This window comes from Mesorhizobium sp. ZC-5, from assembly GCF_025753855.1.
Lineage (GTDB): Bacteria > Pseudomonadota > Alphaproteobacteria > Rhizobiales > Rhizobiaceae > Neomesorhizobium.
Genome location: NZ_JAOWPT010000005.1, coordinates 1 through 57,671, shown reverse-complemented (window position 1 = coordinate 57,671; position 57,671 = coordinate 1). Strand labels below are relative to the sequence as shown.

General features: G+C 61.7%; 49 protein-coding genes, 1 tRNA gene and 2 pseudogenes (1 of these 52 running past the window's edge). 15 read left to right on the top strand and 37 right to left on the bottom strand.

The features are described 5' to 3' along the window. The 5 genes in view from OHD58_RS15315 to OHD58_RS15295 are tightly spaced (at most 29 nt apart) and all read right to left on the bottom strand, a layout consistent with a single transcriptional unit that may run on beyond the window. Window positions 1-433 carry the 5' portion of an XdhC family protein gene (locus OHD58_RS15315; RefSeq protein ID WP_263804285.1) on the bottom strand. It extends 278 nt beyond the left edge of the window, so the window shows 433 of its 711 coding nt (coding positions 1-433); it begins with the start codon at window positions 431-433; its stop codon lies beyond the left edge, outside the window. 3 nt (window positions 434-436) lie between these two features. Then, window positions 437-775: an XdhC family protein gene (locus OHD58_RS15310; protein ID WP_263804284.1), complete on the bottom strand. Its 339-nt coding sequence runs from the start codon at window positions 773-775 to the stop codon at window positions 437-439. A gap of 28 nt (window positions 776-803) precedes the next feature. Beyond that, the gene (locus OHD58_RS15305; protein ID WP_263804283.1) at window positions 804-2,048 is read right to left on the bottom strand and encodes a vWA domain-containing protein; all 1,245 of its coding nucleotides are present in this window, start codon (window positions 2,046-2,048) and stop codon (window positions 804-806) included. 9 nt (window positions 2,049-2,057) lie between these two features. After that, complete coding sequence (locus OHD58_RS15300; RefSeq protein ID WP_263804282.1) at window positions 2,058-2,987, bottom strand: AAA family ATPase; 930 nt, start codon at window positions 2,985-2,987, stop codon at window positions 2,058-2,060. Window positions 2,988-3,016: 29 nt separating this feature from the next. Continuing rightward, window positions 3,017-3,511 carry a flavin reductase family protein gene (locus OHD58_RS15295; RefSeq protein WP_263804281.1) on the bottom strand — a complete coding sequence of 165 codons (495 nt, stop codon included), beginning with the start codon at window positions 3,509-3,511 and terminating at the stop codon, window positions 3,017-3,019. A gap of 597 nt (window positions 3,512-4,108) precedes the next feature. Here OHD58_RS15295 and OHD58_RS15290 point away from each other — a divergent pair. After that, complete coding sequence (locus tag OHD58_RS15290; RefSeq protein ID WP_263804280.1) at window positions 4,109-5,563, top strand: NCS1 family nucleobase:cation symporter-1; 1,455 nt, start codon at window positions 4,109-4,111, stop codon at window positions 5,561-5,563. A gap of 52 nt (window positions 5,564-5,615) precedes the next feature. On the opposite strand, the gene OHD58_RS15285 is transcribed toward OHD58_RS15290, so the two are convergent. The 5 genes from OHD58_RS15285 to tpiA all read right to left on the bottom strand — a co-directional run bounded on the left by OHD58_RS15285 (window position 5,616) and on the right by tpiA (window position 11,741). Then, window positions 5,616-7,127 (bottom strand): helicase HerA domain-containing protein, encoded by a 1,512-nt coding sequence (locus tag OHD58_RS15285; RefSeq protein ID WP_263804279.1) that lies wholly within the window; start codon window positions 7,125-7,127, stop codon window positions 5,616-5,618. Window positions 7,128-7,309: 182 nt separating this feature from the next. Further along, entirely contained in the window at window positions 7,310-8,938 is a 1,629-nt protein-coding gene (locus OHD58_RS15280; RefSeq protein ID WP_263804278.1) for a CTP synthase, read from the bottom strand. A 147-nt stretch (window positions 8,939-9,085) separates the two neighbouring features. Further along, complete coding sequence (locus OHD58_RS15275; protein ID WP_263804277.1) at window positions 9,086-10,141, bottom strand: L,D-transpeptidase; 1,056 nt, start codon at window positions 10,139-10,141, stop codon at window positions 9,086-9,088. Between the two features lie 272 nt (window positions 10,142-10,413). Continuing rightward, window positions 10,414-10,824: a preprotein translocase subunit SecG gene (gene secG, locus OHD58_RS15270; RefSeq protein ID WP_263804276.1), complete on the bottom strand. Its 411-nt coding sequence runs from the start codon at window positions 10,822-10,824 to the stop codon at window positions 10,414-10,416. 149 nt (window positions 10,825-10,973) lie between these two features. After that, window positions 10,974-11,741, bottom strand: coding sequence for a triose-phosphate isomerase (gene tpiA, locus OHD58_RS15265; protein ID WP_263804275.1), 768 nt, complete (start codon window positions 11,739-11,741; stop codon window positions 10,974-10,976). Between the two features lie 144 nt (window positions 11,742-11,885). Between tpiA and OHD58_RS15260 the strand changes: the two genes are divergently transcribed. From OHD58_RS15260 to lexA, 6 genes are all read left to right on the top strand, one after another. Further along, window positions 11,886-13,775, top strand: a complete 1,890-nt coding sequence (locus OHD58_RS15260; RefSeq protein ID WP_263804274.1) for a SurA N-terminal domain-containing protein — start codon at window positions 11,886-11,888, stop codon at window positions 13,773-13,775. Between the two features lie 8 nt (window positions 13,776-13,783). After that, a complete protein-coding gene (trpD, locus tag OHD58_RS15255; RefSeq protein WP_263804273.1) occupies window positions 13,784-14,806 on the top strand; it encodes an anthranilate phosphoribosyltransferase in 1,023 nt (340 codons plus the stop codon). Next, the gene (trpC, locus tag OHD58_RS15250) at window positions 14,799-15,608 is read left to right on the top strand and encodes an indole-3-glycerol phosphate synthase TrpC (RefSeq protein ID WP_263804272.1); all 810 of its coding nucleotides are present in this window, start codon (window positions 14,799-14,801) and stop codon (window positions 15,606-15,608) included. The genes trpD and trpC overlap by 8 nt, the downstream gene beginning before the upstream one ends. Window positions 15,609-15,613: 5 nt before the next feature. Then, entirely contained in the window at window positions 15,614-16,105 is a 492-nt protein-coding gene (gene moaC / locus OHD58_RS15245; RefSeq protein WP_263804271.1) for a cyclic pyranopterin monophosphate synthase MoaC, read from the top strand. 5 nt (window positions 16,106-16,110) lie between these two features. Continuing rightward, entirely contained in the window at window positions 16,111-17,316 is a 1,206-nt protein-coding gene (gene glp / locus OHD58_RS15240; RefSeq protein WP_263804270.1) for a gephyrin-like molybdotransferase Glp, read from the top strand. A gap of 107 nt (window positions 17,317-17,423) precedes the next feature. Beyond that, the gene (lexA, locus tag OHD58_RS15235) at window positions 17,424-18,146 is read left to right on the top strand and encodes a transcriptional repressor LexA (RefSeq protein WP_263804683.1); all 723 of its coding nucleotides are present in this window, start codon (window positions 17,424-17,426) and stop codon (window positions 18,144-18,146) included. 78 nt (window positions 18,147-18,224) lie between these two features. On the opposite strand, the gene OHD58_RS15230 is transcribed toward lexA, so the two are convergent. Beyond that, window positions 18,225-20,633, bottom strand: coding sequence for a ComEC/Rec2 family competence protein (locus tag OHD58_RS15230; protein ID WP_263804269.1), 2,409 nt, complete (start codon window positions 20,631-20,633; stop codon window positions 18,225-18,227). A gap of 124 nt (window positions 20,634-20,757) precedes the next feature. Between OHD58_RS15230 and gltX the strand changes: the two genes are divergently transcribed. Then, window positions 20,758-22,182 (top strand): glutamate--tRNA ligase, encoded by a 1,425-nt coding sequence (gltX, locus tag OHD58_RS15225; RefSeq protein ID WP_263804268.1) that lies wholly within the window; start codon window positions 20,758-20,760, stop codon window positions 22,180-22,182. A 181-nt stretch (window positions 22,183-22,363) separates the two neighbouring features. Beyond that, window positions 22,364-23,653, top strand: a complete 1,290-nt coding sequence (gene gltA, locus OHD58_RS15220; protein ID WP_263804267.1) for a citrate synthase — start codon at window positions 22,364-22,366, stop codon at window positions 23,651-23,653. 51 nt (window positions 23,654-23,704) lie between these two features. Here the strand turns inward: gltA and lpxB are convergent, their stop codons facing one another. From lpxB to OHD58_RS15140, 16 genes and pseudogenes are all read right to left on the bottom strand, one after another. Continuing rightward, the gene (lpxB, locus tag OHD58_RS15215; protein WP_263804266.1) at window positions 23,705-24,877 is read right to left on the bottom strand and encodes a lipid-A-disaccharide synthase; all 1,173 of its coding nucleotides are present in this window, start codon (window positions 24,875-24,877) and stop codon (window positions 23,705-23,707) included. Then, complete coding sequence (locus OHD58_RS15210) at window positions 24,874-25,761, bottom strand: LpxI family protein (RefSeq protein ID WP_263804265.1); 888 nt, start codon at window positions 25,759-25,761, stop codon at window positions 24,874-24,876. The genes lpxB and OHD58_RS15210 overlap by 4 nt, the downstream gene beginning before the upstream one ends. Beyond that, the gene (gene lpxA, locus OHD58_RS15205) at window positions 25,748-26,581 is read right to left on the bottom strand and encodes an acyl-ACP--UDP-N-acetylglucosamine O-acyltransferase (protein ID WP_263804264.1); all 834 of its coding nucleotides are present in this window, start codon (window positions 26,579-26,581) and stop codon (window positions 25,748-25,750) included. Before lpxA ends, OHD58_RS15210 begins: the two co-directional genes overlap by 14 nt. Window positions 26,582-26,593: 12 nt before the next feature. Next, a complete protein-coding gene (gene fabZ, locus OHD58_RS15200) occupies window positions 26,594-27,064 on the bottom strand; it encodes a 3-hydroxyacyl-ACP dehydratase FabZ (RefSeq protein WP_263804263.1) in 471 nt (156 codons plus the stop codon). Beyond that, complete coding sequence (lpxD, locus tag OHD58_RS15195; protein ID WP_263804262.1) at window positions 27,057-28,109, bottom strand: UDP-3-O-(3-hydroxymyristoyl)glucosamine N-acyltransferase; 1,053 nt, start codon at window positions 28,107-28,109, stop codon at window positions 27,057-27,059. Before lpxD ends, fabZ begins: the two co-directional genes overlap by 8 nt. A gap of 51 nt (window positions 28,110-28,160) precedes the next feature. Further along, entirely contained in the window at window positions 28,161-30,548 is a 2,388-nt protein-coding gene (bamA, locus tag OHD58_RS15190) for an outer membrane protein assembly factor BamA (protein ID WP_263804261.1), read from the bottom strand. Between the two features lie 221 nt (window positions 30,549-30,769). Further along, a complete protein-coding gene (locus tag OHD58_RS15185) occupies window positions 30,770-31,909 on the bottom strand; it encodes a M50 family metallopeptidase (RefSeq protein WP_263804260.1) in 1,140 nt (379 codons plus the stop codon). Between the two features lie 120 nt (window positions 31,910-32,029). Further along, on the bottom strand, window positions 32,030-32,845 hold the full coding sequence (locus tag OHD58_RS15180) for a phosphatidate cytidylyltransferase (protein WP_263804682.1): 816 nt from the start codon (window positions 32,843-32,845) through the stop codon (window positions 32,030-32,032). 41 nt (window positions 32,846-32,886) lie between these two features. After that, a pseudogene (locus OHD58_RS15175) lies at window positions 32,887-33,621 on the bottom strand (isoprenyl transferase); the annotation flags it as partial. Between the two features lie 21 nt (window positions 33,622-33,642). Beyond that, window positions 33,643-34,203 (bottom strand): ribosome recycling factor, encoded by a 561-nt coding sequence (gene frr / locus OHD58_RS15170; protein ID WP_263804259.1) that lies wholly within the window; start codon window positions 34,201-34,203, stop codon window positions 33,643-33,645. 55 nt (window positions 34,204-34,258) lie between these two features. After that, window positions 34,259-34,981 (bottom strand): UMP kinase, encoded by a 723-nt coding sequence (gene pyrH / locus OHD58_RS15165; RefSeq protein WP_263804258.1) that lies wholly within the window; start codon window positions 34,979-34,981, stop codon window positions 34,259-34,261. 155 nt (window positions 34,982-35,136) lie between these two features. Next, window positions 35,137-36,060, bottom strand: a complete 924-nt coding sequence (gene tsf, locus OHD58_RS15160) for a translation elongation factor Ts (protein WP_263804257.1) — start codon at window positions 36,058-36,060, stop codon at window positions 35,137-35,139. A gap of 116 nt (window positions 36,061-36,176) precedes the next feature. Further along, window positions 36,177-36,986 carry a 30S ribosomal protein S2 gene (gene rpsB, locus OHD58_RS15155; protein ID WP_263804256.1) on the bottom strand — a complete coding sequence of 270 codons (810 nt, stop codon included), beginning with the start codon at window positions 36,984-36,986 and terminating at the stop codon, window positions 36,177-36,179. 277 nt (window positions 36,987-37,263) lie between these two features. After that, complete coding sequence (locus tag OHD58_RS15150) at window positions 37,264-38,559, bottom strand: hypothetical protein (protein WP_263804255.1); 1,296 nt, start codon at window positions 38,557-38,559, stop codon at window positions 37,264-37,266. Between the two features lie 99 nt (window positions 38,560-38,658). After that, on the bottom strand, window positions 38,659-38,958 hold the full coding sequence (locus OHD58_RS15145) for a DUF4031 domain-containing protein (RefSeq protein WP_263804254.1): 300 nt from the start codon (window positions 38,956-38,958) through the stop codon (window positions 38,659-38,661). 22 nt (window positions 38,959-38,980) lie between these two features. Next, window positions 38,981-39,805 (bottom strand): cell envelope integrity EipB family protein, encoded by an 825-nt coding sequence (locus OHD58_RS15140; protein WP_263804253.1) that lies wholly within the window; start codon window positions 39,803-39,805, stop codon window positions 38,981-38,983. A gap of 139 nt (window positions 39,806-39,944) precedes the next feature. Here OHD58_RS15140 and OHD58_RS15135 point away from each other — a divergent pair, with 139 nt between their 5' ends. From OHD58_RS15135 to OHD58_RS15110, 6 genes are all read left to right on the top strand, one after another. Then, complete coding sequence (locus OHD58_RS15135; protein WP_263804252.1) at window positions 39,945-40,409, top strand: RidA family protein; 465 nt, start codon at window positions 39,945-39,947, stop codon at window positions 40,407-40,409. Between the two features lie 21 nt (window positions 40,410-40,430). Next, window positions 40,431-41,159 (top strand): glycerophosphodiester phosphodiesterase, encoded by a 729-nt coding sequence (locus tag OHD58_RS15130; protein WP_263804251.1) that lies wholly within the window; start codon window positions 40,431-40,433, stop codon window positions 41,157-41,159. 52 nt (window positions 41,160-41,211) lie between these two features. Beyond that, a complete protein-coding gene (locus OHD58_RS15125) occupies window positions 41,212-42,438 on the top strand; it encodes a GNAT family N-acetyltransferase (protein ID WP_263804250.1) in 1,227 nt (408 codons plus the stop codon). A 71-nt stretch (window positions 42,439-42,509) separates the two neighbouring features. After that, window positions 42,510-42,938, top strand: coding sequence for an HIT family protein (locus OHD58_RS15120; RefSeq protein ID WP_263804249.1), 429 nt, complete (start codon window positions 42,510-42,512; stop codon window positions 42,936-42,938). An 83-nt stretch (window positions 42,939-43,021) separates the two neighbouring features. Then, window positions 43,022-44,131: a phosphatase PAP2 family protein gene (locus OHD58_RS15115; protein WP_263804248.1), complete on the top strand. Its 1,110-nt coding sequence runs from the start codon at window positions 43,022-43,024 to the stop codon at window positions 44,129-44,131. A gap of 118 nt (window positions 44,132-44,249) precedes the next feature. Then, complete coding sequence (locus OHD58_RS15110) at window positions 44,250-44,717, top strand: carboxymuconolactone decarboxylase family protein (protein WP_263804247.1); 468 nt, start codon at window positions 44,250-44,252, stop codon at window positions 44,715-44,717. Between the two features lie 214 nt (window positions 44,718-44,931). Here the strand turns inward: OHD58_RS15110 and rpoC are convergent, their stop codons facing one another. The 10 genes and pseudogenes from rpoC to tuf all read right to left on the bottom strand — a co-directional run. Next, window positions 44,932-49,128 carry a DNA-directed RNA polymerase subunit beta' gene (gene rpoC, locus OHD58_RS15105; protein ID WP_263804246.1) on the bottom strand — a complete coding sequence of 1,399 codons (4,197 nt, stop codon included), beginning with the start codon at window positions 49,126-49,128 and terminating at the stop codon, window positions 44,932-44,934. Between the two features lie 191 nt (window positions 49,129-49,319). After that, complete coding sequence (gene rpoB, locus OHD58_RS15100; protein ID WP_263804245.1) at window positions 49,320-53,456, bottom strand: DNA-directed RNA polymerase subunit beta; 4,137 nt, start codon at window positions 53,454-53,456, stop codon at window positions 49,320-49,322. A 237-nt stretch (window positions 53,457-53,693) separates the two neighbouring features. After that, complete coding sequence (gene rplL / locus OHD58_RS15095; RefSeq protein WP_263804244.1) at window positions 53,694-54,071, bottom strand: 50S ribosomal protein L7/L12; 378 nt, start codon at window positions 54,069-54,071, stop codon at window positions 53,694-53,696. Window positions 54,072-54,124: 53 nt separating this feature from the next. Continuing rightward, window positions 54,125-54,643, bottom strand: a complete 519-nt coding sequence (gene rplJ / locus OHD58_RS15090) for a 50S ribosomal protein L10 (protein ID WP_263804243.1) — start codon at window positions 54,641-54,643, stop codon at window positions 54,125-54,127. Between the two features lie 362 nt (window positions 54,644-55,005). Beyond that, a complete protein-coding gene (gene rplA / locus OHD58_RS15085; RefSeq protein ID WP_263804242.1) occupies window positions 55,006-55,704 on the bottom strand; it encodes a 50S ribosomal protein L1 in 699 nt (232 codons plus the stop codon). Between the two features lie 4 nt (window positions 55,705-55,708). Continuing rightward, entirely contained in the window at window positions 55,709-56,137 is a 429-nt protein-coding gene (gene rplK, locus OHD58_RS15080) for a 50S ribosomal protein L11 (RefSeq protein ID WP_263804241.1), read from the bottom strand. Window positions 56,138-56,291: 154 nt separating this feature from the next. After that, a complete protein-coding gene (gene nusG, locus OHD58_RS15075) occupies window positions 56,292-56,819 on the bottom strand; it encodes a transcription termination/antitermination protein NusG (RefSeq protein ID WP_263804240.1) in 528 nt (175 codons plus the stop codon). Window positions 56,820-56,845: 26 nt separating this feature from the next. Further along, window positions 56,846-57,049 carry a preprotein translocase subunit SecE gene (gene secE / locus OHD58_RS15070; RefSeq protein ID WP_263804239.1) on the bottom strand — a complete coding sequence of 68 codons (204 nt, stop codon included), beginning with the start codon at window positions 57,047-57,049 and terminating at the stop codon, window positions 56,846-56,848. A 295-nt stretch (window positions 57,050-57,344) separates the two neighbouring features. Next, window positions 57,345-57,420: transfer RNA gene (locus OHD58_RS15065), tRNA-Trp, on the bottom strand. A gap of 132 nt (window positions 57,421-57,552) precedes the next feature. Then, window positions 57,553-57,671, bottom strand: a pseudogene (gene tuf / locus OHD58_RS15060) (elongation factor Tu); the annotation flags it as partial.

Below are 57,671 nucleotides of genomic sequence, written 5' to 3'. Positions count from 1 at the left end.
GCGTCACCGCCGCGAGCGCCGTATAGCCGTCGAGCGGCTGCCGTTTCAGCACGTCTTCCGGCCACTCCGCAGAGAGCGCCACGTCGGGAAACCGGTCACCGGTGGCAAATGCCGTGCGCGGGTCGATGATCTCCATGTCGTAGCCGGCGATCCTGGCCATCGGCGCCAGCGCCTGGCTGATGTGCACGGCGCCGACCACCACCAGCCGAGGCCGCGGCACGTGCACATTGAGGAAGAAATTCCTTCCATCTGCCTCGACCGACCCAGAACTGCCCGACCGGAATGCCTTGGCAATCACCTCGCCCAGCGCGCCGGCAACGGCATCGCCTTCCTTCACCACGCGGTCGCGGCCATCGGCCAGGTCCGTCACTAGGATCGCCGCGCGGCGGGCCCGGCGCTCGGCGTTCAGTGTTTTGAGTGCATAGGGATCCATCGTTCAACCAAGACGTTCGACATAAACCTGGATGCGTCCGCCACACGACAGCCCGACCTGCCAGGCGGTCTCATCGGCGACGCCGAATTCCAGCATTTTGGCCTTGCCGCTGCCGATGATGTCAACGGCTTCGGAAACCACCGCGCCTTCGACGCAGCCGCCCGAAACCGAACCGTGGAAATTACCGTCGGCGTCGATGACCAGATGGCTGCCGACCGGCCGCGGCGCCGAGCCCCAGGTCTCGACGACGGTGGCAATCGCCACGTCCTTGCCGTCCTTCATCCAGTTTTCCGCGATGATCAGTGGGTCGCGGGCTTCGTCCAGTGCTGCGGTATTGTCCATGGCGAAAATCTCCTCACCGGAAATATGGTCACGCCGCGTGCAGATTGCCAAGCCAAAGCCTTGGATCGCTTTGGCGCGTCCTTGCCGCGCCCAGCGACGCGACGAGATCGGAGAGCGCATTGAGATTGTGGACGGGCCGGAACTCGTCGACATGGGGCAGCATCGCCTTCACGCCGCGGGCGCGGGCTTCGAATCCGTCGAAACGCAGCAGCGGGTTCAGCCAGATCAGCCGCCGGCACGATTTCTTCAGCCGCTCCATCTCCTCGGCGAGCCCCGCGACATCGTCCCGCTCAAGTCCATCGGTGATCAGCAACACCACCGCGCCCTGCCCCAGGACACGCCTCGACCACAACCGGTTGAATTCGGAAAGCGTGTCGCCGATGCGGGTGCCGCCCGACCAGTCCTTCACCGCATTGGAGCAATTTTCCAGCGCCTCATCGGGATCGCGATGCCGCATCTGGCGGGTCAGGTTGGTCAGCCTGGTGCCGAACACGAAGGTGTGGACGCGCCGCCGCTTCTCAGCCAGCGCATGCAGGAAGAGCAGGAAGATGCGGGTGTACTGGCTCATCGATCCCGAAATGTCGGCAAGCACGACCAGCGGCGGGTGCATTTCGCGCGGCGAACGGAACTTCGGGAGGATCAGTTCGCCGCCGGTCCTGAGCGCCGAGCGCATCATGGCGCGCGGATCGGCGCGACGGCCGTGCGGATCGGGCCGGAAACGGCGGGTCCGCACCATGTCGAAGGGCAGCCTCAGCTCAGCAATCGCCCGCTTGGCGTCGGCGATCTCGGCGGCGCTCATCTGCGCGAAATCCTTACCGCGCAGCACCTCGTTGCCTGAGAAGGTGAAACGCGCGTCGACCTCGACTTCCGGGATCTCCTGCGGCGCCCGGTTCCTGTTGTGGCCCTCGAACATCGCGTCGGCGACACGGCTTTCGGCGGCGCGCGGCTTCTGCTTCTCGCGGTTGTCGGGCGCTACCGGCGAAAACATCGCCAGCATCTTCTCGATCAGCTCGCGCGACTTCCAGAACAGCCGGAACGCCTCGTCGAATGTCGCGTGATCCTCGTGCCTCGAAACCAGCACCGCATGCAGCGTCCAGTAGAAATCGTCACGGCTGCCGATGCCCGCCGCCAGCACCGCCTCGATCGCATCCTTCACCGACGCCGGCCCGACCCGCATGCCGGCTTTCCTCAGCGCGCGGGCGAAATAGACGATGTTGTCGGCGATACGGCCTTCCGGTTTTACGACGTTCGGCGAGGAATGGAGTTTTTCCATTGCTAAAGCCTACTCGGCCGCGGCCAGCTCGGCCTTGACCTCGTCGAGGATGCGCCGGCCCTCGCCCTGCGCAATGCGGGCGATGTCGTCCTGGTATTTCAACAGCACGCCGATGGTGTCGGACACGGTTTCCGGATCGAGCGCCACCTTGTCGAGTTCGGTCAGCGCACCGGCCCAGTCGATCGTCTCGGCGACGCCCGGCACCTTGAACAGTTCCAGTTCGCGCAGCTTCTGGATGAAACGCACCACTTCGGCCGACAGCAGCTGGTTGGCCTGCGGAACCTTTCTGCGTACGATTTCGAGTTCGCGCACCGCGTCGGGATAATCGACCCAGTGATAAAGGCAGCGCCGCTTCAGCGCATCGTGGATTTCGCGCGTGCGGTTGGTGGTGATGATGACGATCGGCGCCTCTTCGGCCTTGATCGTGCCGAGTTCCGGCACCGTCACCTGGAAATCGGAGAGGATTTCGAGCAGGAACGCCTCGAACGCCTCGTCGGTGCGGTCGAGTTCGTCGATCAGGAAGACGGGCGCAGCGCCTTTCTTGCCCGTGAGCGCGTCGAGCACCGGCCGCCGTATCAGGTATTTTTCGGAAAAGACGTTCTTTTCCATATCCTTGCGGTCGACAGCTCCAGCGGCTTCTTCCATCCGGATCTCGATCATCTGGGCGGCATAGTTCCATTCATAGACCGCCGAGGAGACGTCGAGCCCTTCGTAGCATTGCAGGCGGATGAGCCGGCGGCCGAGTGCCGCCGCCAGCACCTTGGCGATCTCGGTCTTGCCGACGCCGGCTTCGCCCTCGAGAAACAGCGGCCTTCCCATGCGCAGGCTGAGGAACAGCACCGTCGCCAGTGCGCGGTCGGCGACGTAGTCGGCGCCGGTCAGCAGCGCCAGCGTCTCGTCGATCGATTGCGGCACGGCACGCGGTTTCGGATCGGACATCTTTGCTCCGGAGAGATCGGCCATCGGCGTCAAAGCACGTGGTAGGCGCGATCGTGATAAAGCAGCGGCCGCAAATTATCGCCGACGCGCAACCCTGTCACCTTGCCAAAAAGCACACGGTGCGTGGCAAGGTCCTTTGTGTCGAAGAGTTCGCAGTCGAACACGGCGATCGCTTCGCGCAGCGTCGGCGCGCCGGTCGCGATCGTGTCCCAGTGGCCGAGCTCGAAACGTTTTTCGACTGCAAGCCCGCTCAGCCCGGAAAACGCCACCGACAATTCCTGCTGGTCGGCGGCAAGCGTGTTCAGGGCGAAGCGGCCGTTGGCGATGAAACACTCATTGTTGGGGTTTTCGCGGTTGAGGCAGGCGAGCACGGTCGGCGGCGAATCGGAAACCGAGCACGCGGCAATCACGGTGACGCCGCGTCTGCCTGCGGCACCGTCGGTGGTGATGATGTGGACCGCGCCCGCGAAATGCGCCATTGCATCGCGGTAGGCCTGCGGCCCGACGTCGTTCATCTTGAGCACTGGCGAAATTCCAAAAAAGCAAGCTCCCGCTTCGGTATATAAGCTTGCGGGCCGATGTCACAAGCCGCATGAACCGTGCGGTGCCAGCGGCAGGAACGCGATCGCAGCGCCGAATATGCCAGTGTTCTCCCGCCACGTGTGGACCGATTCATCCCGTTTCAAGCATTTCTCTATCGCTGCTGAAGATTCTTCGTCACGATTTCAATGACTTGTACGATTTCGGCAAAGATCGTCTGTCCACACCCTCGCCGGTCGGGCTGGTAGGCGCAAAAAGTGCCGAGCCTAGCCCACCGAGCCTAAGGGCGAGAACACCGGCGGGGCGCTGCGAAGGCGCCATATAATCATTTACGAGGTGCGCTACAGAGCCCCGCTTCCCACCTAACTCAATAGCCCGACGGACAATATCCAAGCGTGGCAACGAAGGAACTTGCCCCACGACTCACCTGAAACAGGTAAACGGAGCAAGAAAACCCCGATCCGCATTGAATGTCTTTAAGGCGAAAGCCGGCAAATAGCTTGCTTGCCCATTCCCCAACGTAAGCCCAGACTGCACGGTCAGCGCTCGAGGGGAAGAGCGCCAGCGAAGGGGATACCGCCATGAACATTCCGGGAGCATCGCCTGCCCTCTACAATGAGGACCTCGCACCGGCAACGGTCCGCAACTGGGGTCCGTTCTCGATCTTCAACGTGTGGACGTCCGACGTCCACAGCCTGTGGGGCTATTATCTCGCCGCCAGCCTCTTCCTGTTCTGCGGCAGCTTCGTCAACTTCCTGATCGCCATCGGCATCGGTTCGCTGATCATCTACTTCCTGATGAACATGGTCGGCGTTGCCGGCGTGCGCACCGGCGTCCCCTTCCCGGTACTGGCGCGCGCCTCCTTCGGCATATGGGGCGCCAATTTCCCGGCGATCGTGCGCGCCATCGTCGCCTGCTTCTGGTACGGCGCGCAGACGGCCGCCGCCTCGGGCGCCATCGTCGCGCTGCTCATCCGCAACGAAGGGATGCTGGCGTTCCACCAGTCAAGCCACATGCTCGGCCACTCCACCCTGGAGGTGATCTGCTATGTGATCATCTGGGGGCTGCAACTCCTGATCATCCAGCGCGGCATGGAAACGGTCCGCAGATTCCAGGACTGGGCCGGACCCGCTGTCTGGGTGATGATGCTGTTCCTGGCCATCTATCTCGTCATCAAGGCGGGCGGCGTTTCGCTTTCGGCAAACATTCCGATGGATGTGCTGCTGGAGAAGACCAAGGACGCCGGCGTGCCTGGCGTCCCGGGCTCCTTCGAGGCGCTGATGGCGGTCGCCGCGATCTGGGTGACCTACTTCGCCGCGCTTTATCTCAACTTCTGCGACTTCTCGCGCTACTCGCCGGACGAGCGTTCACTGAGGATCGGCAACATCTGGGGCTTGCCGGTAAACCTCATCCTGTTCTCGCTGGTCGCCGGTATCACCACGATCGCGGCTTTCCAGGTCTACGGCGAAGTGCTTTTGCATCCCGACCAGATTTCCGCCAAGTTCGACAGCTGGTTCCTGGCGCTGCTGGCCGCGCTTACCTTCGCGGTTGCGACGCTCGGCATCAACGTGGTCGCCAATTTCGTGTCGCCGGCCTTCGACTTCGCCAACGTCTTCCCCAGGCACATCAACTTCAAGCGGGGCGGCTACATCGCGGCGTTGATCGCGCTGGTGCTGTATCCGTTCGCACCCTGGGAAGGCGGTGCGACGCACTTCGTCAACATGGTCGGTGCGACCATGGGGCCGATCTTCGGCGTGATGATGGTGGACTACTACCTGATCCGCAAAGGCTGGCTCAACGTCGAGGACCTTTACCGCGAGGACGGCGAATACCGGTTCCAGAACGGCTGGCACGTCAACGCCCTGATCGCGGCCGGCGTCGGCATCCTGTTCTCGTCGATCCTGCCGAACTTCACCAACTGGCTGCCGTCCTGGTGGGGCGTCTATGGCTGGTTCTTCGGCGTGGCGATCGGCGGCGGCATCTACTACGTGCTGCGCTCGAGAACGCTTGGCAGCGCGCAGGTGGCACGGGCATAGGTCAGGATCGCAAGGCCGTGGGAAGCCGCACGGCTTCCCACGCACTGCCGGTTCATTCGGCGGCAGTGCGATCCCCGGCAAGCTCGTCGGGACGGTTCGGGTCGCCCGGTGCCGTTTCGCAGCCGAGATCCGGGAAGGCAACGATGCGGCTGCCGCGAAAATCGGTGCGCACGACCAGCAGCCCCTGCTCCTCGAAATAGGTGAGCAGGCGCCGCGCCCGGCTCGGCGAATGGCTGCCGTAGGCGCGCGCGAGGGCTGCATCCGACGGGCACGGCTCGCCGCTGACGGCCGACTGCGCGACGATCAGGAATACGCCCTGGATATCGTCGGTGAGGCTTTCCGACAACGCCAGCGCCTGCTGCCAGGTCTCACCCGAAGCGGTTTCCTTGTCGACGCCGGCCCGCGCCACCGCGAGTTTGCGGCGGAAGCCGACAAGCGGCAGCGGCTCGCCCGGCACGCGGGAGATGCGGCAACGCACAAGAAAATCCTGGTAAAGCACTGCAACCGAACGGAAAGCCGCGTCTGGATCGTCCAGAATCCCGCGCATAACGGTGTCGATGAGCGCGTCCCGCTCGGCTTCGTCGAAGACCGGGAACATAGGCTCTGCCGACGCTTCCGGCTGCGGACGCGGCCTGGAGAGTTGCGCAAGAATGTCTGCGGTCGGTGTGGGTGTCGGCGGAGGCGGCGGACGCCGCACCAGCGGGCGCGCTTCGTCGGCTCCCGGCTTGAAGATGAGGTCGCGCGCATCGTCGGAAGCCTCCGGCAGCGGCATCAGCTTCGGGCTGACCGAACGCGGCGATGTCTCGACCGTCCCGATGGTGATCGGCAACGGTCGCCGCGAGACGGCAGGGCCGAGCGCCACGAAGTGCCCTCGCCCCAGATCGCGGAACATTTCGGCCTGGCGCCGCTCCATGCCGAGAAGATCGGCCGCACGCGCCATGTCGATATCGAGGAAAGTACGGCCCATGAGGAAGTTCGAAGCTTCGGCGGCGACGTTCTTGGCAAGTTTGGCCAACCGCTGCGTGGCGATGACGCCGGCAAGCCCGCGCTTACGCCCCCGGCACATCAGGTTGGTCATCGCGCCGAGCGAGATCTTTCGCGCCTCGTCGCTGACTTCGCCGGCAACCGCCGGCGCGAAAAGCTGCGCCTCGTCGACGACGACCAGCACCGGGTACCAGTGATCGCGGTCGGCATCGAACATGCCGCCGAGAAAGGCCGCAGCTGCGCGCATCTGCTGCTCGACGTCGAGGCCTTCGAGATTGAGCACCACCGAGACGCGATGCTGGCGGATGCGGCCGGCGATGCGGGTGAGTTCGGCTTCGGTGCGCACCGCATCGACCACCACATGGCCGAATTTTTCGGCGAGCGTGACGAAATCGCCTTCCGGATCGATCACGCATTGCTGAACCCATGGCGCGCTCTGCTCGAGCAGGCGGCGTAGAAGATGCGACTTGCCGGACCCTGAATTGCCCTGCACGAGCAGACGGGTCGCCAGCAGTTCCTCGAGATCGAGCAGTGCGGACGTCCCCTTGGACGTCGCTCCCATATCGATGCCGACCTTCATGCCTTCTCCTCGTTCAGACCGCTGATTCGGGTGCCGCAGGCACGGAAAGGGATTGCTCTAGCATCTCGATGCGACCGGCGCGCGCATGGTTTGGCAAAAACCCACAGGTCGATTCGGTGGCATGACAAGGGTCTGGCTGGCTGCAGCGATTCGAGGCCTCGGCGCGCCTCAGGTGGCCAACGCTATACCAGCCGGCTCTGCTCTACCGCAGCATTGATGAAGCTCGCAAACAACGGGTGCGGCTCGAACGGACGGCTCTTCAGCTCGGGGTGATACTGGACGCCTATGAACCATGGGTGATCGGGGTATTCGACCGTTTCCGGCAGCACGCCATCGGGTGACATGCCGGCAAACACCAGGCCGCAGTCCTCGAGCTGCTGCTTGTAGTCGATGTTGACCTCGTAGCGGTGGCGGTGGCGCTCCGAAATCTGCGTGTCGCCGTAAATCTCAGCGATCTTGGAATCGCCGGCCAACCGCGCCTCGTAGGCGCCGAGGCGCATGGTGCCGCCGAGATCGCCGGCGGCGCGGCGTTTCTCCAGCATGTTGCCCTTCAGCCATTCGGTCATCAGGCCAACGACCGGTTCGTCAGTCGGGCCGAATTCCGTCGACGAGGCGTGTTCGACGCCGGCCAGCGAGCGCGCCGCCTCGATGCAGGCCATCTGCATGCCGAAGCAGATGCCGAAATACGGCACCTTGCGCTCGCGGGCGAATTTCGCCGCGAGGATCTTGCCTTCCGAACCGCGTTCGCCGAAGCCGCCAGGCACCAGGATGCCATGCACCTTCTCGAGGAACGGCACCGGATCCTCTTTCTCGAACACCTCGCTCTCGATCCAGTCGAGCTTGACCCGCACCTTGTTGGCCATGCCGCCATGCGACAGCGCCTCGATTAGCGATTTGTAGGCGTCCTTGAGGCCGGTGTACTTGCCGACGACTGCGATCGTCACTTCGCCTTCCGGGTTGTGGATGCGGTGAGAAACCTCCTCCCAGCGCTCCATGCGTGGCTTCGGCGCCGGGTCGATGCCGAAGGCCGCGAGCACTTCCGAATCCAGCCCTTCGGTGTGGTACGCCATCGGCACGTCGTAGATGTGCGCCACGTCCAGCGCCTGGATGACCGCCGATTCGCGCACATTGCAGAACAGCGAGAGTTTTCTGCGCTCTTCCTTTGGAATTGCACGATCTGCGCGTACCAGCAGAATATCGGGCGCGATGCCGATCGAACGCAGTTCCTTCACCGAATGCTGCGTCGGCTTGGTCTTCAGTTCGCCGGCAGCCGGAATGTAGGGCATCAGCGTCAGGTGGACGTACACCGCCTGCCCGCGCGGCAGATCGTTGCCGAGCTGGCGTATAGCCTCGAGGAACGGCATCGCCTCGATGTCACCGACCGTGCCGCCGATCTCGCAGAGCACGAAGTCGTAGTCGTCGTTGCCTCCGGTGATGAAATTCTTGATCTCGTCGGTGACGTGCGGGATGACCTGAACGGTGGCGCCGAGATAGTCGCCGCGTCGTTCCTTCTCGATGATGTTCTTGTAGATGCGGCCGGTGGTGATGTTGTCGTTCTGATTGGCCGACCGCCCGGTGAACCGCTCATAATGGCCGAGATCGAGGTCCGTCTCGGCTCCGTCGTCCGTCACGAACACCTCGCCATGCTGATAGGGCGACATCGTTCCCGGGTCGACATTCAGATAGGGATCGAGTTTTCGAATGCGCACGCGATAGCCGCGTGCTTGCAAAAGGGCACCAAGTGCCGCTGCAGCAATGCCTTTTCCGAGAGAGGAAACCACGCCGCCTGTGATGAATACATATCGCGCCATGGGAGTCAGGGCTTAGCGTGGCGGGGATGATTCCGCCAGAGAAAAATGGAGGCAAAGGGCGTTTTCAAAGGCTGTGATTCCCGATCAAGATTCCTGGCAACAAAAAAGGCCGGCTGAGCCGGCCTCTTTCAGGTCGCTGCATTGCGCTCAGAGCACGACGACGTTGGTGCCGACCTTCACGCGACGATAGAGGTCGATGACGTGGTCGTTGACCATGCGGAAGCAGCCATTCGACGAATTGGTGCCGATGCTTTGCGGCGCGATGGTGCCGTGAATACGCAGGTGCGTATCCTTCTTGCCTTCATAGAGGTAGATGGCACGCGCGCCGAGCGGGTTCTCGCCGCCGCCGGGCATGCCGTCCTTGTACTGGCCGTATTTCTTCGGCTCGCGTTCCTGCATCTCCTTGGTGGGGATCCAGCGGGGCCATTCCTGCTTGTCGCCGACCTTCACCTGGCCTTTGTACTGCAGGCCGTCCTTGCCAACGGCGATGCCGTAACGGCGGGCCGAACCCAAACCTTCGACCAGGTAGAGGAAATGGTTGGCGGTATCGATCACGATGGTGCCGCGCGGATAGCCCGAGAATTCAACGACCTGGGGCTCGAACTGCGAGGCGACCTTGAACTTCTTGCGCGATTCCTTCTGGGCAAGCGCAGTATCGAGGGTACGGGTTTCTGGCAGCAGCACCTGGTCGTCGCCGAACAGCGCGCCGAAGAAGCCGGAGCGCGGCATCGTCTGTTCGCTGCGCAATTCACCGTCGTTGCGGAAAGAAGCGACCTCAGGGTCGAATCTTGGCTGTACGGCCCGGATCGGCTCCATCGGCTGCAGGATTTCCTTGCGCGATGCCTCCTTCTGGGCCTTTTCTTTTGCCCTGGCAGCTGCCTTTGCGCTAAGCTTCGGCTCAGGCTTTGCCTTTGCTGCCGATTTCGCCTTGTCATTCGGCTTGAACAGAACAGCGAAAAGTCCAACAGGCTTTTCCTCGGCCTTTTCGACTTCCTTGGCGGTCGTCTTCTTCGCCTTGCCCTTGGAGGCGGTCTTGTTCTTCTTGTTCGACTTGGCGGAAGTCTTGGCTTTTGCCTTCGGCTTGGGTTTGACCTGTTCGACGGCGGCGGTTTTTTTGGTTGCGGTTTGCGCGGTGGCAATCGACGGAGCGCCGAAAACGAGCGCGACGCCGAGGCCAAGGAGTACGAGGCTGCGAGAGATCATGTGTGTTACCCAAGATGTGTTTTGAGGGCGGACGCACCGCGAGGACGCACAAATGCGTACCGCCACCCAGACTGCCCTTGGCCGCTTTATAAGCAATTAACGCAGAGCCCCTCAAGCAGAACAGGGTTGCGGCAGGCATCAAACTATTGCGAGGTCACTGCATTGACAGCGAGTGTGTCGAAATAACAACAGTTTAGCGCAGGCAAAGATTGCCCGATGACTGCTTTGCAGCCTGCATGCAAAAGAAGACGGCGTAAGCCGGGGAGCTTGGATTATTGACCGCTTGGAACCTGCGGCGCGGCGGGCGCTGCCGGTTGCGCCGGAGCCGCGGGCTCGGCAGGGTTCGGCGCGACAGGAGCCGCGGGCGTGTTGGAACCGCCCAGCTGATCGAGGACACCGTTGCCGGCCGGCTGTTGCTGACCATTGGCTGCGGGCACTCGGTCGAGAATATCGATCGGGCGCTCGCCGTAGCGGGCCATGATCGAAAGCGCCAGCGAGGTCGCGAAAAAGGCGATCGCCAGGATGCCGGTCGTGCGCGTCAGTGCGTTGGCCGCGCCGCGTGCGGTCATGAAGCCCGAACCGCCGCCAATGCCAAGACCGCCGCCCTCGGAGCGCTGCAGCAGCACGACGCCGACAAGCGCGAGAACGACCATCAGGTGGATGACGATGAGAACGGTTTCCATAAGGCAATCCGGCAGGTTTCAGGGGCGGCCGAGCGCGCGCGCCAGCTTTGAAGTCGGGTCAGATACACGGCTTTCGTGGCATTTCCAAGCCCGTCGCGGAATATGGGTCCGCCAAACGGAAATGCAACGCCCAAAACACCGCCGGCGAACTACCCGATCGCTTCGTAGGCCTCGGCAATGCCGAGGAAGTCGGAGGCCTTCAGGCTGGCGCCGCCGACGAGCGCGCCGTCGACATTGTCTATGGCAAGCAGCTCGCGCGCGTTGGACGGCTTCACCGAGCCGCCATAAAGGATACGCATCCGCTCGGCCTCGGCACCCAGTCTTTCGCGCAGCCTGGCACGGATGTGGGCGTGCGCTTCGGCGACGTCGGCGACTGTCGGCGTCAGCCCGGTTCCGATCGCCCATACGGGCTCGTAGGCGATCACCGTGTTCTTCGCGGTCGCCATGGTTGCGACCGAACCGCCGATCTGGCGCGACAGAACGTCCAGCGTGGTGCCCGATTCGCGCTCGGCCCGCGTTTCGCCGATGCAGACGATGGCGACAAGCCCGGCCCGCCATGCCGCTTCGGCCTTCGCGTGGACGGTCGCGTCATCCTCGCCGTGGTCGGTGCGGCGTTCCGAGTGGCCGACAATGACGTGGGTCGCGCCGGCGTCCTTCAGCATTTCGGCGGAGATGTCGCCGGTGTGCGCGCCGCTTTCCCTGGCGTGGCAATCCTGCCCGCCGGATTTGACCGGGGTCTGGTGCAAAATCTCGGAAGTGCGATAGAGGAGCGTCGCCGGAACGCAGATCAGCGCTTCGGTCTCGGCATCGAGCCCATGCATGAAGCCGTGGCCGATGGCGTGCAGTTCGGTGAGACTGGCGCCGACGCCGTTCATCTTCCAGTTTCCGGCCACCAGCGGACGAATTCCCGGCGTCATCCCGCGTCTCCCTCTTCATTCAACCATGATGTTCAAGGGCTCTCCCTACCAAAATCGCGCCACAAAGCAATCGACACTGACGGCGAAGGACGCTATTGCCCTTCGTTGACAAGGCGCTTCCATGGCGCCGAACTGGATTAGACCATGCTTGATACCTTGCGGAACGCGGCCGGAACATGGGTCGCCAAAATCCTCCTTCTGCTGCTCGTCATGAGCTTCGCGGTCTGGGGCATCTCCGGCCAGTTGGTCGGCGGCATCGGCGGCAACAATGTGGTGACGGCCGGCGGAACAACTGTATCTACCAACGAATACCGGCTTGCCTACGATCGTCAGATTTCCGTCCTATCGCAACAGTTCGGGCAACGGATCACGCGCGAACAGGCCACCGCATTCGGTATCGACCAGCAAGTGCTGTCGCAGTTGATCGCGGAAGCCGTTCTCGACGAACAGGCGCGCAAGATGGGTCTCGGCCTTTCGCGGGACCGGCTGGCCGATCTGACCCGACAGGATCCCGCATTCCAGGGACCGGACGGTCAATTCAACCGCCAGCAGTTCGATTATGTGCTGCAGCAGGTCGGCATGCGGCCTGACGACTACCTGACGAGCCGCGGCAGGGTGGCGATCCGCCAGCAGATTGTCGAGGCCGTGACCGATGGAATGAAGGCGCCTGATGCTTTCCTGCGTGCCGTCGCGCTCTACCGCGGCGAGGACCGCACCGTCGAATACATTGCGCTCCCCAAGGCTCTCGTCGAGCCAATCGAGGAACCCACTGCGGACGTGCTGGCGAAATGGTTTGAAGAGAACAAGAAGACTTACGCCGCGCCGGAATATCGCAAGATCTCCTATGTGAAGCTGGAACCTGAAGATATCGCCGATACGTCCGCGATCACCGACGAACAGGTCGCAGCCGATTACGAAACCAACAAATCGAAATTCTCGACACCTGAGACCCGGACGATCGAGCAGGTCGTGTTCAAGTCGCCGGAAGCTGCGACCGCTGCCCGCGGCAGCATCGACACCGGCACCACATTCGAGGAAGTGATCAAGGCTGAAGGCAAGACGCCGGCCGACGTGTTGCTCGGAAGCTTCACCAAGGACAAGCTGGCCGACAGCGCGGTCGCGGAAGCCGCCTTCAAGCTGCAGGCCAATGAAGTGAGCGGGGTGATACAGGGCTCATTCGGGCCGGTGCTGATCCGCGTCACCGAGATCAAGCCGGAAGTCGTGCGTCCGCTGGCCGAGGTCAAGGAAGAAATTCGCAAGGATCTCGCCCTGGTCGAGGCGAACCGCGTGCTGCTCGACGTCCACGACAGCTACGAGGATGCCCGCGCCGGCGGTGAATCGCTGCATGAGGCGGCCGACAAGCTCAAACTGAAGGTTGTGACCATTGATACCATCGACCGCGCGGCACTGCGGCCGGATGGTTCGGTGGTGAACGACCTGCCGGCATCGCAGGAGATGTTGCGCGGCGCGTTCGAGACCGAAGTGAATGTCGAGAACCCGGCCTTGAATGTCGGGTCCAACGGTTTCGTTTTCTACGAGGTGGAAGGCGTTACCCCTGCACGCGACCGCACGCTTGACGAGGTACGCGAGAAGGTCGTGACCGACTGGAGGGCTGCCGAAGTCCAGTCCCGGCTTTCGGCCAAGGCGGCCGAACTGGAGAAGAGGTTGAAGGGCGGTACGCCGTTCGACACGCTGGCAACGGAACTCAAACTGGAGAAGCAGACCAAGCGCGGCTTGAAGCGCGAGGCCGACGACGTCGATTTCGGCAAGCCAGGCATTGCCCAGGTCTTCGGCGTGCCCCAGGACGGCACCGGACTGCTGCCTTCGCCGCAGGGCGATGCCTACATCCTCTTCAAGGTGATCGAGGCCTTCGAGCCGGCGGGAGCGGGACCGGAATCATTGCCGGAAGAAGCGCGCAATGCCTTTTCCTCTGGCCTTGCCGACGACCTCCTGGACCAGCTTGTTGCCCGCCTTCAGAGCGAATACACGGTCACCGTCGACCAGGCGGCGATCCAGCGGGCGCTGGCCTTCTGACGAAGCCGATGAGCGACCTGAAGACCCATATCGCAAAGGTTGCCTCAGGCAGCGCGCTTTCGTTCGAGGACGCGCGCTCGGCGTTCGACACCATCATGTCGGGCGAAGCGACGCCCAGCCAGATCGGCGCCTTCCTGATGGCGCTGAGGGTGCGCGGCGAAACCGTCGACGAGATTTCCGGGGCGGTCGCGACGATGCGCGACAAGATGCTCAGGGTCGAAGCGCCGGAAGACGCGATCGACATCGTCGGCACCGGCGGCGACGGCTCGCACAGCGTCAACATCTCGACCGCATCCGCCTTCGTCATTGCCGGTTGCGGCGTGCCGGTCGCCAAGCATGGCAATCGCGGCCTCTCCTCGCAGACCGGTGCCGCCGACGTGCTGATGGCGCTCGGCGTCAAGATCGACCTGCCGCCGGAAGCCATCGGCCACTGCATCCGCGATGCCGGCGTCGGCTTCATGTTCGCTCCGGCGCATCACCCGGCGATGAAACATGTCGGACCGACGCGCGTAGAACTCGGCACCCGCACCATCTTCAATCTGCTGGGCCCGCTTTCCAATCCGGCCGGCGTGAAGCGCCAAGTGGTCGGCGTGTTTTCGCCGGAATGGGTGGAACCGCTGGCCGAGACGCTGAAAGCGCTCGGCACCGAGCGGGCCTGGGTGGTGCATGGCGATGGCTTCGACGAGATCACCACCACCGGCGAAACCCGTGTTGCCGAGCTTTCCGATGGTGCCATCAAGAGTTTCTCGATCACACCCGAGCAGATCGGGTTGTCGCGCCATACGCGAGAGGCCCTTAGGGGCGGCGATTCAGCCTACAATGCGCATGCGATGCGCGAACTGCTTTCCGGAGCACCTGGCGCCTATCGGGACACGGTGCTGATGAACGCCGGCGCCGCACTGGTCGTGGCCGGTACTGCGGCCACGTTGCAGGAGGGTGCTACAGCGGCGGCGAATGCGATCGACAGCGGCAGCGCGGCAAAGGTGCTGGAGACATTGATCACTGTCTCCAGCGGTTACGACCATGGCTGACATCCTGCGCAAGATCGAGGCCTACAAGCGCGACGAGATCGCGGCGGCAAAAAGCCGGTTGCCGCTTAACGAAGTCGTGGCTCGGCTGGGCGACGTGGAGAAGCCGCGCGGTTTCTTGGCTGCGCTCAAAGCTAAACGCGCCGCAGGCGGCTTCGGGCTGATCGCCGAGATCAAGAAGGCGAGCCCGTCGAAAGGCTTGATCCGCGAAGATTTCGATCCGCCCTCGCTTGCGGTGGCCTATGCCGAAGGCGGTGCTGCCTGTCTTTCGGTGCTGACCGACACACCATCCTTCCAGGGCGCGCCGGAATTCCTGACCGAGGCGCGCGCGGCCGTGAAACTGCCGGCACTGCGCAAGGATTTCATGTTCGAGCCCTATCAGGTGCACGAGGCGCGGCTGTGGGGCGCCGATGCGATCCTGCTCATCATGGCGAGCCTTAATGATGCCGACGCAAAGCGGCTCGAGGAGACAGCGTTCGAACTCGGCATGGATGTCCTGGTCGAGGTCCACGACGAAGCAGAGACCGAACGTGCGCTGAAACTTTCCTCCCGCCTGATCGGCATCAACAATCGCGACCTGAGGACCTTCGAAGTAAGCCTCGATACGTCCGAGCGGCTGGCGAAAATGGTGCCGAGCGACCGGCTGCTGGTCAGCGAAAGCGGCATCTTCACCCATGCCGACTGCCGCCGCCTTGCTGGCCATGGCATCGGCACGTTCCTCGTCGGCGAGAGCCTGATGCGGCAGGCCGATGTCGCCGCCGCCACCCGAGCCCTTCTGAGCGGCGTTGCCGCACCAGCCCACTGAAGAAGATGGCGGGCAAGACAGGCCTCACCCATATCGGCGCCCAGGGCGAGGCGCATATGGTCGACGTGGGATCGAAGGCCGACACCGAGCGCACCGCGATTGCCGAGGCTGCGGTGATCATGCAGGCCGCGACGCTCAGGATGATCCTCGACGGCAATGCGAAGAAGGGCGACGTGCTCGGCACCGCCCGCATCGCCGGCATTATGGCGGCCAAGAAGGCGCATGAGTTGATCCCGCTCTGCCATCCGCTGCTGCTGACCAAGGTCAGCGTCGACATAGAACCGGACGAAACGCTGCCCGGATTGCGGGTTACGGCGCTGGCGCGGGTCACCGGCAAGACCGGCGTCGAGATGGAGGCATTGACCGCCGCATCGGTTGCCTGCCTGACCATCTACGACATGGCAAAGGCCGTCGACCGCGGCATGGTCATCACCGGGGTGCGGCTTGTCGAAAAGACCGGCGGCAAGTCCGGCGCCTACCGCGCATCGGAAGGCTGACCAACATGGTGCTGGTTCCCGTCGACGAGGCACTGGCGCGGCTGCTGGCCGACGCCGAGGCCGGACCGGCCGAAAGCGTGTCGCTCGCCGAGGCGGCGGGGCGCGTGCTGGCGGAACCACTGACCGCATTGCGCACGCAACCACCCTTCCCGGCTTCCGCGATGGACGGTTACGCAGTTCGCGCCGCCGATGTCGTCCAGGTGCCGGCGCGGCTGAAAATCGTCGGGGAGGCTCCCGCGGGCAGGCGGTTCACCGGTACTGTCGGGCGCAAGGAAGCGGTGCGCATCTTCACCGGCGCACCGGTGCCGGAAGGCGCGGACACCATCCTCATCCAGGAAAATGCCCGCGTCGCCGGCAACGGCGAAATCGAAGCGATCGAGACGGTCGCGGTCGATCGCCATATCCGCAAGATCGGGCTGGATTTCGTCGAAGGCGAGCAACTTCTCGACCAAGGCCGCCTGCTCGACGCAGCCGCGCTGTCGCTCGCCGCTGCAGCCAATCACCCTCGCCTTCCCGTGGTCAAGGCGCCGCTGGTCGCCATCATTGCTACCGGCGATGAATTGCTGCCACCCGGCAGCATACCCGGACCGGATCAGATCATCGCCTCCAACGGCTACGGCGTGGCGGCCATCGCGCAGGCGGTCGGAGCGAAAATACTCGATCTCGGCATCGTGCCGGATCGACCCGAATTGATCGCGGCGGCGGTCAAACGCGCGCTGGCGGCGGATGTCGACATCATCGTGACGCTGGGCGGCGCTTCGGTCGGTGACCACGACCTCATCCACGACGTGCTGACCGGGCAAGGCATGACGCTCGATTTCTGGAAGATCGCCATGCGCCCCGGCAAGCCGCTGATGTTCGGCAGGCTCGGCAAGACGCGCGTGATCGGGTTGCCTGGAAATCCTGTCGCAAGCCTGGTTTGCTCGCATCTCTTCCTGAAGCCGCTGCTGGCGAAGCTCGGAGGTCGTCCATGCACGCCCGATTTTCGCGATGCAGTGTTGGGAACCGCCATGGCGGCGAACGATCTGCGGCAGGATTACGTGCGTGCGGCAGCTGTCGAGCGCGATGGAAAACTCGTCGCGATGCCATTCACCGTCCAGGACTCCTCAATGCTGAAAACTCTGACCGAGGCCAATGCGTTGATTATCCGCGCGCCATTCGCTCCGGCCGCGGCGGCAGGCGATGCTTGCCGCCTGCTGATACTACGCTGAACAAATCGTCAACATATTCATTAAAATTTAAACGGTTGCGGAACACAACTGGAACAGATAGTGTTTGTTCTGGTTTTGTTTTTGATCTGATTCCTCGGGGGAACGCCATGCTGACGCGCAAACAACATGAACTCTTGATGTTCATCCATGAGCGCCTGAAAGAAGCTGGAATCCCCCCCTCCTTCGACGAAATGAAGGAAGCGCTCGATCTCGCATCGAAATCCGGCATTCACCGATTGATCACGGCTCTCGAAGAACGCGGCTTCATTCGCCGACTGCCGAACCGGGCGCGGGCACTGGAAGTGCTGCGCCTGCCTGATTCCATTGCGCCGGGATTGAACGCGGCGAGAAAGTTCTCCCCGAGCGTCATCCAGGGCAGCCTCGGACGGGTACAGCCCAAGGAGGCGCCTCGTCTGCAATCGCCGAGCAATGACGACGATGTCGCGGCTTCGATCTCCATTCCGGTGATGGGCCGTATCGCCGCTGGTGTACCGATCGCCGCGATCGAAACCCGGACGCATTCTATTTCTGTGCCGCCAGACATGATTTCAGGCGGTGAGCACTACGCCCTCGAAGTGAAGGGCGATTCGATGATCGAGGCCGGTATCTTCGACGGCGACACAGTGATCATCCGCAACGCAAATACGGCAACGCCCGGCGAAATCGTCGTCGCAATCGTCGATGACGAAGAAGCGACCCTGAAGCGTTTTCGCCGCAAGGGCGCCTCAATCGCGCTGGAAGCAGCCAACCCGGCCTATGAAACGCGCATCTTCGGCCCGGATCGGGTCAGTGTGCGCGGCAAGCTCGTTGGCTTGATTCGCCGCTACTGAGGCTGCTTGAGTTTCGCAAGAGACTGATCCCGCAAGCATAAGAATTTGATTTCTGTTGTCACGCCAACGATATGAATTTCAATCGTTTTCGGATGTTGGCTCGGCTTTTTCGGCGCGACGATAAGGCGGCATGCCGCGCGCCTCGCGTGAGAAGCGGCGCTGCGTATGCCATGGCCGATAGGGTTGGTTGATCGCGAAGTCGACCGCTGGGTCCGCCCCGGCGGCGAGAAAGATTTCAGCACTTCCCTGCTGCGCCAGATCACGCTTGGTGATGATCTCGACCGGCTTTCCAGGACAGAGATTCTCGGCGGTCGCATCGTCGACAACGATCAGTTTCGCCATGTCGCAGGCCAACTTGGCGCGTTGGCTGCTCTCGGCAAACGCGACCACCGCCCCGCTGTGATGGCGAGCAAGGCATAGGCCTGAATCGCAAAGGAAAGGTGTTTCTTCTGCGCTGCTGTCGCCAAGCGCCGCAGACGGCTGCTCCATCGGTTTCACCAGTTGTTCCGCCTGCAGCACCCTTTGCCAGTTTTCCATGGTGAAGGCACTCGGCCGGCTGCGGTTGACGGCGAGCCGACTATCGCCGAGTCGCATTGCAACCAGCCGGCCGTCCTCGGAGACCAAAACGTCCGGCGTTTCACGCAAGCCGATCCACAACAACCCGACAGCGAGCAGCGGAAGTGCCGCCAGACGCAGCCATGTCGTGCACAGGGTGGCAATTGCCAGTGCGACAGTCAGAACAATGACGGCGCCGGGCGGCACGATCCCGATTGCGTCGATCGGCGAACGCTCCGAGAACCATTCGGCAATCGCCAGCATCGCAGCAAGCCCCTTGCCCATCAGATCGAAGATCGGACCGTCGAGGCCGAACGGCATGGCCAGCATGCCGAGCACTGCCGACGGCATGACGACAGCCGAGACGACAGGCATTGCCGCGAGATTCGCAGCGAGGCTGAGCGGCGATATGCGTTGGAAATGATAGACGCCGTAGAGCGTTGTCGCGGTTCCGGCGATCAGCGAGGTGAGCGCCAGACCGCCAGCATAATAGAGGCCTTTCCGAGCGATCCTGTAGGCGATCGAACGGTGATGATCCTGAGGCGCAGCGATGCGCTTGGTTTGCCGGTTCGACCAGGCCGCATAGGCCCCGATCAGCGCCGCAGTCGCGGCGAAGGACATCTGGAAGCTCGGGCCCACCACCTCATGCGGCGACCAGGCAACGACCACGAGGGCGGCGATTGCCAAATTGCGCATGGTGAGTGCTGCGCGGTCGAACAGCAGTGCAGTCAGCATCACCGCGAGCATGATAAAGGAGCGCTCCGCCGCGACGGCGGAGCCGGAGATGAACAGGTATGCCGCAATGGCGATCAGCGCCGCCGCCGCGGCATATTTTTTCACTGGCCGGCGTGACGAGAAATCGGGAAACAAGGCGAAGCCGGCACGCAACGTTCCCATGATGGTCGCCGCCACCAGCGCCATATGGAGCCCGGAAATCGACAGGATGTGGGCAAGGCCGGTGCGGCGCAGCGCTTCGTTCACCGGTTCGGGAATGCCGGCCCGGACACCCACGACGAGCGCCGCCGCGATCTCGCCCTCGACGCCGCCGATGCCATCGCGGATGCGTTCGGCAAGCGTCGTTCGCACATTCTCTACCGAAGCGAAGAAGCGTTCTGCTAGTGTCGGCGCTTCGGGCGTTTCCACCAGGTCGGGACCACGCAGGTAGAAGCCGTTGCCGCCGATGCCGTCGAAATAGCTCTCGAAGGAGAAATCGTAGCTGTCCGGACGCACCGGGCCACTCGGCGGCCGCAGCCTCACAACGCCCACCACTTCCGATCCAGCAACGATGCCATCCGGTATCCGGCGCGCCGAGACGCGCACGCGGTCGGGCGCATAACGCAGCAGCGGACGTTCCGTCGCGATGACGTCGATGGTCAGCCGTATGCGGCCATTGGCCTGGTGTTCCATCAGGACTACCCTGCCGGTAAGCCGGGTCGATATTTCCGAGCCGATCATCTTCGTGCCGGCACGCCAGGTCTCGAATTTCGCGAACAGGAGGCCGAGGACGACGATCAGCGCGACGGCAAACACCAGTTGCAGCAGCCGGTGCGCTCGCGACAACAGAGCAAGACCTGCAAATGCGGCAGCACCCATCGACAGTGCATGGAAGGCAGGCTCGCCAGGCGCGATGTAGTAGACGATCGAACCCGCCGCGAGCAGGACGGGAACGAACAGGAACAGCGTGCCGCGATCACTCTCAGTGGCAAGCGCTTTCTGCAGGACCACCGCCGCGTTGGCATGAAAGCGGGCCAGCGGGGTTTTCGGCAATGCCTCGGCAAGCCGGACATCGAGAGAGGGTACCGGCATGATAGCCGGAACCGGTACGACTGTGGAAGTTCCGGTAGCTGTGGGCAATGCTCCACTTTGCGGTGCGCCAAACAGCGACCGCTCGCTGACGTCCTCCAGCACCGTGTCGGCCGCGCTGCGGGCCACCTTCGTCCCCAACCCCTTGCACCCCGGTCTCCCTATGCTACATGAACGCCACCGAAACGCCATGCGCCCCCGAATTCCGTCACCGGAATGCCGGCCGCGTTAGAAGAATCCTCCGGGAAATCTGATGTCCAAGACCGTCGTTACCCGCTTTGCCCCCTCGCCTACCGGTTATCTGCACATCGGTGGCGCGCGGACCGCGTTGTTCAACTGGCTCTATGCGCGCCATACGGGCGGGACCATGCTGCTCCGGATCGAAGACACCGATCGCGAGCGTTCGACCGAAGTCGCGACAGCTGCGATCCTCGACGGCTTGACCTGGCTTGGACTGCATTGGGAAGGCGAGCCGATTTCGCAATACGAGCGCGCACCACGCCACCGCGAGGTAGCCGAGGAACTGGTACGCCTGGGCAAGGCCTATTATTGCTACGCCTCACCCGAGGAACTGACCGAGATGCGCGAAAAGGCGCGCGCCGAAGGCCGTCCACCGCGTTATGACGGCCGCTGGCGCGATCGCGATCCTTCCGAGGCGCCGGCCGGCGTAAAGGGCGCAATCCGCATCAAGGCTCCGCGCGACGGCGAGACCGTCGTGCGCGACCGCGTGCAGGGCGACGTGCGCTTTCCCAACAAGGATCTGGATGATTTCATCATCCTGCGCTCGGACGGCAATCCGACCTACATGCACGCCGTCGTCGTCGACGACCACGACATGGGCGTCACGCACATCATCCGCGGCGACGACCATCTGACGAACGCCGCCCGCCAGCAGGTGATCTACGACGCCATGGGTTGGGACATTCCGGTCATGTCGCATATTCCGCTGATCCACGGCGCCGATGGCGCCAAGCTCTCGAAGCGACATGGAGCACTGGGCGTCGAGGCCTACCGGGCGATGGGCTATCTGCCGGCGGCGCTGCGCAACTACCTCGCTCGCCTTGGCTGGAGCCACGGCGACGACGAGGTGATGAGCCTCGATGACATGATCCGCTGGTTCGAGATCGAGGATGTCAACAAGGGAGCCGCCCGCTTCGATTTCCAGAAGCTCGAGGCGCTGAACGGCATCCACATGCGTCAGATGGACGATGAGGCGCTGTTCGAGGCTTTCGTGGCCACTTTGCCCTACCTGGAGAACGGCAAGCCGATCCTGGATCGCCTCGACGACCAGAAGAAAGCGCAACTCCTGCAGGCCATGCCTGGCCTCAAGGAGCGTGCCAAGACGCTGGTCGAACTCGCCGACGGCGCCGCATTCTTGTTCGCGGAGCGGCCACTGCCGCTGGATGAAAAGGCTGCCGCCGTCCTCGGCGCGCCGGCGCGGGAAATCCTGCGTGGCGCGCTTACCGCGCTGGAGAAGGTCCAGGGCGACTGGACGGCCGCTTCGGCGGAAGCGGCGATTCGCGAATTTGCAACGCAGAACGAACTGAAACTCGGCGCTGTCGCACAGCCGTTGCGGGCCGCGCTTACAGGAAAAAGCACGTCGCCGGGCGTCTTCGACGTACTCGCCGTTCTCGGCAGCAAGGAAAGTCTGGCGCGCATCGGAGATCAAATCGATTAGGGTAATGGCGAACCGGAAATGGCCATTGAAATGGACCTGTTGCGGTGCAACATTACACCTACGGGCTAACCTTGGCAGGCATTGGGAAATGCGCTAGCACTTCGGCGCATTCAAGCGTTTTTCGTCTTGCCGCATTGCAGAATTTTCCCTTCCGGGCACTGAAAAATAAAAGGAGTTTGCGATGACCGAACCGACGGCAAAACTGGAATTTGGCGGCAAGACCCACGAATTCAAGGTGAAGAGCGGTTCGGTCGGGCCGGACGTCATCGATATCGGCTCTCTTTACAGCACCACCGGCGCCTTCACCTACGATCCGGGTTTCACCTCGACTGCTTCCTGCGAGTCCGAGATTACCTTCATCGACGGCGACGAAGGCATTCTGCTGCATCGCGGCTATCCGATCGACCAGTTGGCCGAACATGGCGACTTCCTCGAGGTCTGCTACCTGTTGCTTTACGGCGAACTGCCGACCAAGACGCAGAAGGACGACTTCGATTATCGCGTGACGCGCCACACCATGGTGCATGAGCAGATGACCCGGTTCTTCACCGGCTTCCGCCGCGATGCGCATCCGATGGCCGTGATGTGCGGAGTGGTTGGCGCGATGTCGGCCTTCTATCACGACTCGACCGATATTTCGGATCCGCACCAGCGCATGGTGGCGTCGATCCGCATGATCGCCAAGATGCCGACGATTGCCGCCATGGCCTATAAATACCATATCGGCCAGCCGTTCATTTACCCGAAGAACGAACTGAATTTTGCCGCCAACTTCCTGCATATGTGCTTTGCGGTGCCGTGCGAGGATTACAAGGTCAACCCGGTTCTGGCGCGCGCCATGGAGCGCATTTTTATCCTGCACGCCGATCACGAACAGAACGCGTCGACGTCGACGGTGCGGCTTGCCGGTTCGTCGGGCGCGAACCCGTTCGCCTGCATCGCGGCCGGCATCGCCTGTCTCTGGGGCCCGGCACATGGCGGCGCCAACGAGGCGGCGCTCAACATGCTCTCCGAGATCGGCACCGTCGACCGCATTCCGGAATTCATCGATCGCGCCAAGGACAAGAACGATCCCTTCCGCCTCATGGGCTTTGGGCACCGCGTCTACAAGAACTACGATCCGCGCGCCAAGATCATGCAGAAGACCGCACACGAGGTTCTGGGCGAGCTGGGCATCAAGGACGATCCGATGCTCGATATCGCCATGGAGTTGGAAAAGATTGCGCTCACCGACGAATATTTTATCGAAAAGAAGCTCTATCCGAACGTCGACTTCTATTCCGGCATCACGCTGAAGGCGCTCGGCTTCCCGACCACCATGTTTACCGTGCTCTTCGCCGTCGCCCGCACCGTCGGCTGGATCGCCCAGTGGAAAGAGATGATCGAGGACCCGCATCAGAAGATCGGGCGCCCGCGCCAGCTCTATACCGGTGCTCCGGAACGAGACTACGTGCCGATCGCCAAGCGCTGACCGGAACCACAGACCAACCAAAAAAGGCGCCTCCAGGCGCCTTTTTTGTTGCTAACGTGCCCGGATGTGGTCGAGCACGATATCGGCGGCGACAGCTCCAGGACGTCGCTTCGTCGCCATGCGTTTCTTGACCTCGGCGAAGCCGTTCAACTGCAGCCGCCGTGTGTCGCTGTCTGGGGTCATCAGTTGCTCGATCTGCCGCGCCAACTGGCCCGGCCGGATCGAGACGTCATAATATTCGGGCACCAGCACCCTGTCGGCGATCAGATTGGGCAGGGAGGCCGACCAGGTGGTGATCAGCCTGAGGAAAAGCCGCATCAGGGGATCTGTCCGATAGCAGGCGACCAGCGGCACCCGGCAAAGGGCGAGTTCCAGCGAAACGGTACCCGATGCGGCGAGTGCGGCGTCGGCTTCTCCGAACGCCTGCCATTTGCGGGCGGAATCGAGGATGATCTCCGGATGCTGCGGCCATTTGGCGGTCTCGGCCTCGACCAGGCTGGCGACATGCGGCACGGTCGGCACCAGAAGCCGCAGTTTGTGGCCGCGTTCACGCAAAAGGTCGACCGTCTCGCCGAATGTACCGATGAGACCCTTCACCTCGCTCTTGCGGGAGCCAGGCAGCACCAGCAGCGTTTTTTCATCCTGCGACAAGGGTTTCTGGCGCTCGGACTGGTGACGGGCAGCGTGCAGGATGCCTGTGTCATAGGTCAGCCGGTGGCCGACATATGTGCCTGGCGGCCCGGAAAGCCTTTTCAGCGCGTCGACTTCGAAAGGCAGCACGCAGAGGACATGGTCGACATAGGGCCGCATTTCCGCCGCGCGCGACGGACGCCACGCCCAGATGCTGGGACAGACATAATGGATGATCGGGATGGACGGATTTCTTGCCCGAACCTTCCTGGCAACGCGCAAGGTGAATTCCGGGCTGTCGATGGTGATCAGGCAGTCCGGCGCGGCATCGGCGATCGTCCGGGCCGTCGAACGGATGCGGGCGATCAGCCGCGGCAGATCCCTGACGATCGCCGATGCCCCCATGAGCGCGATCGCAGCCGGATCGAACAGCGATTTGAGCCCCATTGCCTGGAGGTGGCGGCCGCCGACGCCGATCAACTCGATATCGCCACCGCTAGCCGATTCCAGTGCCCGAACCAGGTCGGCGCCAAGCAGGTCGCCGGACTCCTCGCCTGCGACAACGGCGATCTTGAGCGGACGTTCCGCGCTCATCGTCTTGCCGCCTTGTCAAGGCCGATGACGAACAGGCCCAGCGCATCCGCCCGCTCGATCGTCCTGGCGAATTCGAGCACGAAAGCCCGATCGGCCTCGACCGCAACGCCAGCCAGGCCGGCGGCATGCGCCCCCTCGATCGTCGCCGGCCCGATCGTCGGCAGGTCGGCGCGCAATTCCTGGTCGGGCTTGGCGCATTTGACCAGAACGCCGCGCGCAATACCGGCGATGCGGCCATTGTTGCGCAGCTCCTTCATCCGCTCCAACAGCCCGTCGGTTCCCTCCACGCCTTCCAGCGCAACCGCCCGGCCACCGACTGCAACAGCTGCCTGGCCAATGTCGAGCCTGCCAATGGCAAGCGCGGCTTCCAGCGCCGCATCGATATCGCGCTGGTCGGAGGTCCGCGGCTGCACCTTGCCCATGACGCCTGGTCGAGCCAAAAGATCGGGCAGGACTTCATGCGCACCGACGACCTCGAAACCGCTCTGCTCCAAATGGGCCACGAAGGCGCTCAGCAACGTGTTATCGCCCTTCGTCAGCTTGTAAACGAGCCTCGGCAGGACCCGCAGCAGCGCAAGGCTCCACTTTATTCGACGGAGATTGGGCCGGCTTGAAACACCGCCGGCCATGATGACATGCGTTATCCGATTGCGCCTCAGAAGGCCGACGAGATCCCCAATGGCCTCGAGCGGAAGGATCATGTGATCGTAGGGCTGGAAAGCAAGCGGATCGACCCCTTCGCCACCGACGATCATCACGAAGGGCGGTTTGCCTGCCTTCGCCAGTCCTTCCGCGACATCGACGGGCAATTGTCCGCTGCCGGCAATCAGCGCGACGCGATCCGTCGGCTCGAGTTTGATTCCGCCGGCCTCAGACCTCGTCATCGGTGCCGTCATCGCCAGCATCTTCGAGAGGAGGCGTCACGAAATAGCGGGTGCCGCGCTTGGACAGAAATTCGACCAGGCTCATCGCAACCGGCGAGCCGGCAAAGTCGCGTCGCGCAATTTCGAGGTTTTCGGCGATGGTCCGCGTCCGGTCAAAAATCGTGCGGTAGGCTTGGCGTACGGTCTGGATGTCGGTCCTCGACATGCCCGAACGGCGCATGCCGATAACGTTGAGGCCACGCAGCTTGGCGAGATTGCCGCGCGCAAACCCGAACGGAATGACGTCTCCCGGGATTGCCGAGCATCCGGAAAGAAAGGCGTTGTTGCCGATGCGGGCAAACTGATGAACCGCCGTCAGCCCGCCGATCACGACATTGTCGCCAATCTCGCAATGCCCGGCCAGCATCGCACCGTTGGCCATCGTCACATTGTTGCCAACGGTGCAATCGTGGGCGACATGCGAGTAAGCCATGAAGTAACCGTTCTCGCCCACCGTGGTCGCGCCGTGGTTGGTGTCCGAGCCGACATGCATGGTCACCCCCTCGCGAACGGTGGTGTTGCCGCCGATCGTCAGCGTCGTCCGGGTACCGCGGTGCTTCAGGTTCTGCGGCGCCGCGCCCAGCACCGCCTGCGGGAAGACCTTGCTCCCCTCGCCGATCGTGGTCGCACCCATGACGGCGACGTGGCTGACCAACTCGACATTGTCGGCCAACACCGCGTCGGCGCTCACATGGCAGAACGGGCCAATGCGAACCCCTGCCCCAAGCTTGGCCCCGGATTCCACCACGGCCATCGGATGAATGAACGTTTCTGATTGCATCGACGTCGCCGGTCAGGCAGCCGGCTTCGGGGACATCATCGCGGAAATCTCGGCTTCCGCGGCCTTGGCGCCATCGACCAGAGCCTCGCACGCGAATCGCCAGATGTTGCCGCGTTTCTTCAGCTTCTTGACGTGGATTTCCAGCCTGTCTCCGGGCACCACTGGGCGGCGGAACTTCGCGTTGTCGATGGTCATGAAGTAGACGAGGGACGGTTTGTCGTTTCCAGCACTTTTTATGCAAATGGCGCCGGCCGTCTGCGCCATCGCTTCGATGATCAACACACCCGGCATCACCGGTTGTTCCGGGAAATGGCCCTGAAAATGCGGTTCGTTCACCGTCACGTTCTTGATGCCGATCGCGGAATTGTCCGCATCGATGTCGATGACGCGGTCGACAAGCAGAAAGGGATAACGGTGCGGCAGCAACTTCATCAACTGCATGATGTCGACCGTCTCGAGAACGGTTCCGGCACTGTCAGCCATTGCTGTCGCCTTTCCTAGGTTTGGTCAGGCCGCGGATGGCGGCAACTTCACGGAAAAAATCACGCATGGGCCGCGCCGGGGATCCAGCCCACCGCTCGCCTTGCGGGATGTCATGCATAAGACCGGCCGACGCAGCAACCTGCGCGAACGACCCTATCGAAATATGATCGGCAATGCCGACACGGCCACCCAACATGACGAAATCCCCCAACGTCACCGAACCGGAAAGCCCGCAATGGCCGGCGATTATGCAACCGCGGCCGATGCGAACATTGTGGGCGATCTGCACCAGATTGTCGATCTTGGTGCCCTCGCCGATGACGGTATCGGACATGGCGCCGCGATCGACCGTGGTGTTGGCGCCGATCTCCACGTCGTCCTGAATGACGACACGACCGATCTGAGGAATCCGCTCAGGTCCGCGCGCACCCCCGACAAAACCGAAACCATCCTGGCCCACCTGTGCACCACCATGGATGATGACGCGGTTGCCGACCAGAGCGTACTGAACGGTCACCCCAGGCCCGATGAAGCAGTCGCGACCGATCTGCGTGCTGGATCCAATCACCGCGTTGGGCGCGATTATGGTGCCACTGCCGATCGACGCCCCCGGGCCGACTGTTGCACCGGCCTCGATAATGGCGCCGGCCTCGATATGCGAATCCTTGGAGACATGCGCCTTCTTCGAAACGCCGGTTTCGCCAGTCAGCGACTGGGGACTCGCGGCACTCGGATGAAGGAGCCTGCCGATTTGCGCAAAGGCCTGTTGCGGCTTGGGCGTCACCAGGATCGCGATCCCGGGCGGCACCTGCTTTACGACGTCTGCTGTGCACAGGATTGCGGCAGCGGAGCGCCCTTCGAGAAGGGTGGCGTTTCGCTTACCATCCACATAGACGAGCATGCCGTCGCCGCCGGTGGAGGCCGATGCAATGTCGGTGACGATGACGTCCGCCTGGCTGGCGTCGAAAAGTTCGGCACCGGTCAGGGCGGCTATCTCAGCGGCGGAAAACCGGCGTGACGGCGCGAAAAAGACCGGGTCTGTCATATGAGCCTTTTCTTCCGGGCCAGAACGACCCGGAAGCACAGCCCCGACCGCCTAGAAGCGGGTCGAGATACCGAAATTGAAGTTCTGCTCTTCGTCGCTGTCCTCTTTCTTGAGCGGGACCGCGTAGTCGACACGCAACGGACCGAACGGCGAAGCCCAGATGAGGCCGGCACCCACGGATGCGCGCCACTCCATGTCTCTTGAGGCGGTTGCGGAAAGCGCACCATCCGTCGAGTTGCGAACATCGTTGCCATAGAGGGTCGCGGCGTCGGCAAACACCGCGCCCTTCAGGCCGAAGCTCTCGGGGATCACAGGAATAGGGAACTGCGCTTCCGCCGAGGCGTGGAAGTAGGTTGTACCGCCAAGGTGATCGAAGCCGCTGCCGGCTACCGCGGCAGGCCCGATGCCATTGAAGTCGAAGCCGCGGATGATGCGATCACTGCTCTTGAAGTGATCGAACACGCGCAGATCGCCATTGCCGGTCGACTGGATGTGGCCGGCGCCTGCAGTCAGCAGTCCGACGATGTTCATTTCCTCTGAAATCGTCTGATAGTAGGTGCCGCGGGTGGTGAACTTGAGATATTCGGCGTCGCCTCCCAATCCGGCAAACTCGGTGGTGAACGTCGCGTAGAGCCCGCTATGCGGGTTCTTCATGTCGTCGATGCTGTTGTAGAGCAGCGTGCCGCTGACCGCCGACTTCGTCCACGGACTGGTGGCCACGCCGTCTATAATGGCCTGCGACACATCGCAGCTTGGGACTTGCGGTGTACCACCATCATCAAGACAGCTGTCACGGAACTCGTATTTTTCTTCCGAGTAGGTGTAGGCAAACTGCGTCGACAAGGTTTCCGTAATCGGCAGGCCAAGTCGAACGGTCGCGCCATTCGTCTCACTCTCGTAGTCGTCATAGCGGCGCGTCTGCCGGAAGATGTCGAAGCCCGCGGCGATGCGGCGGCCGAGGAAGTATGGCTCGGTGAACGACAGCATGAAATCGCGCGAATTTTCGCCGCCGCCGGCGGAAAGCCGTATGTATTGGCCACGACCGAGGAAGTTCTTTTCCGTGATCGAGCCTTCGACCGACGGGCCGGCTGAATCGCCGCCGGTGGAATAACCGGCGCCGATCGAAAATTCACCCGTCGACTTCTCGATGAGGTCGACCACCAGAATCACCTGATCCGGTTCGGAGCCAGGCGCCGTCGAGATTTCGACCGTCTCAAAATAACCAAGTCTTTCGAGGCGCTTCTTCGCACGCTGGATCAAGACCTGATTGAAGGCATCGCCCTCACTCACGTCGAACTCGCGGCGCACAACATAGTCGCGGGTACGCGCGTTGCCACGGATTTCGATGCGCTCCACATAGGTGCGCGGCCCTTGATCGATCGTGTAGGTGACCGAAATGGTGTGGTTTTCAAAGTTGCGGTCACCGCGCGGCGTCACCTGGGCAAACGCATAGCCTAGCCCGGCCACATGTTCGGTCAACGCGATGATCGTGTCTTCCACCTCTTTCGCGCTGTAGACGCTGCCGGAGTGCGTCTCGATGAGCGAACGAAGCGATTCGCCGTCGACACCCTCGATCGTGCTCTCCACACCGATATCGCCGAACGTATAGCGATCACCCTCTTCCACGGTGATCGAAACGACGTATTCGTTGGTTTCCTCGTTAAGCTCGCCAGTGGCGGAGATCACCTGGAAATCGGCATAGCCACGGTTGAAGTAGAAGCGGCGGAGCGCTTCCTCGTCCGCGCGCAAGCGGTTTTCGTCATAGACGTCGTCGCGCAGCAGGAACGACAGGATCGTCGAACGCTTGGTCGAGATGACATCGGCAAGGCGGCGATCACCGAACGCGTTGTTGCCGTTGAAATCAATGCGGGCAATCTTGGTGCGGTCGCCTTCGGCAATCTCGAAGACAACGTTGACGCGACCTTCACCCAACTCCATGACCTGCGTCGTGACGGTCGCGTCATCGCGGCCGATACGGCTATAGGCCTGGCGGATCGCATCGGCGTCGGCTTCCATCGCGGCGGTCGAGAACGCACTGCGCGGCTTCAACTGAACGGCCTGCGAAAGCTGCGCGTCCTTGATCTTCTTGTTGCCCTGGAAAAGCACCTGGTTGACGATCGAATGCTCGTCGACCTGCACGACCAGTGTCGACCCGGCCTGATTGATGCGGACATCCGAGAACATGCCGGTACCGAAAAGGCGCTTCACGGCCTCGTCGACATCAGCGTTGGAGAACGACTGCCCGGGGGTGATGCCGAGGTAACTGCGAATGGTTTCGGCATCGACGCGCTTATTCCCACGCACATCGATGTTGCTGACGACAGCAGCTTGAGCCATGGAAACAGACGCGAACTGAACCGCAACCGCGCCGGGAACGACCAGCGCTGCGGACAAAGCCACCGCCGAAGCGGCGCTCATAAAACTGGAAGCTGCCTTCATTGAGCTCTCAAAACCTTTTTCTCGTAGTCCCCACGGCGAGAAATCCGGACGTCGCGGTAAAATCAAGTTACCGTATTAGCCAGATTTTCCTTACACGCAAGGCTTCTGGTTAATTTGTATTTACTAAAGCTCGGAGCGTGACATTCGGGTCACGCATATCGGCCGTGATGGTAAACGCAGTCTCAATCAGGGTCATCGCGAAGCCCAATTCTTTCATAATTTCAACATCCAAAGAGATCGTTCCAGAAAACGAACCCCATGAATCCCAGCACCAGCAGAAACCCCACGCGATAGACCATTTCCATCGCCCGCTCGGATACCGGACGCCCGATAGCAGCCTCGACGGCGTAGAAAACAAGATGGCCGCCGTCAAGCGGCGGAATCGGCAGAAGATTCAGAAATCCGATTCCCAGCGACAACGCCGCAACCAGTTGCACCAGCCAGTCGAAACCGAGTTTGGCGGCCTTGCCGGCCATGTCCGCTATCTTGATCGGTCCGCCGAGCTGGCATTTGTCCTCACGCCCGACGGCGAACCGCTTCAGGAAGTTCCAGGTGCGCTCGAGGCTGTGCCCGGTCTGCCGCACCGCCTCGGCCAGAGCGCCGGGGATGCTGTAGGTTATGACCCTCGGCTGCCCCAGTTCCTCACTGTTGACGACGCCGATGACGCCGACTTTGATCTTGTTGCCGAGAGCATCCTCCTGCTCCATCACTTCCGGCGTGGCCTTGAGTTCGATCTCCTTGCCGTCGCGCAGCATGATGAAAATCAGAGGATCGCCGGTTCGGCCGGAAACAAAGCGCTGCACGTCGGAGAATGTTTCCACCGGGTGACCATCGACACTGACGAAACGGTCGCCCGGCATGAAACCGGCGGCAGCGGCCGGCGTTCCGGCGCGGACTTCCGCCACCATCGGTTCAGTTATCACGCGGCCATAAGCGGCGAAAAATACTGCGAAAACAGCGATCGTGAGCAGGAAATTAAACATTGGGCCGGCGACCACTGTCAGCGCACGTTTCCATACCGGCTGGGTATGGAAAGCAACGCTGCGCTCGGCCGGTGTAAGCCTGTCCATTTCCTCGGCGTCGGGGGTGCTCGTCGCGTTCATGTCGCCGACAAACTTGACGTAGCCGCCGAGCGGAATAGCGCAAAGCTTCCAGCGCGTCCCGTGACGGTCGTTGAACCCGATCAATTCGGGACCAAATCCGATGGAAAAGGCGGTGACCCCGATGCCGCACCAGCGTCCAACGAGGTAGTGTCCCATCTCGTGGACGAAAACGACGATTGTCAGCACGAACAGAAACGGGATGATGGTGCCGATAAGCAAGCTGTCCGAACCAAGAAAGGAGGCAAGAAAATCGGTCAAGACAGGTCCTCAGTCAAATCCATGGCACCGCGCGACGTCACTACCGGTGCCAATGCCGGCAAATCGATGGCGCGTCGCGTCGATCAGATAACGCAGCAGCGATTGTGGTTTTATTACCGATCAGACGGGAAACAGCGCATGAGCGGGATAATCCGCGCGGCCGAATGCCCAGCCGATGACGTATAGGGCAAAAGCGGCTGCCACAAGCCCGTCCACACGATCCATGACGCCGCCATGACCCGGAATGAGGTTACCGGAGTCCTTCACGCCATTGCGGCGCTTGACCCATGATTCGAACAGATCGCCAACTTGCGAAATCACCGACAGCAGGAGAGCGACGATGACCAGAACGAGCGAGACGCCGGCGCCCGCGAGCGCGGACAGAACGATACCTGCAGCGACGCCGCCGACCGCGCCGCCGATGGCACCGCTCCACGTCTTGCCCGGTGAGATCGATGGCGCCAGTTTCGGCCCGCCAACGGCACGTCCGACAAAATACGCCAGGATGTCGGTCGCCCAGACCACCGCGAAGAGAAACAAGATCGCCACAAGGCCGGCATCATCGCCATCACGCAGCAGCGCCAGCGAAACTCCCGAAAGCGCCGCGTAAGCAAGGCCTCCCGCTTCCCAGCGCCCTACCCTCTGCATTCGCCTGGCGATCAGGAGAACGAGCGCGGCGGCTGCAGTCAGCAGCAGCAGGATCCAAGCCGGCGCTCCCACGATCAAGGCGCCGATGCAGACGAGCATCAGCGCTTCCGGCAGGAATCCCAGGCTGCCTCCGGTCCCAACGCGGGCCATTCGCGTCCATTCGTAGAAGATGGCGCCCGCTATGCCAGCAGCCAGCAGACGAAACGGAAATCCGCCGATCCAGGTCAGGCTCAAAACTGCAATCGCCAAAACGACAGCAGAAACAACACGAATCTGGAGATTGCTCAATTGTTTGGGCTGGCCGCCCGATGGCGCATCGGCGCTACCGGTCATGACGCGACGCCGCGCGCGGTAACGCCGCCGAAGCGACGTTCGCGTGCCGCGAAGGCCTGTACTGCCTCGGCCAGGTGGGCGCGGCCGAAGTCGGGCCAGAAGCACGGCAGGAAGACGAACTCGCTGTAGGCAGCCTGCCACAGCAGGAAATTCGACAGCCGCAGTTCTCCGCTGGTTCGGATAACCAGATCGGGATCGGGGATATCTGCAGTGTCGAGCAGAGCCGCAAACGATTCGGCGGTGACGGCCTCCGGCTTGACGTCACCGGCGGCCGCTGCCTCCACGAGCTTGCGCGCTGCCCTGACAATCTCGTCGCGCGAGCCGTAATTAAAGGCGATCACCAGATTGAGCGCCGTATTGTCGCGCGTCAGCGTTTCCGCCTCTTCCAGCAATCCTTTGATATCGCCTTCGAGGCCGCTGCGGTCGCCGATGATGCGCACCTTGACGCCGCTGTGGTGGAGTTCCGCGAGATCGCGGCGGATGAAGAGCTTCAGCAGCCCCATCAGGTCGCTGACTTCAGATTTCGGACGCGACCAGTTCTCCGAGGAGAAGGCGTAGACCGTGAGCCAGGAAACCCCCATCTCGCCGGCCGCCCGCACCGTTTGCCGCAGCGCCTCGACGCCGGCACGATGCCCGGCAAGGCGCGGCAAGCCCCGCGCCTTGGCCCAGCGGCCATTGCCGTCCATGATGATCGCGACATGCGCAGGCGTTGTCATCGAGTGACTTTCCGACTCCGGTCGAGCGCCGGCGCCTTAGACCTGCATGATCTCGGCTTCTTTTTCCGTAAGCAAGCTTTCGATCATCGAAACAGTCTCATCGGTCATTTTTTGCACGCGATCCGCCTGGACCTTGTGGTCGTCCTCGCTGATGACGTGGTCCTTCTCGGACTTCTTCAGGCTGTCCATGCCGTCGCGGCGCACATGGCGCGCGGCAACACGGGCGTTTTCGGTATAGTTGTGGGCGATCTTCACCAGTTCCTTGCGCCGCTGCTCATTGAGTTCGGGCAGCGGGATGCGCAGCGTGGTGCCGTCCATGATCGGGTTGAAGCCGAGGTTGGATTCGCGGATGGCACGATCGACCGCGCCGACCATCGACTTGTCCCAGACCGACACCGAGATCATGCGCGGCTCCGGCACGGATATCGTTGCGACCTGATTTATGGGCATGCTGCTGCCATAGGCCTGGACCTGGATAGGATCGAGCAAGTTGCTTGAAGCACGGCCGGTGCGCAGCGACGCCAGGTCATGCTTGAAAGCGTTGACGGCCCCGTCCATGCGCCTTTGAAGGTCCTTGAAATCAACTCCGTCCGCCATAAACCGTCTCCTTTTATTCCCTTATTCTTCTTCTTCGCTGCCTGTGCCGTCCGCCTCAGCTGTCCGCGACGACAGTGCAATGGCCTCCACCCTTCAGAATATCGCCGAACCCGCCCTTTTCGTGGATCGAATAGACGATTATCGGAATATGGTTTTCGCGCGCAAGCGCAATTGCCGCGGTATCCATGATGGACAGACCGCGTTTCAGCACGTCGTCATGGCTGATGCGCTCGTAGCGCGTCGCGTTCGGATTCTTCTTCGGGTCTTCGGAATAGACCCCATCTACCTGGGTGCCTTTGAACAGAGCATTTGCGCCGATTTCGGCCGCGCGTAGCGCTGCCGCCGAATCGGTGGTGAAGAATGGATTGCCGGTACCGCCGGCGAAGATAACCACCTTGCCCGCATCCATGTAGGCAGTTGCCTGCCGTTGCGAAAAGCTTTCGCAGATCTCTGGCATGGCGATGGCGGAAAGCACCACCGCGTCGACGCCGATCTTGACCAGCGAGGTTCTGAGAGCCAGCGAATTAATCACCGTTGCCAACATACCCATGTGGTCGCCAGTGACCCGGTCACCGCCCTTGGACGCGACGGCGACGCCGCGGAAGATGTTGCCGCCGCCGATGACGACGGCGACCTCGACACCGAGCGCCCTCGCCTCGGCGATATCCCCGGCGATGCGGTCGACGACCGAGACATCGATGCCGAACCCTTGTTCGCCCATCAGGGCCTCACCGGAGGCTTTCAGCAATACGCGCCGGTAGAGGGGTTTTGCCGTCATCTTGTCCTCTTTTGCTGTCGTCCGGCCGCACCAACGCCCGCGCTCGCCAGGCGTTTGCCGACAAATGCTCCGGAAATTCGGCTTGCGATACACGAAGGGCACCGCGATGTCACGCGGTGCCCTTGATGCAATTCAAAGAAGCTTTTGAAGCGTCGTTACTTTTTGACGGCCGCCGCAACTTCCGCCGCGAAGTCCGACTGTTCCTTTTCGATGCCTTCGCCGAGGGCGAAGCGAACGAAACCGGTGATCTTGGCAGCAGCACCGATCTCCTTCTCGGCATCCTTGAGGGCCTTCTCGACAGTCAGGTCGGGGTTCATGACGAAGGCTTGCTTCAGGAGCACCACTTCCTCATAGAACTTGCGCATACGGCCTTCTATCATCTTCTCGATAACGTTTTCCGGCTTGCCCGACTGGCGGGCCTGGTCGGAGAAGATTGCCTTCTCACGCTCGACGGCTGCCGGATCGAGAGCATCGACATCCAGCGACAACGGGTTTGTGGCGGCCACATGCATGGCGACCTGGCGGGCAAAGGCCTTGGCGGCATTGGCATCGCCGGTTGTCTCGATGGCAACCAGAACACCGAGCTTGCCGAGATTGTCAGCAACCGAATTGTGCACATAGGTGGCAACCGCGCCGTGTTCGACGCCCAGCCGCGTCGAACGGCGGAAGCTCATGTTTTCGCCGATCGTGCCGACCGCATCCTTGATCGTGTCGGCAACCGACTTCTCACCATGCGGATATTTCGCTGCCGACGTCTTGGCATGGTCGCCGCCATGGGCCAGCGCGACCTTAGCCACGTTGCGCACGATCTCCTGGAAGGCATCGTTGCGGGCAACGAAATCAGTCTCGGAGTTGACTTCGACCACGACCGCTTCGCGAAGGCCAGCATCGACCCCGATCAGGCCTTCAGCCGCAGTACGGCTCGCCTTCTTATCGGCTTTCGAAATGCCCTTCTTGCGCAGCCAGTCGACCGCGGCATCCATGTCACCGTTGGTTTCGTTGAGGGCCGCCTTGCAGTCCATCATGCCCGCGCCGGTCAGTTCGCGGAGTTCTTTGACCTGTGCTGCCGTAATGCTCATTGTCGCCTCTTTGTTCGAAATGCGAGGGCGCACCATCGTTATCGATGATGCGCCAGTCGCCGGCGCTATAGCGCGCCAAGTCCAGGATTATTGTGAAGGCCATAAGGCCTTCGCGATCAGGCGGCCGGAGTTTCGCCTGCCGGGGTCTCATCGGCCGCGGGTTCGGCCGGAGCTTCGACCAGCACCGGTTCTACCGGAGTTTCGACAGAGGCACCGATATCCACGCCCAGCGAACCCTGCTGGCGGGCGATGCCGTCAAGTGCCGCCTTGGCGATGAGATCGCAATATAGCGAGATCGCGCGCTGAGCGTCGTCGTTGCCCGGGATCGGGAAATCGATCTTGTCCGGATCGCAGTTGGAATCGATGACTGCGACGACCGGAATGCCGAGACGCTTGGCTTCCAGGATGGCAATCGCTTCCTTGTTGGTGTCGATCACGAACATCAGGTCGGGCGTCGAGCCCATGTCCTTGATGCCGCCGAGTGCCTTGTCGAGCTTCTCGCGCTCGCGGTCGAGGTTCAGGCGCTCTTTCTTGGTGAAGCCCTGGGCCTCGCCGGCCAGCATCTCGTCCAGCTTGCGAAGGCGCGAAATCGAATTCGAAATCGTCTTCCAGTTGGTCAGCATGCCGCCGAGCCAGCGGGAATTGACGTAGTACTGGGCCGAACGCTGCGCCGCGTCGGCGACAATGTCGGACGCCTGACGCTTGGTGCCGACGAACAGCACGCGGCCGCCCTTGGCGACAGTGTCGGAAACCTGCTTCAGCGCCTGGTGCAGCAGCGGCACGGTCTGCGAGAGGTCGATGACGTGGATATTATTGCGGGCGCCGTAGATGTACGGGGCCATCTTCGGGTTCCAGCGGTGGGTCTGGTGGCCGAAGTGAACACCAGCTTCCAATAGCTGGCGCATGCTGAAATCTGGCAGAGCCATTCTTTCTTTCCTTTCCGGTTTGCCTCCACGGACAACGACGATTACGGGAATTTCCCGTCTCGCCACCGGCGGTCGCCTCCGGATTTCTCCCGGTCGGAAACCAAGTCCGTGTGTGGAATGAGCGCGCATATAGAGGGTACGGCTCACAAAAGCAAGCCAGGCAGGATTCGCGCTCTTCAATCCGGAAACCGCTACCTATTCGACCGCCGGCCAAACAACCCTACCCTGCTCGCAGTGGTACTCGCGCTGCCGATCATTTTACGCGAGCCCCAAAGCATCAGCCGCGAAACGGATTCGCATATATTTTCACGCCGCCCCTAGCATACAGATCAGCGTTGATCGTATCGAGCGCGGCTTGCATGCGCGAACGGACAAGGTCCAACGCCTGTTCGTCCGTCTGGTCAAACTCATGCGTGGCCAGTGGTTCCGGCACCCTGATATGCGCCGTGCGCGGCCCGGCAGGTTGCGGCACGAACAGATTGAGCGTGTCGCGCAGTCCGCTTTTCAGATAGTCGTTGCGGATGCGCTTGAGGTGTTCAGCGAGACCTTCCTGCGACACGGTTTCGCCGGCGAAGGCGAACTTGCCAAGTCGAAGATTGAGTTCCAGCATGCGGGTTGCCGCTCTCAACTTGGCTGTATCCGCGGACCCGGCATTGCCGGCCTCACGCAATCTCCGGCGCGCCGAGCGCAGCAACGAGGCGGGTTCGGCTGTCTCTACACCCAGCAGAGCGGCAAGCTCCGAGCAGAGCGCTGCGGCGAGGCTTCGTTTCCGTTCGGCGAAACTGGCGCCACCTGGAACGGCGATGCCGGTCGCCTGCTCGTCGCGGGTAAGCAAAATCTCGTAGAGCCTGTATACCCGCTGCGGTAACGGCATTCCGGCTGAAGGTGGCGCAATCTTCAGGCGGCGTTCGACATAGGCGCACTCCTTGTGCAACTCTCCTTCAACATCGCGGTCGAAGGTCAGCTTCCACACAACCGGCGCGATCCACACCTGCAGCGCCGGATTGGTCTGCCGTCCCCGCCGCAAGGCCTCACGCGCCATCTCGACCACACCGCTCATCAAAGGGCCGACGTAATCGCCGTGCCAACCGACCATACCTTCGGGATGCAGCAGAAGCCCGTGTCCCTTCAGCGCCCAGTCGATCGAATATTCGCGTGCAGGCGCGCTGTTCCCGGGAATCTGCGCGATCAGATTGTTGGCAAGCCAGAACTTCTGAGCCATCCGACCGAGCCCATTGACGACGCTGTGGGTCGCCCAGAAGGCAGCCTTCGGGGCAACCTGCGACGCCAGTTCCTTGTCGATCATCCAGTCGGTGAAGAACTCGGGATGGTTCGGGGTCAGAAACGTTGCCTTCCCTGCCCCGATCACCGACGCCAACCTGGTGCGGTCGGCTTCCGGGAAATCGAAATTGGGGATGTTGGCGATACCACGCAGTCCGGCGACGCGATTGAAGGGAAACAGATCGCGCAGTCCGGCGATACCCTTCAGCATCACCGTCCGGTTGACATGGGTCATCACGCCGATCAGCGGAAAGTTCGGCCTCGGAGCCACGAAAACGTCAAGTTCACCCACCCGTCGCCTCCCCTTGCGCACCACTCTATTGCGCCGAAACACAGGATGGCGAGAAATTAAGGCACAATCGCGAACAATGTTCACGACACGGTGAATCGCTTAAGATCTCGGAGCTGTTCGGGGCTTGTGAACCTTGCCGTTCGTGACGCGAACGCGGCGAAACACAGCAACGATCTGCTCGCGGGTGCACGGCACTGCGCCAAGCGCGATGGCGCGCTGCCGCTCGTAGGCAGTGATGTCGTAATGTGGCGCAGACGTTTTCGGCGGCCCCTGGTAGACTAGGCGATGGACGCCGAGGCGCGCTGCAAAACGGTGGAGTTCTTCGATATCGTCGGCGAGCAGATGGCACCAGCGCTTGCCGACCCATCTCCAGATAGCGTCGTCGACATAGACCGCCACGCCGGTCGCCAACCCTTTCAGCTTATTTGGTACAAGGCTTCGGCTTGTCGAAGAGCGACAGGTTGACCAGCTTTCCCTTCATGGAGAACTCGTTATAGTCCATCGTGAGGTCACGGGTCAGCCCGTTGTCATGCATCTTGAAGCTGATGCGATATTCGGGCAGTTCCTCGCCACCCTCTTGCGCCTCGTCGAAATAAGCGATGTCGACCGGCCAATAGGCATCCTTGTCGAGGCCTGCGAGTGCCGGCAGTTCGGGATCACTTTTCTCGGCGCTCTCCCGCTTGCCGATCACGACCGTCGTCGTCATCACCTTGTCGGCATCCTCGGACCCATCGAAGAGGTTGGTCTCATAGAAGTTCTCGCCCTTTTCGGCCTTTCCGATAAGCTCGATCATGTGCTGCGTCGGAAACTGTGTCGGACCGAGATCGACAACCTGTTCTTCCGGTTTTTCGATGTCGACGGTCAGGCCGGATGATTCGCGCGTCGCCATACCTTTGATTTCCTTGTCGAGATTCTGATCGACGAAGGATTTCGTAACGAAGGAGAATGTTTTTCCTTCACTATCCTCAAAGGTGGTCGTCTGCTGATCGGTCAGCCGGCTGGACTCGCCGGTATCGATGCGGGTCACGAAGCGGAAGGTGGTCGTATAACCCTCGCAGGCCGAGCCGTTGAATTCATAGACCATTCGGCCGGAGAGCCCGGTTATCCCGGAACGCTCGGTGGCCTTGTCCAGCGCCAGATCGTATACGGCGCGATGTGGCGCAAGAAGCGGCGCGGCTGCGGCTGGCAGGCCAGCGATTGTGGAAGAAGCAGCGAGGGCAAACAAGGCAAGGCGCGATGCGCGCATAAAACGACTCCACTCGGCGCGACCGTCCAATAGCCGCAATCAAAGAAGGCCTACATTAAAAAAAGTCGTGGCGGAAGCGAGGCAAAAATAGCACCTTCGGCGCCTCACGGATATCAACACCAGACAACAGGACGACTTGATGGCTGATACAATCGAAAACCGGCTCGCCGAACTTGGCGTTTCACTGCCGGCTGCTGCGGCACCCGCGGCGAACTACGTGCCGTTCATGCGCAGCGGAAGCCTCATCCTCACGGCGGGCCAGTTGCCGCTGAAGGACGGCAAGCTTGCCGTTTCCGGCTTGCTTGGTCGTGATGTCGATGTCGCCGCCGGCAAGGAAGCCGCAAAACTCTGCGCGATCAACATTCTTGCGCAGGCGAAGGCGGCTCTAGGCGACCTGGAGAAGATCGAGCGTATCGTGAAGATCACCGTCTTCGTAGCATCGTCGCCGGATTTTACCGAACAGCATCTCGTCGCCAACGGCGCGTCCGACTTCCTCGTCGCCGTGCTTGGCGAGCGCGGCAAGCATGCGCGTTCGGCCGTCGGTACCGCTTCACTGCCGCTCAACGCCGCTGTAGAAATCGAAGCCATCATTGAAACCGCATAAACGCCAGCCACGAGACAACCCATGAGCGATATTTCCTGGCTGACCAAGCGCCCGGTGGCGCATCGCGGCTTCCACGACCTCAACAACAAGCGGTGGGAAAACACGCTGCCTGCCTTCGAGGCCGCAGCACAACGCGGCTATGCCATTGAATGCGACGTGCACCTGACCAGCGACGGCGTGCCTGTGATCTTCCATGACCACGGGCTGCAGCGGCTTACCGGCACGCAAGGCGACATCTGGCAACGGACCGCCGTCGAGATCGCGGCGCTAAGGATTGGCGGCACCAGCGACCATCCCCCTACCCTCCGGGAAATGCTCGATCTGGTCGATGGCCGGGTGCCCTTGGTAGTGGAATTGAAAGGCATTCCTGGACACGATAACGGGCTTGTCGAGCGTGTCTGCGAGATGCTGCGCGCCTATGACGGCACGGCGGCGATCATGTCCTTCGACCACTGGCTGATCCGTCAATTTCCGGCGCATGCCAAGGATATCCCGGCCGGGCTGACCGCCTGCGGCTCCCTCACCCACGAACTGGAACAGCATTTCTCGATGCTCGGACACGATATTTCCTTTGTGTCCTACGGTGTTTTCGACCTGCCGAACCGTTTCATCACCTTTGTTCGCGAAAAACTCGAAATGCCTGTGATTTCATGGACGGTGCGCGACCAGGCCGATGTCACCAAGACCTTCGCACATGTCGACCAGATGACCTTCGAAGGCTTCGAACCGGATTCGGCGCTGGTATCGTGACGTCGCGGCCGTGTGGCCTTGCACCGGCAGATAGGCAACGTATCTAAGGTCCATGACGAAAAACGGCGACGGCGGTGATGGGAAAGCGGATGGCGACTACGCCATCCGCGCCGCCGCCAGTATCGGCGCCTTCACCGAAGATGAGTGGGCTAGTCTTGCCGGCACCACAAGAGGCGATGAAGAAAACGGCTATAACCCGTTCATTTCATATGACTTTTTGAAGATTCTCGAAGAGTCCGGCTGCGCTGTTGGCCGCTCGGGATGGCAAGGCCATCATTTGCGACTCGAAACGCCGGACGGTTCCCTGCTCGGCGCCGTGCCCTGCTACGCAAAGTCGAACAGCCAGGGCGAGTATGTTTTCGATCACGGCTGGGCCGATGCTTTCGAACGCGCTGGCGGCCGTTATTATCCAAAACTGCAGATCTCTGTACCATTCACGCCGGTGACCGGCCCTCGCCTTCTGGTGCGCCGCCAAGGGGTCGACCCGGACGTGGTAAGGACCGCGCTCGCCGCGGGACTGAAAGCTGTGACCGACAAGCTCGGCGTCTCCTCCGCCCACGTCACCTTCGCCCGACAGTCCGATGTCGAGGCTCTCGAACAGGCAGGCTTCCTGCATCGCACCGATCAGCAATTCCACTTCTTCAACGACGGCTACACGAGCTATGACGACTTTCTCGCCACGCTGGCATCGCGCAAGCGCAAGGCTCTGAAGAAGGAACGGCGCGAGGCGCTGAGCGGCGGCATCTCGATCGACTGGCTGACTGGCAGCGACCTGACCGAGCGGGTTTGGGACGATTTTTTCGCCTTCTACATGGACACCGGCGGCCGCAAATGGGGTCGCCCGTATCTCAACCGCCGCTTCTTCTCGCTGATCGGCGAGCGCATGCGCGATGATGTCCTCTTGGTGATGGCCAAGCGAGCCGGCCGCTACATCGCCGGCGCCATCAACTTCATCGGCTCGGATGCACTCTACGGACGCAACTGGGGTTGTATCGAGGACCATCCCTTCCTGCATTTCGAGGTCTGCTACCATCAGGCCATCGACTTTGCCATCGACAGGAAGCTGAAGGTAGTCGAGGCCGGCGCGCAGGGAGAGCACAAGCTTGCGCGCGGCTACATGCCGGTGACCATGCATTCGGCACATTATATCGCCCATGCCGGCCTCAGAAATGCGGTGGCCGACTACCTCAAGCGCGAGCGGCGCGAAGTCGCCCATGTCGGCGAATATCTCGGCGAACACGGCCCCTTCCGCAAAGGCCCGCTGCAAGCCGAGGAATGACGCCTCCTCAAGGTTGACGCCGGGCGGATCGGCGCGGGAATATGCCCGACGACGCATCCGATGAGGAACAGATGACGACTCCCCCCTACGACGACACCAACATCTTCGCAAAAATCCTGCGCGGCGAGTTGCCATCGCACAAGATCTACGAGGACGCCGACACCTTCGCCTTCATGGACATCATGCCGCGCGGCGACGGCCATTGTCTGGTCATTCCGAAAAAGCCATCGCGCAACATCCTCGACGTCGACCCGGACAGCCTCACGACTTTAATGCACACAACGCAAAAGCTGGCGCGCGCGGTGATGAAGGCGTTTTCCGCAGATGGTGTTACCGTCCAACAGTTCAATGAGCAGGCTGGCGGCCAAGTGGTTTTCCACCTGCATGTCCATATCATTCCGCGTTTCGAAGGGATCACCCTGAGGCCGCATACCGGGCAGATGGAAAAGCCGGAAATTCTCGCGGCGAACGCCGCAAAGATCAGCGCGGCTCTTAACTGACACCGCACGCGTATTGATGCCGGCCCCGATTAGTAAAATAGCAACCGCGCACAGCTAAAACTCCGCAAGGAGCTTGGAGCGCAATGCAGTATACGATCGGCACCCTGGGATCGTCCGGTATCGTCCAGCCGGTTGGCCGTATTCGCGCTTTGGCCGCGATAGCCGCGGCATCGCTCCTTCGCCACCGTTATATAATTGCGCTTGCCTTGATTTCCCTGGCCATAGCGTTCGCAGTTGGCTCATTCACTGGCAATCTGCCGGATTTCCGCGTGGTGCGGAGTTATGCCTTCAACCTTTCCGTGGCTTTCTGGGTCGGCGGCTGCAGCTATGCCGTTTTCCGCTTGTTCTGGTTGGCCATTGTCGACCGCAATCCATCACCGTCACGTGAGTTTTTTTCTTCATTCAGACGGTTTTTCAGCAACCCGGAACGGTTGTCGAACGGCTTCAACGGCATCGTCGCGATCATGATCTTCACGTCGGCGTTTTCGGTACTCAAGGGGGCAATCAGCATCCTCAAGCCGTTTTCTTGGGATCCCGCGCTGGCGGAAATCGACCGGATTTTGCATTTCGGCTGGATGCCGCACGAGTGGCTGTGGTGGCTGCTCGACATTCCCGCCGCAGTTTTCGCGTTGAACTTCGCCTACAATTTCTGGTTCATCGCGCTGATATCGACTGTTTTCACCGCTGCTATCACATACCGGGATACCCTGCTGCGCCATCAATTCCTTATCAGCTTCATGCTGGTCTGGCTCATTGGCGGGTTCTTTGTCGCGATCGGTTTCTCGTCGGCGGGACCATGTTATTTCGAACGCATCGGCGCCGGCAGCACTTACCAGCCGCTGATGGAGGCACTGACGCGGGCCAACGAAACATATCCGATCTGGGCTTTGTCGACGCAGGACATGCTCTGGGATGGGTTTACCGGCAAATCAGGCGGCAGCATGGGCATCTCGGCATTTCCGTCGATGCACGTAGCCTCGGCGGTTCTTTTTGCTCTCTATGCGACGCGGCGTTCGAAATACGCCGGCATCATCATGTGGGGCTTCGCGGCAATCATTATGCTCGGTTCGGTCGTTCTTGCCTGGCACTACGCGATCGACGGTTACGCCGGTGCCCTGTTCGCCGTCGCGATCTGGAAAGTGACGGGCAGCGTGCTTTCAACCTCGCGCGCGCATGGCCTGGAATACGCCTGAAGCAGAGGCGCCAACGCAATCAGCTGCCTCTAAAATACAAACGAAAAAAGTTCCGGCACTTGTCACAATATGCCACGCTATGTCGTCATCGATATGAGGAAAACAAATAGCGAAAGGAATGACAATGTCCCGTATCGTCCCCTACACCGCAGCGCCGGAAGCGATCGCGGCGATGACGGCCCTTGAGAATTACGTGAAGGATTGCGGTCTCGAGCACAGCCTTATCCACTTGGTGAAGACACGCGCTTCACAGATCAATGGCTGCGCATTCTGCATGTTCATGCACACGACGGACGCCCGCGCCGCCGGCGAAAGTGATGCCCGGCTCCACCTGCTCAATGCCTGGCATGAATCGACCCTCTACACGCCACGCGAGCGCGCGGCACTCGCCTGGACCGAATCCTTGACGCTGATTTCGCAGACACACGCTCCCGACGCGGACTATGAACTTGCCGCAAGCGAGTTCACGCCGGAAGAACTGGTCAAACTCACCTTGCTGATCGGCGTCATCAACACCTGGAACCGTATCTCCATCGGCTTCCGCAGCGTTCATCCCGGCGAGAAAAAGCTGTTGGCCGCCGCCTGATAGGGCTAGCTCGTTTCAGAAAAAAACCGCCCGGATGGGGCACATCCCGGGCGGTCGAACACGGCATGAGGTCGATGACCTATATCCGCTGATATTAATAAACAGCAGCTGTGTGACTCACGTGTGAAACGGCGCCCAGGCTAACCCACTCGCAAGCAAAGAAAAAAGCCGCCGGCAACGACCGGCGGCTTTTTTCTTCGAGACTGTCGACGCCTTACTGGGCGGCGTTCGACATGTCGGCCAGCATCGGATCGGCGACTTCCACGCCGGACGCCTTGCGGCGCTCGTCGAGGATCAGTTCGTCGCGTGCCGTGGCGATGCGCCGGATCTGACTCATCGTGCCGCCGGTACCCGCCGGGATCAGGCGGCCGACGATGACGTTCTCCTTGAGGCCTTGCAGCATGTCGGTCTTGCCGGCAACCGCAGCTTCCGTGAGCACCCGGGTCGTCTCCTGGAAGGAGGCGGCCGAGATAAACGACGGGGTCTGCAGCGACGCCTTGGTGATGCCGAGCAGCACAGGCTGGCCTTCGGCCGGCTTCTTGCCGTCCTCAACCAGGCGCTCGTTGACCTCCTCCAGTTCGATCACGTCGACGTGGTCGCCCGGAATGTAGGTCGAGTCGCCCTGCACCGTGATCTCGACCTTCTGCAGCATCTGGCGAACGATCACCTCGATGTGCTTGTCGTTGATCAGAACGCCCTGCAACCGGTAGACTTCCTGGATCTCGTTGACGAGGTAGGAAGCCAGAGCCTCCACGCCCTTGATCGCCAGGATGTCGTGCGGCGCCGGATTACCGTCGAGGATGTAGTCGCCCTTCTCGATGGCGTCGCCGTCCTGCAGATGGAACGGCTTGCCCTTCGGGATCAGGTACTCGACCGGTTCGACCTGCTCGTCATGCGGCTCGATGATGATGCGACGCTTGTTCTTGTAGTCGCGACCGAAGCGGATCGTGCCATCGATCTCGGCGATGATGGCGTGGTCCTTCGGACGACGTGCTTCGAAGAGTTCGGCAACACGCGGCAGACCGCCGGTGATGTCCTTCGTCTTCGCGCTTTCCATCGGGATACGCGCCAGCACGTCGCCGGGCTTCACATGAGCGCCCGGCTCGACCGAAAGGATGGCCTCAACCGAAAGCTGGAAGCGGGCATCGCCGCCCTTGGCCAGCTTGCCGAGTTTGCCTTTGGCATCGTGGATCGTGATCGCCGGCTTGAGGTCCGAACCGCGCGGCGTCGAACGCCAGTCGATGACCTCGCGCTTGGTGATACCGGTCGACTCGTCGGCGGTTTCCTGAACGGAAATGCCATCGACCAGATCCTCGAACGTCACGGTACCTTCGATTTCGGTCATCATCGGACGCGTATACGGATCCCACTCGGCAACGCGCTGGCCGCGCTTCACCTTGTCGCCGTCGTCGACAAAGATCCGCGAACCGTAGGTGACGCGGTGCGTCGCACGTTCCTTGCCGGCCTCGTCGAGGATGAGGATCGCCATGTTGCGGCCCATAACCACGAGATTGCCGTCCGAGTTGCGCACAACGTTGCGGTTGCGGATCTCGACCTTGCCCTCATACGAGGCTTCCAGGAACGACGAGTCGACGACCTGCGCCGTGCCGCCCATGTGGAAGGTACGCATGGTGAGCTGGGTGCCCGGCTCGCCGATCGACTGCGCTGCAATGACGCCAACCGCTTCGCCCTGGTTGACAGGGGTACCACGTGCCAGGTCGCGACCGTAGCAGACCGCGCAAACGCCAGTCCTGACCTCGCAGGTCAGCGCTGAACGGATACGGATCGACTGCACGCCTGCCTTCTCGATCTGCTCTACATCGCGTTCGTCCATCAACGTGCCGGCCTTGACGAGCAGTTCGCCCGAGACCGGATGGTTGATGTCGTCCAGCGCCGTGCGTCCAAGCACGCGCTGGCCGAGCGAAGCAACAACCTGGCCTGCATCGACGATCGGCTGCATGGTGAGGCCCTTGTCGGTGCCACAGTCGATCGCATTGACGATGCAGTCCTGAGCCACGTCGACAAGACGCCGCGTCAGGTAACCCGAGTTCGCCGTCTTCAAGGCGGTATCGGCCAGGCCCTTGCGAGCGCCGTGGGTCGAGTTGAAGTACTCGAGCACGGTCAGGCCTTCCTTGAAGTTCGAGATGATCGGCGTCTCGATGATCTCGCCCGAAGGCTTGGCCATCAGGCCGCGCATGCCGGCAAGCTGGCGCATCTGGGTCGGAGACCCGCGGGCGCCAGAGTGCGACATCATGTAGATCGAGTTCATGGGCTTCTGGCGGCCGCTATCCTCGAACTCGACCGCCTTGATGCGAGCCATCATCTCGTCGGCGACCTTTTCCGAGCACTTGGCCCAGGCGTCGACAACCTTGTTGTACTTCTCACCCTGAGTGATCAGGCCGTCATTGTACTGCTGCTCGTATTCCTTGGCCAAAGCCTCCGTGTCGGTCACCAGCTTGAGCTTGGAATCCGGGATCAGCATGTCGTCCTTGCCGAAGGAGATGCCGGCACGGCAGGCATGCGCGAAGCCGAGCGCCATGATGCGGTCGCAGAAGATGACCGTCTCTTTCTGACCGCAGTGGCGGTAGACGGTGTCGATCATCTTGGAGATGTTCTTCTTGGTCATCTCCTGGTTGGCAGTCTCAAACGGCACATTGACGTTCTTCGGCAGCAACTCACCGATGATCATGCGGCCGGGCGTCGTGTCGTAGATTTTCGACTCCAGCTTTCCTTCCGCATTGAGGGTCTTGAAGCGACCCTTGATCTTGGCGTGCAGCGTGACAGCCTTGGTCTCCAGCGCGTGCTGGAGTTCGCCCATGTCGGCGAACACCATGCCCTGGCCCGGCTCGTTCTCGTTGACGATCGAGAGGTAGTAGAGACCGAGAACCATGTCCTGCGACGGCACGATGATCGGCGCACCGGAAGCCGGGTGCAGGATGTTGTTGGTCGACATCATCAGCACGCGGGCTTCGAGCTGCGCTTCCAGCGACAGCGGCACGTGGACCGCCATCTGGTCACCGTCGAAGTCGGCGTTGAAGGCGGTGCAGACCAACGGGTGAAGCTGGATTGCCTTGCCTTCGATCAGGATCGGCTCGAACGCCTGGATGCCGAGGCGGTGCAGCGTCGGCGCGCGGTTGAGCAGCACCGGATGCTCGCGGATCACCTCGTCGAGAATATCCCAGACTTCCGGCTTTTCCTTTTCGACGAGCTTCTTCGCCTGCTTGACGGTCGAGGAATAACCCTTGGCGTCGAGGCGGGCGTAGATGAAGGGCTTGAACAGTTCGAGCGCCATCTTCTTCGGCAGGCCGCACTGGTGCAGCTTCAGTTCCGGGCCGGTCACGATGACCGAGCGGCCGGAATAGTCGACGCGCTTGCCGAGCAGATTCTGACGGAACCGGCCCTGCTTGCCCTTCAGCATGTCGGACAGCGACTTCAGCGGACGCTTGTTGGCGCCGGTGATGACGCGGCCGCGGCGGCCGTTGTCGAACAGTGCGTCGACGGCCTCCTGAAGCATGCGCTTCTCGTTGCGGATGATGATGCCCGGCGCGCGCAACTCGATCAGCCGCTTGAGGCGGTTGTTGCGGTTGATGACGCGGCGGTAGAGATCGTTGAGGTCGGACGTCGCGAAGCGGCCGCCGTCCAGCGGCACCAGCGGACGCAGGTCCGGCGGGATGACCGGGACGATCTTCATGATCATCCATTCCGGGCGGTTTCCGGATTCCATGAAGTTCTCGACGACCTTGAGCCGCTTCAGAAGCTTCTTCTGCTTGAGTTCGGACGTGGTCGAGGCGAGATCGGAGCGCAGGTCGCCGGCGATCTTCTCGAGGTCCATGCCCGCGAGCAGATCGTGGATGGCTTCAGCACCGATCATGGCGGTGAAGCTATCCTCGCCGAACTCGTCGACGGCAATGCCGTATTCCTCTTCCGAGAGGAGCTGGTTTTCCTTGAGCGAAGTCAGGCCTGGCTCGGTGACGATGTAGTTCTCGAAGTAGAGAACCCGCTCGATATCCTTGAGCGTCATGTCGAGCAGCGTGCCGATGCGCGACGGCAGCGACTTCAGGAACCAGATGTGCGCCACCGGAGCAGCGAGCTCGATGTGGCCCATGCGCTCGCGGCGAACGCGCGACAGCGTGACTTCGACGCCGCACTTCTCGCAGATGACGCCCTTGTACTTCATGCGCTTGTACTTGCCGCACAGGCACTCGTAGTCCTTGATCGGACCAAAGATGCGCGCGCAGAACAGCCCGTCACGCTCCGGCTTGAAGGTGCGGTAGTTGATCGTTTCCGGCTTTTTGATCTCACCGAACGACCAGGACAGGATCTTGTCAGGGCTGGCGAGCGAGATCCGGATGGAATCGAACACCTGCGCAGGCGCCTGCGGGTTGAAGAGATTCATGACCTCTTGGTTCATGCCGTTCTCCTTTGCGGGGCTGGGACGGCCCCTTTTCGAACATTCAAGGGCGTTGCCACCCTTCGGTGATCCGGCGCCCGCAGCGCCTGAGCGCGCAACTTTCCGGATCCATTAGCCGGCCGCATCAACGGCCGTAAATTTGTCAGGCAGCGCCGCGAGAGTTTTTCGACCTTCGCGGCGCTGCCGTTTCCTTACTCGGCAGCGTCGGGCAGACGGTGCGGAGTTTCGTCGATCTTGGTGTTCTCCAGTTCGACGTTGAGACCAAGTGAGCGCATTTCCTTGACGAGAACGTTGAAGCTCTCGGGGATGCCCGCTTCGAAGGTGTCGTCGCCACGGACGATCGCTTCGTAGACCTTGGTGCGGCCGGCGACGTCGTCCGACTTCACCGTCAGCATCTCCTGCAACGTGTAGGCGGCGCCGTAGGCTTCGAGTGCCCAGACCTCCATCTCGCCGAAGCGCTGGCCGCCGAACTGCGCCTTGCCGCCCAGCGGCTGCTGGGTAACGAGCGAGTACGGTCCGATCGAACGCGCGTGGATCTTGTCGTCCACCAGATGGTGCAACTTGAGCATATATATATAGCCCATCGTCACTTTGCGATCGAACGGCTCGCCGGTGCGGCCGTCATAGAGCTGCGACTGGCCGCTCGTATGGAGACCGGCCTCGGTCAGCATCTCGTTGATGTCGACCTCGTGCGCCCCGTCGAACACCGGCGTGGCGATCGAAACGCCGCGCCGCATCTGTTCGCCAAGCCGCACGACGCTCTCGTCATCATACTGGCGGACCGGCTCGTTGCGGTCGTTGGCCGGGATCAGTTCCTCGATCGTCGCCCGCAGCGGCTTGATGTCTCCAGCCGCCTTGTACGCGTCGATCAGTTCGCCGATTTTCCTACCCATGCCGGCGCAAGCCCAGCCAAGGTGCGTTTCCAGAATCTGGCCGACATTCATGCGCGACGGCACACCCAGCGGGTTGAGCACGATGTCGGCATGCGTACCGTCCTCGAGGAACGGCATGTCCTCGACCGGAACGATCTTGGAGACGACGCCCTTGTTGCCGTGACGGCCTGCCATCTTGTCGCCGGGCTGCATCTTGCGCTTCACGGCGACGAATACCTTGACCATCTTCATGACGCCGGGCGGCATCTCGTCGCCGCGCTGCACCTTCTCGACCTTGTCCATGAAGCGCTGCTCGAGCGCCTTCTTGGAATCGTCGTACTGGCCGCGCAACGCCTCGAGCTCACTCTGCAGCTTCTCGTTCTCGACGGCGAACTGCCACCACTGCGAGCGCGGGTACTCCTCGAAGACTTCCTTCGAGAGCTTGCTACCCTTCTTGAAGCCCTTCGGCCCGGCAATCGCCTCCTTGCCGGTCAGCGTATCGCTGAGTCGGCTGTAGACATTGCGGTCGAGGATCGCCTGCTCGTCGTCGCGGTCCTTGGCAAGACGCTCGATCTCCTCGCGCTCGATGGCCATGGCGCGTTCGTCCTTCTCCACGCCGTGGCGGTTGAAGACGCGCACTTCGACGACGGTGCCGAAAGTCCCGGGCGGCATGCGCATGGAGGTGTCGCGCACATCCGAGGCCTTTTCGCCGAAGATGGCGCGCAGAAGCTTTTCTTCCGGCGTCATCGGGCTTTCGCCCTTCGGCGTGATCTTGCCGACCAGGATGTCGCCTGGCTGAACTTCGGCGCCGATATAGACGATGCCGGCTTCGTCGAGGTTCTTCAGCGCTTCTTCCGAAACGTTCGGAATGTCGCGGGTGATTTCCTCAGGCCCGAGCTTGGTATCGCGCGCCATGACTTCGAACTCCTCGATATGGATCGAGGTGAAGACGTCGTCGGCGACGATCCGCTCGGAAAGCAGGATCGAATCCTCGTAGTTATAGCCATTCCACGGCATGAACGCGACAAGCACGTTGCGGCCGAGCGCCAGATCGCCGAGGTCAGTCGACGGACCATCCGCGATTATGTCGCCCTTGTTGACCTTATCGCCCATCCGCACTAACGGGCGCTGGTTGATACAGGTGTTCTGGTTCGAACGCTGGAACTTCATCAGCCGGTAGATGTCGACGCCGGACTTGCCCGGGTCGAGGTCTTCCGTCGCGCGGATAACAATACGCGTCGCATCGACCTGGTCGACGATACCGCCGCGGCGTGCGCCGATGGCGGCGCCCGAGTCGCGGGCGACGATCGGCTCCATGCCCGTGCCGACAAACGGCGCTTCGGCTCGTACCAGAGGCACGGCCTGACGCTGCATGTTGGAGCCCATCAGGGCGCGGTTGGCGTCGTCGTTCTCGAGGAACGGGATCAGCGCTGCCGCGACAGACACCATCTGCTTCGGCGACACGTCCATCAGGTCGACGTTCTCGCGCGGCGCCATCATAACTTCGCCGGCGTGGCGGCAGATCACGAATTCGTCGGTGAAGCTGCCGTTCTTGTCGAGTTCCGCGTTCGCCTGGGCGACATAGTGCTTCGCCTCTTCCATCGCCGAAAGATAGACGACGTCCATGGTGACCTTGCCGTCGACGATCTTGCGGTACGGGCTCTCGATGAAGCCGTACTTGTTGACACGCGCGAAGGTCGCCAGCGAGTTGATCAGGCCGATGTTCGGGCCTTCCGGCGTCTCGATCGGGCAGATGCGGCCGTAATGCGTGACGTGAACGTCGCGCACTTCGAAGCCAGCGCGCTCGCGGGTCAGACCACCAGGTCCAAGCGCCGAGAGACGACGCTTGTGGGTGATCTCCGACAGCGGGTTGGTCTGGTCCATGAACTGCGACAGCTGCGAGGAACCGAAGAACTCGCGCACGGCGGCAGCCGCCGGCTTGGCGTTGATCAGATCCTGCGGCATCACAGTGTCGATCTCGATCGAGGACATGCGCTCCTTGATCGCGCGCTCCATGCGGAGCAGACCGACGCGGTACTGGTTCTCCATCAATTCGCCGACCGAACGCACACGGCGGTTGCCGAGATTGTCGATGTCGTCGATTTCGCCCTTACCGTCGCGCAGCTCGACCAGCGTCTTGACCACGGCAAGGATGTCCTCCTTGCGCAGCACGCGCACGGTGTCCTCGGCGTCGAGTTCGAGACGCATGTTCATCTTGACGCGGCCGACAGCCGAAAGGTCGTAGCGTTCGCTGTCGAAGAACAGCGAATTGAACATGGCTTCGGCGGTGTCGATGGTCGGCGGCTCGCCCGGACGCATGACGCGGTAGATGTCGAACAGCGAATCTTGGCGGCTCTCGTTCTTGTCCACGGCAAGCGTGTTGCGGATGTAGGCGCCTACATTGACATGATCGATGTCGAGGATCTGGATGTCCTCCTCACCGGCTGCCATCAGCACTTTGAGGGTCTTTTCGTCGATCTCGTCACCGGCCTCGAGGAAGATCTCGCCGGTGGCATAGTTGACGATATCCTCGGCAAGATAGTTGCCGAGCAGATCCTCTTCGGTTGCCTTGATCGCCTTGAGGCCCTTTTCAGCGAGCTGCTTGGCCTGGCGTGCAGTGATTTTCTTACCGGCCTCGACGACGACTTCACCCGTGTCCGCGTCGATCAGGTCGCCGACAGCCTTGAGGCCGCGGAAACGGTCGACATTGAACGGAATGCGCCAATGATCCTTCGAACGCTTGTAGGTGATCTTGTTGTAGAAGGTCGACAGGATCTCTTCGCCGTCCATGCCGAGCGCCATCAGCAGCGACGTCACCGGAATCTTGCGGCGGCGATCGATGCGGGCGTGCACGACGTCCTTGGAATCGAACTCGATGTCGAGCCAGGAGCCGCGATACGGGATGACCCGCGCCGCGAACAGAAGCTTGCCCGACGAATGCGACTTGCCCTTGTCATGGTCGAAGAAGACGCCCGGTGACCGGTGCATCTGCGAAACGATCACGCGCTCGGTGCCGTTGATGATGAAGGTGCCATTGGACGTCATGAGCGGCATATCGCCCATGTAGACGTCCTGCTCCTTGATGTCCTTGATCGACTTGGCGCCAGTATCTTCGTCCAGATCAAACACGATCAGGCGAAGCGTCACCTTGAGCGGCGCCGCATAGGTCAGGTCACGCTGGCGACATTCATCGACGTCGAACTTCGGCGCTTCGAATTCATACTTCACAAATTCCAGCATCGAGGTGCCGGAAAAGTCCTGGATCGGGAAGACTGACTTGAAAACGGCCTGCAGTCCCTCGTCCGGCCGGCCGCCCTTGGGCTCGTCCACCATCAGGAACTGATCATAGGATGCTTTCTGAACCTCGATGAGGTTCGGCATCTCCGCAACTTCCGGAATCTTTCCGAAGAACTTGCGTACGCGTCTGCGGCCATTGAAAGTCTGGGTCTGGGCCATCGTCGCTCCTTGGCTAGCTTCTTGGGGCGGCCTCGCACTGCTCGCCTTGCAATTTCGTGACCGCCACCGCAGGCGATCCCTCTTTCAGTTTTCCGCCGCCTCTCGGCGGTCGGCTAAAACGGTTGAAAACCCGTTTCCTGAAGGCCGTTTCCGGCCCTCAGGAAAGAGGTTCTCGAACACAACTCGAACCGCGGTAACGGCGGACGGAACACCCGCCCGCCGGAACACGCGAAAAGCTTACTTCAGCTCGACCTTGGCGCCGGCAGCTTCCAGCTGCGCCTTGAACTTGTCGGCGTCGGCTTTCGACACGGCTTCCTTGACCGGCTTCGGAGCGGCCTCGACCAGGTCCTTGGCTTCCTTGAGGCCAAGACCCGTGATGGCGCGCACTTCCTTGATCACGTTGATCTTCTGGGCGCCGGCATCGGTGAGAACCACGTCGAATTCGGTCTTCTCTTCAGCCGGAGCAGCAGCAGCGGCACCACCGCCGGCAGCGGCAACCGCCACCGGAGCAGCGGCGGAAACGCCCCACTTCTCTTCCAGGAGCTTCGAGAGCTCGGCCGCCTCGAGGACGGTCAGCTTCGAAAGGTCGTCTACGATCTTTGACAGATCAGCCATTTTCACATTCCTTCAAAAGTTCGAACAAGTGTTGGTGACAGCGAGGAACGGCCTCATGCCGCCTCGTCCTTCCGGGCGTAAGCGCCGATGACGCGCGCGACCGAAGCCGCGGGTGCATTGACGATCTGGGCGATCCGGGTTGCCGGCGTGGCGATCATGCCAACCAGCCTGGCGCGCAGCTCGTCCAGCGACGGGAGCGTGGCGAGAGCCTTCACCCCATCGGCGTTGAGCGAGGTCGTGCCCATCGCGCCACCGAGAATGACAAGCCTGTCATTCCCCTTGGCGAAATCGGACGCCACCTTCGGCGCCGCAATCGGATCCTCCGAATAGGCGATCAGCGTCTGTCCCTTGAACAGATCGATGATGCTTTCGGATTCCGTGCCCTGAAGAGCGATTTTGGCGAGACGGTTCTTCGCGACTTTGACGGTGCCACCGGCTGCGCGCATCTTCGACCGAAGGTCGTTCATTTGCGCAACGGTGATACCGGCGTAGTGGGCCACGACGACTGAACCTGCATTCGAGAACGCATCGTTCAGGCCCGTGACGAGTTCGCGTTTTTCCGCTCTGTCCACTGCCTATCTCCAGTTGACCGCTTCCCATTCGCGGGTCACGGTCTGGTTGCCTTTTGCCGGGCGGGCTATCCAGTAACTGGATCTCCCGAACGACGCTCGAGGATCCTGCCCCCTTTCGCCACACCGGAAATCCGGTGCGCAGACAAAAGGCAAACACGGTTCGAACCTTTCATTGGAGCTCATGTGCTCCTTTGTCGGGTCTTCACCCGTCTCATGCAGGCCCAAATTGATTAAGGCCGGGCCGCCTGCAATCTCGGACAGGATGTCCGGAAACCCTTTCGGGCTTCCGGAATCCGAACCCCTTACAGGGTCCAGAATTCTTCGCCGCACCGAACGCCAGGCGTTCGCCGCGGAATTTCAGGTTACGACAGCGCGAGCGTCGCGACGTCGATCTTGAGGCCGGGACCCATCGTCGTGGTGACCGACACCTTCTTGACGTAGTTGCCCTTGGCGCCTGTCGGCTTGGCCTTGATCACCGCATCGGCGAAGGCGCGGACGTTCTCTTCGATCGCCTTGGCGTCGAAGGAAGCCTTGCCGACGCCGGCATGGATGATGCCAGCCTTCTCGACGCGGAACTCGACGGCACCGCCTTTCGACGCCTTCACGGCGGCGGCGACATCCATGGTCACGGTGCCGACGCGCGGGTTCGGCATCAGGCCACGCGGGCCGAGCACCTTACCGAGGCGACCGACCAGGCCCATCATGTCCGGCGTCGCGATGCAGCGGTCGAAATCGATGGTTCCACCCTGCACGGTCTGCACCAACTCTTCCGCACCGACGATGTCGGCACCGGCAGCCTTGGCTTCCTCGGCCTTATCGCCGCGCGCGAACACAGCGACGCGGACGGTACGGCCCGTGCCGTTCGGCAGGTTGACCACGCCGCGGACCATCTGGTCGGCATGGCGCGGATCGACACCGAGGTTCATCGCGACTTCGACGGTCTCGTCGAACTTCGCCGTCGCACGGTCCTTGAGCAGCTTGATCGCCTCACCGAGGCCGTAGGCCTTGTTCGGGTCGATGCCGTCGCGGGACTTGGCTACACGCTTTGCAATCTTTGCCATGATCTCAGCCCACCACTTCCAGGCCCATCGAACGGGCGGAACCCTCGACCATGCGCATCGCCGCCTCGACGTCGTTTGCGTTGAGGTCCTTCATCTTGGCTTCGGCGATGGCGCGCACCTTGTCGCGGGCGATCGTGCCGGCCTTCACCTTGCCCGGCTCCTTGGAGCCCGACTTCAGGTTGGCGGCCTTCTTCAGGAAGTAGCTCACCGGCGGCGTCTTCATGACGAAGGTGAACGACTTGTCCTGGTAGTAGGTGATGACCACCGGGATCGGCGAACCCTTTTCCATTTCCTGCGACTGCGCGTTGAACGCCTTGCAGAATTCCATGATGTTGATGCCACGCTGACCAAGCGCAGGGCCGATCGGGGGCGACGGTGTCGCCGAACCCGCGGAAACCTGGAGCTTGAGCTGGCCTGCAATTTTCTTAGCCATCTCGTCTGCCTCTTTTCATGCCGGCCATGCCGGCGGTTGCAGTTCGGTGGTGCGGATCGGACAACCGGCTAAGCCGCCCTCGCCTCCCACCAATTCGACGAAGCTTGCTTCGTCAGCTCCGCGTCGCCGGCGAACCGGCGGCGGGATCGTCTGGTCAGCCCTTTTCGACCTGACCGAATTCCAGGTCGACCGGTACGGCACGACCGAAGATCGACACTTCCACCTTGAGCCGCGCCCGCTCCTCGTCGACTTCCTGAACGAAGCCGTTGAACGATGCGAACGGACCGTCCGACACCCTGACCTGCTCGCCGATCTCGAAAGTGACCGACGGTTTTGGCCGCTCGACACCTTCCTGCACCTGATGCAGGATCTGGTCGGCCTCCTTGTCGGAGATCGGCACCGGCTTCGAATCGCCAAGGAATCCAGTAACTTTCGGCGTGTTCTTCACGAGGCTGAACACTGCGTCGGTCAGGTTTGCCTTCAGGAGGACGTAGCCCGGGAAAAATTTGCGCTCGGCGTCGACCTTGCGGCCGCGGCGGATTTCGACCACTTTCTCCGTCGGAACGACGATCTGCTCGATCTGCGAACTCAGGCCCTTCTGCTTGGCCTTGTTCTCGATATCCTCGGCGACCTTCTTCTCGAAATTCGAATAAGCGTGGACGATGTACCACCGCGCAGTCATCAGATGTTCTCTCCTAGTCGCCGATTCTATCGCCCGATGCCGAGGATCAGCTCGACCCCGTACGCCATCAGCTGGTCGGCGGTGAAAAAGAAAATCGCCGCGATGAAGGCAAAGGCCAGAACCATGACTGTCGAGATCATCGTCTCGCGCCGCGATGGCCAGGTAACCTTCGCGGTCTCAGACCTCACCTGCTGAAGAAAGGTGAAGGGATTGGTGGTCTTTGACGCCATTTGCCGCTCTTTTTCGAAGTCTCGTAGACCGAAACTTCTTGTTATGCCCGCCGCCGGGGATTTGGATTACGCCTGGAGACCCGTCGCCCGAATCGGCGCCAATGCTCCAGACATGCAATTCGGGCGCGTAAAGCTGGCTATCCAGCTCCACGCACCGCGTGTCTGTTATCGCCTACATAAAACCGATTCCCCGGCAGCGCAAGTGCCGTTGACCCGTTTTGTGTTTAGACGCCGGCCCGGAACCATCCAATCGTCCCGGTACCGCCTATATATTTTGGCCGCTCGCTGGCGGGTATGGCAGGGGCAGCAGGGCTTGAACCCGCGACCTGCGGTTTTGGAGACCGCCGCTCTACCAACTGAGCTATACCCCTACTCGCGGCGCATCAACTGCGCGGCAGGCGCTTCCTAAGGATTTCCGGCGCATCTGTAAAGAGCGCTCGAAACCTCGGACCGACAGAAAGGGCAGCCCTGAGGCTGCCCTTTTCATTTCTCGAAGGTCGCGCTTACTCTTTGATGCTTGCGACGATGCCGGCGCCGACGGTACGGCCGCCTTCACGGATGGCGAAGCGCAGCTTCTCTTCCATGGCGATCGGCACGATCAGTTCGACATCGACCGTGATGT

What these genes read in the sequence shown, in the direction of transcription:
- OHD58_RS15260 (WP_263804274.1), top strand. Translation starts at nt 11,886, where the DNA reads ATGCTTGATACCTTGCGGAACGCGGCCGGAACATGGGTCGCCAAAATC.
- lpxB (WP_263804266.1), bottom strand. Translation starts at nt 24,877, where the DNA reads ATGAGCGCGGAACGTCCGCTCAAGATCGCCGTTGTCGCAGGCGAGGAG.
- OHD58_RS15110 (WP_263804247.1), top strand. Translation starts at nt 44,250, where the DNA reads ATGACAATGTCCCGTATCGTCCCCTACACCGCAGCGCCGGAAGCGATC.
- OHD58_RS15310 (WP_263804284.1), bottom strand. Translation starts at nt 775, where the DNA reads ATGGACAATACCGCAGCACTGGACGAAGCCCGCGACCCACTGATCATC.
- trpC (WP_263804272.1), top strand. Translation starts at nt 14,799, where the DNA reads ATGGCTGACATCCTGCGCAAGATCGAGGCCTACAAGCGCGACGAGATC.
- rplL (WP_263804244.1), bottom strand. Translation starts at nt 54,071, where the DNA reads ATGGCTGATCTGTCAAAGATCGTAGACGACCTTTCGAAGCTGACCGTC.
- OHD58_RS15130 (WP_263804251.1), top strand. Translation starts at nt 40,431, where the DNA reads ATGAGCGATATTTCCTGGCTGACCAAGCGCCCGGTGGCGCATCGCGGC.
- lpxA (WP_263804264.1), bottom strand. Translation starts at nt 26,581, where the DNA reads ATGCAATCAGAAACGTTCATTCATCCGATGGCCGTGGTGGAATCCGGG.
- fabZ (WP_263804263.1), bottom strand. Translation starts at nt 27,064, where the DNA reads ATGGCTGACAGTGCCGGAACCGTTCTCGAGACGGTCGACATCATGCAG.
- tpiA (WP_263804275.1), bottom strand. Translation starts at nt 11,741, where the DNA reads ATGACGCCGGGAATTCGTCCGCTGGTGGCCGGAAACTGGAAGATGAAC.
- OHD58_RS15210 (WP_263804265.1), bottom strand. Translation starts at nt 25,761, where the DNA reads ATGACGAGGTCTGAGGCCGGCGGAATCAAACTCGAGCCGACGGATCGC.
- OHD58_RS15275 (WP_263804277.1), bottom strand. Translation starts at nt 10,141, where the DNA reads ATGATCTCTCGCAGCCTCGTACTCCTTGGCCTCGGCGTCGCGCTCGTT.
- rpoB (WP_263804245.1), bottom strand. Translation starts at nt 53,456, where the DNA reads ATGGCCCAGACCCAGACTTTCAATGGCCGCAGACGCGTACGCAAGTTC.
- gltX (WP_263804268.1), top strand. Translation starts at nt 20,758, where the DNA reads ATGTCCAAGACCGTCGTTACCCGCTTTGCCCCCTCGCCTACCGGTTAT.
- rplK (WP_263804241.1), bottom strand. Translation starts at nt 56,137, where the DNA reads ATGGCTAAGAAAATTGCAGGCCAGCTCAAGCTCCAGGTTTCCGCGGGT.
- lexA (WP_263804683.1), top strand. Translation starts at nt 17,424, where the DNA reads ATGCTGACGCGCAAACAACATGAACTCTTGATGTTCATCCATGAGCGC.
- rplA (WP_263804242.1), bottom strand. Translation starts at nt 55,704, where the DNA reads ATGGCAAAGATTGCAAAGCGTGTAGCCAAGTCCCGCGACGGCATCGAC.
- rpoC (WP_263804246.1), bottom strand. Translation starts at nt 49,128, where the DNA reads ATGAACCAAGAGGTCATGAATCTCTTCAACCCGCAGGCGCCTGCGCAG.
- frr (WP_263804259.1), bottom strand. Translation starts at nt 34,203, where the DNA reads ATGGCGGACGGAGTTGATTTCAAGGACCTTCAAAGGCGCATGGACGGG.
- OHD58_RS15140 (WP_263804253.1), bottom strand. Translation starts at nt 39,805, where the DNA reads ATGCGCGCATCGCGCCTTGCCTTGTTTGCCCTCGCTGCTTCTTCCACA.
- glp (WP_263804270.1), top strand. Translation starts at nt 16,111, where the DNA reads ATGGTGCTGGTTCCCGTCGACGAGGCACTGGCGCGGCTGCTGGCCGAC.
- OHD58_RS15120 (WP_263804249.1), top strand. Translation starts at nt 42,510, where the DNA reads ATGACGACTCCCCCCTACGACGACACCAACATCTTCGCAAAAATCCTG.
- tsf (WP_263804257.1), bottom strand. Translation starts at nt 36,060, where the DNA reads ATGAGCATTACGGCAGCACAGGTCAAAGAACTCCGCGAACTGACCGGC.
- OHD58_RS15290 (WP_263804280.1), top strand. Translation starts at nt 4,109, where the DNA reads ATGAACATTCCGGGAGCATCGCCTGCCCTCTACAATGAGGACCTCGCA.
- OHD58_RS15305 (WP_263804283.1), bottom strand. Translation starts at nt 2,048, where the DNA reads ATGGAAAAACTCCATTCCTCGCCGAACGTCGTAAAACCGGAAGGCCGT.
- OHD58_RS15280 (WP_263804278.1), bottom strand. Translation starts at nt 8,938, where the DNA reads ATGGCGCGATATGTATTCATCACAGGCGGCGTGGTTTCCTCTCTCGGA.
- OHD58_RS15125 (WP_263804250.1), top strand. Translation starts at nt 41,212, where the DNA reads ATGACGAAAAACGGCGACGGCGGTGATGGGAAAGCGGATGGCGACTAC.
- bamA (WP_263804261.1), bottom strand. Translation starts at nt 30,548, where the DNA reads ATGAAGGCAGCTTCCAGTTTTATGAGCGCCGCTTCGGCGGTGGCTTTG.
- trpD (WP_263804273.1), top strand. Translation starts at nt 13,784, where the DNA reads ATGAGCGACCTGAAGACCCATATCGCAAAGGTTGCCTCAGGCAGCGCG.
- moaC (WP_263804271.1), top strand. Translation starts at nt 15,614, where the DNA reads ATGGCGGGCAAGACAGGCCTCACCCATATCGGCGCCCAGGGCGAGGCG.
- secE (WP_263804239.1), bottom strand. Translation starts at nt 57,049, where the DNA reads ATGGCGTCAAAGACCACCAATCCCTTCACCTTTCTTCAGCAGGTGAGG.
- pyrH (WP_263804258.1), bottom strand. Translation starts at nt 34,981, where the DNA reads ATGACGGCAAAACCCCTCTACCGGCGCGTATTGCTGAAAGCCTCCGGT.
- OHD58_RS15135 (WP_263804252.1), top strand. Translation starts at nt 39,945, where the DNA reads ATGGCTGATACAATCGAAAACCGGCTCGCCGAACTTGGCGTTTCACTG.
- lpxD (WP_263804262.1), bottom strand. Translation starts at nt 28,109, where the DNA reads ATGACAGACCCGGTCTTTTTCGCGCCGTCACGCCGGTTTTCCGCCGCT.
- OHD58_RS15285 (WP_263804279.1), bottom strand. Translation starts at nt 7,127, where the DNA reads ATGAAGGTCGGCATCGATATGGGAGCGACGTCCAAGGGGACGTCCGCA.
- OHD58_RS15300 (WP_263804282.1), bottom strand. Translation starts at nt 2,987, where the DNA reads ATGTCCGATCCGAAACCGCGTGCCGTGCCGCAATCGATCGACGAGACG.
- rpsB (WP_263804256.1), bottom strand. Translation starts at nt 36,986, where the DNA reads ATGGCTCTGCCAGATTTCAGCATGCGCCAGCTATTGGAAGCTGGTGTT.
- gltA (WP_263804267.1), top strand. Translation starts at nt 22,364, where the DNA reads ATGACCGAACCGACGGCAAAACTGGAATTTGGCGGCAAGACCCACGAA.
- nusG (WP_263804240.1), bottom strand. Translation starts at nt 56,819, where the DNA reads ATGACTGCGCGGTGGTACATCGTCCACGCTTATTCGAATTTCGAGAAG.
- OHD58_RS15115 (WP_263804248.1), top strand. Translation starts at nt 43,022, where the DNA reads ATGCAGTATACGATCGGCACCCTGGGATCGTCCGGTATCGTCCAGCCG.
- secG (WP_263804276.1), bottom strand. Translation starts at nt 10,824, where the DNA reads ATGGAAACCGTTCTCATCGTCATCCACCTGATGGTCGTTCTCGCGCTT.